Origin of the sequence: Burkholderia sp. SIMBA_051 (genome assembly GCF_046534915.1) — a bacterium.
Lineage (GTDB): Bacteria > Pseudomonadota > Gammaproteobacteria > Burkholderiales > Burkholderiaceae > Burkholderia > Burkholderia ambifaria.
In genome coordinates this window covers 284,635-340,132 of sequence record NZ_JAWRXS010000006.1, presented here as the reverse complement: position 1 = coordinate 340,132, position 55,498 = coordinate 284,635, and the positions used below count along the sequence as shown (strand labels likewise).

The following is a 55,498-nucleotide window of genomic DNA, read 5'->3' as shown; positions in this document are numbered from 1 at the left end:
ATAGCCGACGCCCTGGATCGCGAACAGCACCGCGCTGAACGCGCCCGCGAGCAGCATGCCGACCACCGCCTCCTTCGCGACGAGCAGGCACCACATCAGGAACGGCAGCGCGGCGACCTGCGCCGGGTCGATCACCGGCGCGACGAACGCGGCGATCACGACCGCGATCCCGTTGCGCACGAGGCCCGTGATGATCTGCTCGTTGAATACCGGCACGACGAACATGATCGGCAGCAGGCGCGGCATCACGTAGAGGAGCGGGCGCAGCGTGCCGGCGATGTCGTTGAAGTTCGCCGCGTGATCTAGCATCGGCGCTCCGCGGCCGTGGGTGGGGAGTCGTCGGCGGGGGCGGCAGAGTCGGCCGAATCGACCGAGTCGGTTGCGTCGGCCGCGTCGGTTGCGTCTGCATCCGCATCCGCCGGCCGCGATCTCATCTGCGCATCGAACGCGGCGGCCATGTCCGGCTGCCCCGCCGCGTGGCTCTCCGCGTCGCCCGCCCACACGCCGGCCGTCCCAAAGCGCCGCACCGCGTGCGCATCCGCGACTTCGTCGGCGTCGCGCTCGACCCGCGCCGCGCGGGCATGCAGCGCCTTCTCGCCGGCCTTGTCGAGCTTGTCCTCGGCGGCCTTCGCCTTGCGCGCGGCGCGCTGCAGGTCGGCGAGCGTCGCCTCGTGATCGCGATGCACGTGGGTAGCCTCGCTGACGGACGCGTTCGCGACGCCGATATGACGATCGAACGTGCGCGTGTCGGCCGCCGCGTTCTGCAGCGCGCGCGCCTCGCGCACGTCGTCGGCGAGCCGGGTCTGGATCGCGGCCTTCGCGGCGACCTGCTGCGCGAGCTGCGCCTGCGCGGCGTCGAGCGCGCGACGACTCTGCGCGGCGATGCCCTGCTGGCGCGCGGCCGCGACGCGCGCGATCTGGCTGCGCATCTCGCGCACGCGCTTCAGGCGTGCGAGTGTCGCGAGCACGAGGCGGTCGTCGGCTTCAGACATGGTCGTTCGCGAGTTTCGTCAGCTTCGCGAGCAGCGCGTCGAAGCGCACGTCCTCGTGCGAGCCCTGCGCGCAGAACGCACCGATCGCATCGCGCGCGCGCAGCGCGAGATCGCCGAGCCGGTCGCTGCCTTCGCGATACTCGCCGATCTGCACGAGCAGCTCGATTTCCTGATACTTCGCGATCAGCTCGCGCACGCGCGCGGCCGACTGCTGATGCGCGCGGCTCGCGACGAGCGGCATCACGCGCGACAGGCTCGCGAGCACGTCGATCGCCGGATAGCGGTTCGCGAGCGCGATCTTGCGCGACAGCACGATGTGGCCGTCGAGGATCGAGCGCACTTCCTCGGCGATCGGATCGGATTCCTCATCGCCTTCTACGAGCACCGTGTACAGCGCGGTGATCGACCCCGTCGCGCCCTGCCCCGCGCGTTCGAGCAGGCGCGGCAGCACGGCGAACGTCGACGGCGGAAAGCTGCGCCGTGTCGGCGGCTCGCCGCTCGCGAGGCCGACCTCGCGCTGCGCGCGCGCGAAGCGCGTGAGCGAGTCGACCAGCAGCAGCACGCGCTTGCCCGCGTCGCGGAAATGCTCGGCGATCGCGGTCGCGACCAGCGCGGATTTCACGCGCTCCATCGCCGGACGATCGGACGTCGACACGACGACGATCGAGCGCGCGCGCACTTCGGGCGACAGGCTGTGCTCGATGAACTCGCGCACTTCGCGGCCGCGTTCGCCGACCAGCGCGATCACGTTCACGTCGGCCTGCGCGCCGCGCGCGATCATCCCGAGCAGCGTGCTCTTGCCGACACCCGACGGCGCGAAGATGCCGACGCGCTGGCCGATGCCGAGCGTCATCAGGCCGTCGATCACGCGCACGCCGGTCGGAAACGGCGTGTCGATCATCTTGCGCGCGAGCGGATTGGGCGGGTCCTGCTGCGTCGATACCCACGCGGCGCCCGTCACCGGCCCGCGATCGTCGAGCGGCCGGCCGAGCCCGTCGAGCACGCGGCCGAACAGCGCTTCGCCGACCGGGAACACATGCTCGCGCCCCGACGGCACGACGGTCGTCTCCGGCGACAGGCCGGCCACGTCGCCGAGCGGCGTGAGCAAGGTGGTCTGCCGCGAGAAACCGACCACTTCGGCGAGCAGCGTCGGCTGGTTCGGCGTGCGCAGCTCGCAAATCTCGCCCAGCCGCGCGCGGATCCCGGTCGCGTTGAGGATCTGTCCGACCGCATGATTGACGCGGCCCTGCACCGACACCGGCGAGAAGAACGCGAGCCCCGCATCGAGGTCGCCGACGAGGCGGCCGCGATCGAACGGCGCGGCATCGTCGTCGCTACCGTCACCGAACGGCTGCGGATCGTCGAACGGCCCATTCATCGCGTCGTGCCCTTCAGCGCGTCGCGGCGGATCGCCTGGCGCAGCGCATCGATCTGCAGGTCGAGGCTCGCGTCGATGCGCCCGGACGGCGTCTCGACCGTGCACGCGTGACGTTCGAGCTGCGCATCCTCGACGATGCGGATCCGTTGCCGGTTCGACTGGCCGGCGAATGCGCGCTCGAGCGCGTCGCGCATCTCGTCCTGCCGGCCGGGCGCGACCCGCACGATCAGGAACGCTTCGTCGCGCACGAGCGGCGCGATCCGCGCGAGCGCGGCCTCGTACAGCTTCTGCGTGGCCATCTCGCCGACGATCGCGCGCACGGCCTTCACGACGATGTCGGCCATCGAATCCTTCATCGACTCCATCGTGCGCGCGGCGGCCAGCGCCTGCGTATAGGTCTGCGCCGCATGCTCGCGCTGCGCGCGGCGCATGCCTTCGTCGTAGCCGGCCGCCTGGCGCTTGTCGAATTCGCGCTGCGCGTCGGCGACGATGCGCGCGGCCTCGTCGCGCGCGGTCGCGATCACCGCGGATGCATCGAGCAGCGCCGCGTATTCGCGCTCCTTGAGCACCTTGCGCTCCGACAGCAGCTGCAGGTTGTCGCTCGTGATCAGAAAAGCCAGTCCCATGACGCAAGCCTCTCGGGAATCAAAAACAGGAACAGCAATTCGCCGAACTGGTCGCGCTGCGCGCGGTTGAGCCAGTACGGCGCCTCGTCATCGATCGCGCGGTTGAATTTCAGGCGCACGCGCCGCGCGACCGCGTCGCCCGTCACGCCGATGAAATCCGCGAGCAATCGGCCGCCGCGCGCACGAATCACGACCGGCAGCGCGGCCGGATCGGCACGCCACGGTTCGAGCGTGTCCGCGAGCGCGCCGAATTCCGGCGCGCGCTCGAGCGCGAGTTCCAGCGCATCGCCGCCGAGCTTCGCCGCGACCTCCGCACGGATGCGCCGCACGCTCAGCGCATCGCGCAGCCAGCCGCGATGCAGCAGCAGGCCCGCATACGACGCGAGCTGCTCGAGCGCCGCACCGGGCAGCAGCGCGAGCCGCGCGCACGGATTGGCGACGTCGAAGTCGTGGTGTGCGGCCACGCCGTTCGCGTCGAGCAGGTGGCGGGCCAGCAGCTTGCGGCCGGCCGGGCCGAACGCGTCGGGCGAGCGATAGCGCGCCGGCCACTCGGCCGGCACGCGCGTCACGTGCAGATAGCGGTCGGGCCGCAGGTTGAATTCGCAGACGAGCGCGTGAAACGCCGCGCGCCGCCCGGCAGGCGGCGGCGCGATCGGGTGCAGCCACGGCAGCGACGCGGCGTCGGGCGTGACGCCCGGCGGCAACGCCTGAGGCTCGCTCATGCGCCGTCGCGCGCGCCGTCCGGCGTGCGCAGGCTGCCGCCGCCCGACTGCGCGGCCCCGCCGCCGGCCCCGTTCGCACCGCGCGGTGTGCCAACCAGCCCGGCCAGCCGCGCGCCGAACATCCCGCGCCGCGCGGCCGACAGCGCGATCACCGCGCAGGTCAGCAGGATCAGCGCGAACACCAGCCAGCCCAGCGGCGAGCGCAGCCGCAGGATGTCCGACACCGCGCTGCCGATGCCGTCCACGCGCGTCGTGCGCGCGGCGGCCGGCTGCAGGAACAGCGACACGTTGTCGTACTGCAGCCCCTCGATGCTGTGCGCGACGAGATCCTTGACCATCGGCGCCATCGCACGCAGGTCCACGCCGGGCCGGTAGCGGATATACACGGCCGCCGACGACGGCTTGATCTTGTCCGCGAGCGGATCGTTCTCCGGAATCACGACCTGCACGCGTGCGACCACCACGCCCTCGATGTCCTGCAGCGTGCGCGACAGGTCCTGCGACACGCCATACAGATAGCGCACGCGCTCCTCGGCCGGCGTCGAGACGAGCCCCTGCTTCTGGAACAGCTCGCCGAGGCTCGCATAGCTCGGCTTCGGCAGCCCGTTCGCCTGCAGCACGGTCAGCGCCGACTGCATGTCGCCGTCGGCCACGCTCACGAGCCACGCGTTGCGATCCGACGTGTCACGCGCGTCGTTGTCCTTCGACGCGCTGATGCCCGCGTCGCCGAGCACGGCGACCATCTGGTTCGCGTCGCGCTCCGACAGGCCGGAGTAAAGCTCCTTCTGGCAGCCGGCCAGCAGCGCGAGCAGCCCCGCGAGCAGCGCACGCGCCGCCCGGCTGCGCCACGCATGCATGCGCGGCGTCGAATCGATCGTCGTCATCGTTTGTCCACTTCAGGGCGCGCGGCCCGTTTCAGGCACACGCACCGCAGGGTCGTCCCATGCCTCGCGCCCGGCCCGTCCGGCGGCCGGCGCAAGCCCGTCATGAGCAGGAACGGATCCCGGTCACTCCTGCGTCTTCAGCACCGTGTGCGTGAAGCCGTTCGCCGCCTGCGCGACCGACAGGCTCAACTGGTATTCGGAAATCGTGGTGGTCGCCGTCCACTGGAAATCCATCGCCTGCACCATCGTCATCAGCGGATCGCTGCGGTTGTCCGCCATCGACGTCAGCATCTCGGTGCGATGCTTGTCGATGTTCGCGTACCGCGTGTCGAGATCGTTGCCGTACGTGCGCAACCGCTCGACGAGCGACGAATGGTTCGCCTGCGCGGGCGTCGCGGGCGTCATCTGCACCGCCGGCGCCGCATCGGCCGCCACGCGCGACATCGCGACGCCCGATGCCGACGGCGACGCCGCGGCCGCGCCCGGCTGCATCAACGCATCGAACTGGCGCACCTGCGCCGGATCGGACGCCGTGCCCGCCTGCTGTACGGCGCCCGCGAGCGCGGCCGCGCCCGGCGGCGCCGCGCCTACGCCTGTTACCGACATGATCGTGTCCTCCTTGACCGGCAGAGCCGGCAATAAGCCGGCCGGCACGCACCCACGCCCCACCGGGCGCCCGTCATGGGCGGCCCCGGCATGTGGCGTCGCGCGGCACGGCCGGCGACCGGCGTCATGCGCGGCCGGCGGAACTCAGGTGTTGCGCAACCTGGGCGTTCGCCGTCCCTTCCTGCGCGGTTACTGCGTTGCTGGTTTCGAACGTCGCGGTCGACTGCTGGACCTGGAAGTTGATCTTCGTCAGTTCGAGCTGCGTCTTGGTCAGATCGTCCGCCTGCTGCTGGACTTGTTGCGTGTTGTCTGCACCACCCGTACTACCGGCTGCTGAGGCACCCATGATTCGCTCCTTTACGTGATGAACATCACCTACTTCCCGGCGCGGCCCCATGCCCCGCCGGCACCGTGACGCGCCGCTCGTGTGCGGCGTGTCGCGTCCTGCGCGCACCGCGCGATACGCGATGCGCCTGTCATTCCGTCGCGGCGCTAATGCGCCGCCCCCTTCGATGCGCCGGCGGCCGCGACGGACGCGCCTGCCGGTGCCGCCGGCAACAGCGTCGGCCCCGGCACCGGCTGCGCGACCCCGGCCGCTGCACCGCTCGCGAGCGGCGGCACGGGCGGCGCCGGCGCCTGCGCGGGCGCGCTCGCGGACGAACCGCCGAGCGGCATCGTGATGCGCTGCCCGTTGCGCTCGAACACCACTTCGTCAGGCCCGATCGACACGACCGTCGGCCCTTCCTTCAGCCGCGCGCCTTCGAAATAGCGGCTACCGTCGACGGTCTCGATATAACGCTGGTCGCCGTCGCCCGCGAAGACCGTCGTGATCTCAGGAATCCCGGCGACACCGCCGAGCGTCGTCGCGGTGCGCGGCGCGGCGGCATCGGCGTCGCGCACGTGGTCGACCACCTCGAGCGCCGGGCGCGCGTCCTTCATGTAGTTGCGGATGCGCGGCTCGATCTGCGCGCGCTCGGCCGCCCCCGTCAATTCGATCCTGCCGCGGCCGAGATAGGTGACCGTCAGCGCCGTGTCGCTGAAATACGTCTGCGCGGTCGCGACGAGATCGCTCACGACGTAGATGTTGCCGAGCGCCGCGTTGTCGACGCCCGCGACGATCTGCGCGACGCGTTCGCGCGCGGCCGCATCGCTCACGTAGCCCGACACGATCACGCCGTCGTCGCGCGGCGCGACGGCGAGTTCCGGATACCCATGCAACTGCTGCTGCAGCCGGTGCGTGCGCGCGAGCACCGATTCGTGCTGCCACGGCAGGCGTCCCGACCACGCGACGAAGCCGTAGCCGAGCGCGCCGAGCAGCACGCCGATCCACAGCGCGACGAGCGCGATCACGAGCCGCCGGCTGCCGAGACGACGTAGCCCGCCGGTGAGCCAGCCGAGCCACGCGGCCTCGCGCGCGGCGTCCGGCGCGTCGGCCTCGTCGGGCACCGCGACACTCGCCTGCGCATGACGTGCGATACCAAGCTTGATGGAACCGACCGTCACGACGTCCTGCGGCGTCATCGAGCGGCGGCCCGTGCCGAGCGGCTCGTCGTTGAACAGCACCGGCGCGCCGCCGTCGCCGCCGTGGTTCTGCACGGTCACCGCGAGCGCGCCGACCTGCAGGCACACCTGTTTCGCGCCGATCTCGCGATCGGGCAGGATCACTTCGCAATCGGCCGCGGTGCCGACCCAGTTCGCGCCACGCGCCAGCGACATCGTGCGGCCGTACATCGGCCCGCTGAGAAAGCACAGGTTCCACGGCGACGCGAGTGCGGCCGCCCCGCCCGCCGCGCCGCCGGGCACCGTGCCGTCGCCGTGCGGCTCAATGATGGTCGTCGACATGGGTGGGCGCTCCTGCGGTCGTCGCCACGGGCCGCGATGCCGAATCCGACGACGGCGGCGGCAGCGCGGGCGGGCCGAACTTCGTGCCGGGCAGCGGCGCGGGCGTCAGCGGCACCGCGATGTCGTTGTCCGGCGGGCGATACATCGACGCGCCGTTCGGATCGGCCGGCGCGCCCGTGCCCGGGTTCACGGGCGAGCCGTCCGGCGCGTACATCGACGCGGTCGTCACCACGCGCGGCGTCAGCAGGTAGAACCGCTCCATGTGATTGCCCGACTTGTCGGTGTACTTGAACAGGTTGCCGATCAGCGGAATGTCCGACAGCCACGGCACGCCGCTCTTGTTCAGCCGCACCTCGTCGTCGTTGAAGCCCGCGATCAGCAGGCTCTTGCCTTCGTCGATCATCGTCTTGGTGACGATGTTGCGCTGCTGGATCACCGGCACGTTCGACACCGCCTGCCCCGGCACGATGTTGCCGTCCTGGATGTCGATCGACATCATCACGCTCTGCGGATTACCCGACACGGCCGCCGCATTGCGGATCGCCTCGTCGACGATCATCGGCGTCACCTTGATGCTGGTGCCGGTCGTCACGCTGTACAGCGACGAATCCTGGTAGCCCTGCACCTGCACGTAGAACTGCGTGAGGTTCTCGAGAATCGCCTCGGTGTTGTCGAGCGCGAGCACCTTCGGCTTCGAGCGCAGCTGCGCCTGCCCTTTCTGCGCGAGCGCGTTCACGCGCGTGAGCAGATAGTTGCGCAGCGAGCCGCCGATCGATGCGGTGAGCGCGATGCCGGTCGGCAGGAAGGCGCCGGTCTGCCCGGTTTCGGAGGTGCCGATGCCGAACGTCAGCGGCGGGTTGCCGGCGCCGTTGTACTGCGTGTTGCCGTTCAGCGGGTTCTGGCCGTTGCCGATCTGCACGTCGCCGTGCGTCGTGTGCAGGCGCCAGTCGATCCCGAGACTGTCGAGCGAATCCTCGTTGATGTCGATGATCGTCACGTTGATCTCGACGATGCGCGGCCGCTCGTCGAGCTGGTTGATCAGCGACTGGTAGCGGTACATGTTCTCCGGCAGGTCGCGCACGATCACCGCGTTGATCGCCGGATCGGCGACGATCTGCGGCAGCGTGTCGCCGCCGCCCGCGTTCGAGAACGGCGAGAAGCCGCCGGCCGCGCTGTCGGCGCCGCCATAGCTGCCCTGACGCGCGCCGCCGGAAATGTCCGGGAAGTCGAGCCGCGGCACCGCGATCGTCAGCCCCGAGCCGAGCTTCACCTGGCGCGCGGCCTGCCCGAGCGGCGTGCTCGACGGCGGCTCGTTCGTGCCGCCGCCCTTGCCGAACAGCCGGCGCAGGATCGTCGCGACGCCCGGCACCGTCACTTCCTTGCCCGAGCGGTTGATCGTGAAATCGGACGCCCAGCCGTACCTGAGCCGGAACGCGCGGATGTCCGCATGCGCGCCGTTCGCCGACGGATCGCCGACCGAGCCGACCGCCTGGCGCACGAGTTCGACATAGCGGCGCGGGCCGGCCACGTACACGCTGTTCGCGCGGTCGTTGATCACGAGCGTGTAGCGCTTGTCGGGAATCTGCATCGCCTGCAGCGAGCGGCCGATCTCGCCGGCCGCGTTCGGCGGGATCGGAATCATCTGCGTCTGCGACTGGTCGGCCGGATCGACGTACAGGAACGAGCCGTCGTAGTACCACGTGAGCCCGTAGGTCGAGCAGATCGTATCGAGCGTCTGCTGCGGCGTGCCCGAGAAGCGGCCGCTGATCACGCCGTCCACCTTCGGATCGACCACGGCCGTCACGCCCTGCGACGACGCGAGCTCGCGAATGAAGTCGCCGATCTTCTTGCCGTTCGCGACGATCGTGAACGGCTTGTTGCGCCAGCGCAGGTCGGCCGCGCGCGCCGGCTGCGCGATCGTCACGCACAGCGACGCCGTGAGCAGCGCGGTCGCGCACATGGCGAGCGCAACCCGTTGCAGGCGGCGCGGTTGAAACCGGATCGGGGCGACGCGTTGACGCATCAAAGCACTCCTGTGGAAGAAACGAACATGCGTTCAAGCGCCTGCTGCGCGAAGCGCAGCACCTCGCTGCCGAGCCAGCCCGACAGCAGCACCAGCGCGACCATCACGGCGATCAGCCGCACCGCGATGCCGATGTTGGCGTCCTGCACCTGCGTGACCGCCTGCAGGATCGCGACGACGAGGCCGGTCACGGTCGCGATCAGCACGATCGGCAGCGACAGCAGCAGCACCAGCATCAGCGCCTGCCGCGTCAGGTCGATGATCGTCGAGCTCGTCATTGCACGACTCCGGGCGCGCGCACGCCGGCGCCCGCGCCGAGCGTGCCGTCGTCGGGCGGGTTCTTCACCCAGCCGACCGTATGGAGCTGCACGTCTTCCTCGACTTCCTGGTACGACAGCACCGCGAGCTCGGGCAGCACCGGCTGCAAGATCGTCTTCACGTAGCGGCGCGCGCCGAGCGCGACCATCACCGCGAGCCGCGGCGCACCTTGCGGGTTGCCGTGGCCGCCGGCGCCGGTCGCCTGCGCGGCCTGCACGATCGCGCGCACCTGCTCGCCGATGTCCTGCTTGATCGCGCTCGACAGCGCGAGGAAATTGCCCTGCTTGGTGCGCATCACCGCGTTCTCGATCCGCTCCTGCAGGTTCTGCTCGAACAGCACGACGCGCAGCTGGCGCGCCGCGCCCGCATGGCGATCGGTGATCATCCGGCGCAGGTCGACGCGCACCAGCTCGACCAGCGCGATGACGTCGTCCGGCTCGTTCGGCGCCCACGTGATCAGGCTCTCGAAAATCACGCGCAGGTTGCGGATCGGCACCTGTTCGGCGAGCAGCCGGCGCAGCACCTCGGTCACGCGCTGCAGCGGCACGAGCCGCGTCAGTTCGCCGACCAGTTCGGGATGCTCGCGGCGCACCAGGTGCACGAGTGCCTGCGTCTCCTGGATGCCGAGCAGCTCATCCGCGTGCTGGCGCACGACCTGCTCGACGTGCGCGGCGAGCGCGCCTTCGCTCGTCAGCCACTTGCCGTCCGGTGCCGGGCCGTCGGGCTTGATCCACAGCGCGGTCGCGAACGGGCCGAAGGCCTCGGCCGGCTGGCGCTCCGCGCGTTCCGGCAGCGGCGCGACGCCGTCCCACAGCAGCCAGCCGGGCTTCAGCGCGCCATGCGCGGCGAGCACGTCCTGCAAATAGATCCGGTAGGTGCCGGCCGGCGCGCCCTCGTCGTCGTTCAGCGTGATGCGCGGAAACACCGTGCCGATATCCGCGTCGACGCGCGCCTTCGCGCTCGACAGCGCGGTCTGCAGCTGCGCGAGATTCAGCGTCGTGCGCAGGTCGTCCGACAGCGACACCGCGATCAGCGACGTGACGCCCGCCGCATGCGACACCTTCGCGGGCTGGCCGTCGTCGGTCGCGCCGATGCGTCCGGCAATATGAATCAGGTTGAAGCTCGGCGCGGTCGTCTTGCGCTTGAGCTGCGTGACGGAGAACGCGCCGAGGCCGAGCGCGATCAGCGCGAACGACCATTTCGGGAAACCGGGTACGACGAGAAAGCCGGCGAGCACGAGCGCCGCGATCAGCAGCGCACGCGGATGCGCGCCGAGCTGCTCGCCCAGTTGCTCGCCGAGCTGGCGCTGCCGCGTGTCGCGCGTCGCGACGCGCGTCGTCACGATGCCGGCCGCGATCGACACCAGCAGCGACGGAATCTGCGACGCCATCCCGTCGCCGACCGTCAGGATCGCGTAACGCTGCAGCGCCTCGCCGATATCCATGCCGTGCATCAGCGTGCCGACCGCGATCCCCGCGACGATATTGATGAACGCGATCACGAGGCCGGCGATCGCGTCGCCCTTCACGAACTTCATCGCGCCATCCATCGCGCCGTGCATCTGCGATTCCTGCTCGAGCTTCTCGCGGCGCTCGCGCGCTTCGTCGGCGCTGATGATGCCCGCGCGCAGGTCCGCGTCGATGCTCATCTGCTTGCCCGGCATCGCGTCGAGCGAGAAGCGCGCGCCGACTTCGGCCACCCGTTCGGAGCCCTTTGCAATCACGATGAACTGCACGACGGCGATCACGAGGAACACCACGCCGCCCACCACGACGTTGTTGCCGACCACGAGCCGCCCGAACGCGTCGATCACATGGCCCGCGTTCGCGTGCAGCAGGATCAGCTTGCACGACGCGATGTTCAGCGCGAGCCGGAACAGCGTGGTGAACAGCAGCAGCGCGGGAAACGACGAAAAGCTCACCGCCGACGGCACGTAGGTCGACACCGTCAGCAGCACGACGCTCGCCGCGAGGTTCAGCGAGATCATCCCGTCGAGCGCGGCCTGCGGCAGCGGCAGGATGAACAGCGCGACCACCGACACGATGAAGCCGGCGAGAAACAGGTCGGCGCGCGGCGAGGCCCCGAGGCGCCGCCCGGACACGCTGCGGCCGGCGGAAAAGATCCGCTGCCAGTCGCGAGGGAGCGCCTTCGGTTCTGCCATCGTGCCGTCGTCCTGTCGTTGTTGCCGGCGGGCGCGGGCCGTCATGCCCCGCGTCGCTCGGACCGTTGAATGGGACGAGTGTAGCGACGGGAAACCGCGTGAAAAGGGACGCGCCTCGTAGCGTCGCGGCGGTTTTCCGGCGACGATCGAATCGGACTACGAAACCCGGTGGCGCGTGCGTGCGCCCGTCGCCGGAACCGCTTCCATCGCGCGGCGGGCGCCGCGCGGGCGGAAGGGGTCAGGACTCCAGACGGCGCGCGGCGAGGTACGCGAGCTGCGCGCGATTCTGGACGTTGAAGAGTTTTTCGAGCGAACGGATATGGTGACCGACCTTGTGCAGCGACGTGCGCAACGCGCTGGCGATCTCCTGGTCGGACAGCCCGTGCACGAGGCGTTCGAGCACCTGCTGCTGCTCGTCGCCGAGCGCGAAGCCGCGCATGCGCGCGATGCGCGCCTCGAGAAACGGCAGCGCGATGCGATGCACGGCAAGACTCACCGACAGCGCGCCGCCGATCACGCGATCGTCGATCCACTCGGTGCCGTGGGCTTCCGACGTCACGTTCACCGCGACGCGCAGGTCGAGCCGCGGCGCCGACAGGCTGAAGATCACGCCGCTGTTCATTGCGTGCGCACGCAAATGCCCGGCCAGCGCGAGCACCTTGCGATCGCCGCTGCCCTGCGCGGCCGACTCGATCTCGTCGAGCCGCCACGCGACCGGAAAGCCGCTCTGCCGCACCTCGGCGAAACGCGGGTCGCTCTCGTAGAGCATGCCGTCTATATACGGCTGCATGAACGTCGCGGGCGCGAGGTCGCGCAGCAGATGCGCGCACAGGATGCGCCGCCCGATCATCTCGTAGGCGCCGTAACCGAGCGTGCTGAAACCGATTTGCCGCAATCGCGCATGGCATTGGGCGAAGTCGACGAGACTCAGGTCGGATTTACCGGGCGCGATTTGAATGCCGGTAAAAACGTCGCGCTCGAATGCATGAATTTCTTTCGAATAAGCGGCAGCGGCCGCGATATCGGCTTGCGAAAACCACTCGACGCGTGGCGCGTCGTCAGCATATGTCATGAGCAGCCCACCCCTTCCCAATATGTGAACGTGCCCCGTCACCACCTGGTCTTTTCTTTATGATTTTCTGGTTGTCTCTATACGGGTGCGGATATGAACCTTTCGTCCGCATTAGTATTACGGCATATTACGCGCACACAGGCATTTTTGTACAATGCCCCCGCGTTTCGTCTGGATGACGATCGGCGCATATCAAAAGATGCTCGATCGCACCGTCGCGAGCGCCGTGCACGACACGGCCGCCGCCACGCGATGCGCGTCGATTCCGAGGGATGGCTCATGTCCGATATTGCATTGCAAGAAGAAGCGGTCGCCCCAACCGCGCCCCGTTCGCCCCGCCGGACGGTCGCCTGCGCCGACGCGTCGAGAGAGCGCCCGGTGCAGGTCGTCTGGTGCGATGACTTGAAGCGCGGCGACATCACGCAGCCGCATGCGCCGAAGCTCGGCGTCGCCGATACGCTCGCGAACGCGCAGAGCACGGCGGAACGCCACCGGATCGTCGCGAGCCTGCTGCACCTGACGGGCTTCTCGACGTTCGCGTACTTCGCGCTCGAATTCTCACGCGAGCGCGTCGAAAGTCTTTACCTGCACGAGGCGTTCACGCCGAACACCTACCGTGGCGACTACGTGCGGCACAACCATCACGACATCGATCCGCGCACGCTCGACGCGCGCGTGTGCAACATGCCGATCGTGTGGGACCTGCAGCAGCTGCGCCGCGAACATCGCGAGCGCGACAGCGGCCCGTGCGTGACGCCGGCCGCGCTCGATGGTTTCCTGCAGACGATGCAGGAGGACGGGATGTGCAGCGGCATCATGTATTCGATGGCCGTGCCCGGTACGCGGCTGCACGCGTTCATGAGCTTCACCGCGCCGCGCCGCACGCGCGAGTGGATCACGCCGGCGACGATCGAGCAGGCGCTGTCGATCGGGCTGTCGGTGCACAAGTTCGCGTCGCCGCAACTGATCGCGACGTCGCGCGAGCGCGCGATCAACGGGCTCACGCCGTTCGAGCAGGAACTGCTGCTGGGCATCGCGGAAGGCGCATCCGACAAGGAGATCGGCCGGCGCCTCGACACCAGCGCGCACAACGTCGACTATCACCTGCGCAAGCTGCGCAAGCGCTTCGGCGTCGCGAACCGGATCCAGCTCACGTATCTGACGTCGAAGCTCGAGCTGATCTGACGCGCTGCCCGCAGATGCGAACATGCCGGCCTCGCGGGCCGGCATGTGCGGGACTCATCGCGAGGATGACGCGCGCCGTTACTTCATCAGCGTCATCTGCACGACCTTGACGATCACGAGACCGACCGCGACCACCAGATAGCCGCGCAGCACGGCCATCCACACGCGCGTCGCGACCGTCATCTTCTGCGGCTCGAGCGAGTCGAGCGGCGGCATGCGCCACGTGTCGCGCGCCGCACGATCGATGCCCGGCTCGACCACGCGCTTGTTGCGGCGGATCAGCACCGTCGCGAGATAGCCGGCGATCGCGAGCACCGTGCCGCCGACCAGCACGTCGACGATCGCTTCGCCGCTGATGTCCGGATATATCACCGACGCGGTCAGGATGATCGACAGCAGCACGAGCACCCAGATCACCGCGCCCGTAAATATATTGAGCCGCGTCGAGTTGACCCATGGGCCGAGCACCTGGCGATCGTTGCAGAGCACGAGCAGGAACACCGTCGCGCTCGGCAGCAGCACGCCCGCGAGCGTCTGCACCGCTTCGGTCAGCAGGCCGAGCGGGCTGCCCGGGATCAGCACGAGCGCGGCCGCGGCCGCGACGATCCCGAAGTAAACCAGATAGAAGCCTTTCGCGTCGGACACGCCGCGATGCAGCGAATGGCGGATCTTGAACACGTCGCCGATCGCGTATGCCGTCGACAGCGACACCGCCGCCGCGCCGATGATGCACGCGTCGAGCAGCGCGACCGCGAACAGCGTCGCGCCCGTGCGGCCCGCATACTTCTCGAGGCCTGCGATCACGCCGCCCGCGTCGGTGAAGTTGCCGGCTTCCGGATGACCGCCGAACAGCGCGGCGCTGAAGCCGATCATCGCGACCGCGCCGATCAGCACGAACGCGATGCCGATCCACAGGTCGACCTTCTCGTACTTCATGAAGCGCGGCGTGATGCGCTTGTCGATCACGTAGCTCTGCTGAAAGAACAACTGCCACGGCGCGACCGTCGTGCCGACGATGCCGATCACGAGCAGCATCACGTCGGACAGCTTCGCATGCGCCGGCCAGGTCGGCACGAAGAAGTCGCGCGACATCTGCGACACCGGCGGGTGGATCGACACGAGCACCGGCACGAGCAGCAGGCTCAGCACGCACAGCACGATCGCGAACCGCTCGAAGCGCCGGAAGTCGCCGGTACTCACCGCGGCCATCGTCAGCGCGGCCGCCACGCACACGCCCGCAACCTTCGGGAGCCCGAAGAAAGCCAGCACGAACGTGATGCCGATGAACTCGGTGACGATCGTCAGCGCATTGAGTAGGAACAGGTCGATCACGCTGAACGCGCCCCAGAACCGGCCGAAGCGCTCGAAGATCAGGCGCGCATGGCCGACGCGCGTGACCGCGCCGAGGCGCAGCACCATTTCCTGGTTCACGTACAGCACCGGCACCAGCAGCAGCAGCGTCCACAGCAGCGTCGTGCCGTAGTTCTGGCCGGCCTGCGTGTAGGTGCCGAATGCGCCCGCGTCGTTGTCGCCGACCATCACGATCAGGCCGGGTCCGATGATCGCGAGCAGCGTGCGCAGCCGCGCCCACCACGTGCGCCGCGCGGCGGTGTCGTGATGCGCGATCGTGCCGAGGGCACCGCGGATGTCGCCCAGGTGGGCTTCGTCGAGCACGGCGCTGCGCTCGACGGCGATCGGTGGAGAGACGTTGGATGGCGTGGACATGATGAATTCCGTACGGCTGGTTTTTTATCCGGCCAAGCGTGTGGCCTTGGCATACGCGCGCGGAACGGCCCGCGTGCGCATGCCGAGACGCGCTCGGTGCGTCAGTGGAACAACGACTTGAGGTGGTTCAACAACCGGGAGAACACCCGCGGACGGGCGTCGAACGTCAGCATCGCGTCGTAGTGCGAACGGGATTGCGTGACTTGCGGGAGATTCGACAGCAGAAGGCCGAAGTTCATGGTCTGGCTCCTGGCGGCGACGGCATGCGTGCCGGCCGCGTGGTGGGCGCGGGGCCAGTCCGGGGCCTGAATGAGGTGTCAGGCTAGTCGGCCGGCATGTCCCTGCGACCCGGGTTCAAAAGGGTCTGTTGACGCAACGGGCATAAGGGACAACTGTCACTGTCGTTCATGGCGGCTCCTGTGCGGTGTTCCGGAAAACACGGTTGACCGCCGTCCGGCGCGCTGACCGCCGTTCGGCTGCATGCGACACGCATGCGCGAACGCGGCCGCGCACCAGGCGGCGGCGAATCCGGATCGCGCATGCGCAAAGGCATCACGCTAACCGGCGCGAATCAGGGTGCACGTAGGGGGTTACTGCGGAATACTGCTGCGCGCACCGTTTGCCTGGGGGACAAACGGCGGCTTCGATGAGGCGCGGACGTCGGTCGCTCAGGCGGAAATTTCGTTCGAAGATCGACTACTGCAGGCGTCCAAGGCGGCGGCCCCAAGAGTGAAGATGCCGGATTCTATGGACCGGCCGAAACGGAAGTCAACCCTCTGCAACACCGTTCCGGGAACATTTTTTCGGGCACCGGGACGCTGAAAGATTTGCGCCCGGAATGACGCGCCGCAACCTTTCAACGCGTGGGCCGGCGCGTGCCGCCGATGCGTGCGAGCAACAGTGTCCGCAAGCGGCCGGCGGCAGGCTGAACCGCGCGTCGGCCGGGCCGCACCGCCGCTGCGACACTGTCGCGATCCGCGCAAAGCCGACGTTTTTTGCTTGCACCGCAGCAAAACGCGCGACTACAATCCGCTCCGGATCATCAAGGGAGTCCCTCCGTGGACACATGCTCTAGTTGTAGTTCGATGCCGGCTCAAGCCGGCCAAGCCATCGCGAGATAGCAGCCGGACGCATGTCCTTCGCCGCTAGCTCGCTTCGTCGGGTTAGCGCGCTTCCTCCCGGACCGGCCTCGCCGGTTCGTCAGTCGCACGCTCCGTTACGTTCCAACCGCCGATCGCAGGCCGCGTCGTGCCTACGCTCGATCACGTCGTCCGGTATGCTCCGGACCGGACGGAGGTACGCCATGTTCTTTCAATCGCTTGCCGCAAAACTCAAGCGGCGCCTGCACGTTACGTGCGATCGCCTGTCGGTTTCACCGCTCGCCGAGGCGCTTGCCGAAGCGCTCGGCAACTGGCGCGGCAGCGTGCTCACGCATAGGCCGGCGGCGCCGCGCCCGCTCGACTGCATGCTGGCCGGCGCGATGGCGGCCGCCGTCGCGCTCGTCGTGCTGCTCTGCACGGCCGCGTCGCGCCTCGGCTTCGCCCAGGCATGGCGTATCGGCGGCTGGCTGCCGTAAGCGACGGCGCGGCGGTGCGCGGCCGTGTGCCCATGCGCCGCCCGCACGCATGCGATCGCCTCGCGCCGCCACCTCTCCAGCCTGACCCAGCACTCGAATAACGGAGCACACATGAAGAATCGTTTCGAAGCCGCGCGCACGCGCCGACTCGATGCGCTCACGGCGCTTTTCCTGTCGCTCGCCGCAGCGCCCGCATTCGCGCAATCGGCGTCGCCCGCCGCTGCCGAGCCGACAGTCGGCGCCGGCGCCAGCGACACCGCCGCCGCCCCCACGCAGGCCGCCGACGTCGCCACGCCCGCCCCCACCGGCCTGTGGGAGCGTTCGAACCTGTTCGGCAACATGGGCGGCCTGCGCGACGTGCTCGGCGACCACGGCGTCACGCTGAGCCTGCAGGAAACCAGCGAATACCTGTACAACGCCGCGGGCGGCACGAATCGCGGCGGTGCGTACCAGGGCGTCACGCAATTCGGCTTCAACGTCGATACGGAGAAGGCGATCGGGCTGCCGGGCGGCACGTTCAACGTGTCGGGGCTGCAGATCCACGGCACCAACCTCACGCAGCGCTACCTGCAGACGCTGCAGACCGCCACCGGCATCGAGGCGAATTCGACCACGCGGCTGTGGGAGCTCTGGTACCAGCAGGCGTTTCTCGACGGCAAGGCCGACGTGAAGGTCGGCCAGCAGAGCGTCGACCAGGAGTTCATGGTGAGCCAGTACGCGGCGACGTTCATGAACGCGACGTTCGGCTGGCCCGTTCTGCCGGCGACCGACCTGCCGGCCGGCGGCCCCGCGTATCCGCTGTCGTCGCTCGGCGTGCGGCTGCGGGTGAAACCGGCCGACGCGTGGACCGCGATGGTCGGCGTGTTCGACGGCAACCCGGCCGGCCGCAGCGACGGCGACGCCCAGTCGCTGAACGCGCACGGCACCAACTTCAACCTGCGCAGCGGCGCGTTCGTGATCGGCGAACTCCAGTACGCGCTGAACGCGCCGCCCGCCGATCCGAAGGCGCCGCAACCGGCCGGCCTGCCGGGCACGTACAAGCTCGGCTTCTGGTATCAGTCGCAGCACGCGAACGATCCGCGCTTCGGCACCGACGGGCTGTCGCTCGCGAATCCCGACAGCAACGGGATCGCCGCCACGCATCGCGGCAACTACGGCTTCTATGCGGTCGCGGATCAGATGGTGTGGCGGCCGTCGGCCGACAGCCCGCGCTCGGTCGGCGTGTTCGCGCGCGTGATGGGCTCGCCGGGCGATCGCAACGTCGTCGATTTCGCGGCGAATGCCGGCATCACGCTGAAGGCGCCGTTCGCCGGACGCGACAACGATACGGCCGGCATCGCGGTCGGCTACGCGAAGATCGGCTCGCACGCGCGTGCGCTCGACGGCGACACCGGCGCCTACACGACGCCCGGCTATCCGGTGCGCCGCGCGGAAACGGTGATCGAGGCGACCTACCAGTACCAGGTCACGCCGTGGTGGCAATTGCAAGCCGACCTGCAGCACTTCTTCCGGCCGGGCGGCGGCATCCCGAACCCGAACGCGGCCGGCGCGCGCATCGGCGACGAAACGGTGGTCGGCGTGCGCACGACGATCACGTTCTGACGCACCGCGCATGCGACACGGGCCGGACTGCCGCTTGCGCGGCGCGCCGGCCCGTTGTGCATTCAACTGCCAGCGCGCGACGCACGCGCCCCGTCACTCGCCATACAGCCCGAGCAGTTTCAGCGTGACGCCGTTGGTCCAGCCGAAGCCGTCCTGCAGCGGATACTCGCCGCCCCCGCCGCCGCCCGCGCCGGCCCCCTCGACCACGTACTTCTCGACGAGCTTGCCTTCCGTCGCATACACATGCTTCACGTCGGTCAGGAAGCGCGTGCCGATGTCCTTCACGAGCGCCGGGTCGCCGTAACGGCGCAGCCCGTCGATCGCGATCCACTGGAGCGGCGCCCAGCCGTTCGGCGCATCCCACTGCTGGCCCGTGTTCTCGGTCGTCGTCGCGAGGCCGCCCGGCTGCAGCAGCGTCTTGCGCACCTCGCGCGCGGTCGCCTTCGCGCGCTCGGGCCACGCGACACTCGTGAACAGCGGATACAGCGCGGCGGCCGTCACGCCGTCGCGCGGCTTGCGCAACTGCCAGTCGTAGTCGCCGTAATAGCCGTGACGATTCCACAGATAGTGGTTGATCGCGGCCGCGCGGCGGCCCGCCCGTGCGGAAAAGTCAGCGACGCACGCGATGTCGTGCGTGACCGCGCAGCCCTTCACGATCGTCGCCTCGAGATGGAACATCAGGCTGTTCAGGTCGACCGGCACGATCGACGTCGTGCGGATCGTCGCGAGCATCTTGCCGTCGCCGAACCAGCGCGAGCTGTAATCCCAGCCGCTTTCGGCGCCCGCGCGCAGGTCGCGGTACACCTCGTTCGCGGGGCGATTGGGTACGGCCTTCGCGGTCGTCACGTCCTCGAGATACGACTCGTCGCGCGGCGTGTCGCTCGCGTCCCAGTAGCGGTTCAGCACCGCGCCGTCCGGCATCGCGACCACGTGGCGCGCGGCCTGCCCGCGCGGCGTCGTGGTTTCGCCCTGCATCCAGTACGCATACTCCTTGCGCAGCGCCGGCAGGTATTTCTGGTAGACCTTGTCGCCCTCGGCCTGCGCGGCGAGCGTGACCATGTACGCGAAGAACGGCGGCTGCGAGCGGCTCGCGTAGTACGTGCGGTTGCCGTTCGGGATGTGGCCGATCGTGTCGATCAGATGCGCGAAGTTGTCGAGCATGTCGTCGACGAGATCCTCGCGCCCCGACACCTGCAGCCCGAGCATCGTGAAATAGGTATCCCAGTAGTAGCCTTCGCGGAAGCGGCCGCCCGGCACCACGTACGGCTTCGGCATCGGGATCAGCGAGCTGTACGGCGGCACCGTCGTGCTGGTGCGCGTGAGCTGCGGCCACAGCCAGTCGATGTGCTGGCGCAGCGTCTGGTTCGCGGGCGGCGTGACGCCGCCTGCCGGCGGCGGCGTGAAGTGCTGGTCGACGAACGCCTTCAGCGAGAAGCCCGGCTGCGACTTCTGTTGCTGATACAACTGGACGATGGTCGCGGGATCGGTATCGGGCGTGGCATCGACGAAGGTCTTCTGGTCGGGATAGAGCTGCGCGGTCTGCACCGCGACGAACAGGTCGCCGTAGAGCTGGCTCGGCGGCGGCAGCAGCGTGCCGCCGGAGGCGGGATTCGCGAGCGCCGCCGAGGCAGGCACGGCCGGCTGGGCGGCCGCCTGCGCGGCCGCGTGGTTCGCGCTGTCGGCTTGCGCCGCGCATCCGGCGACAGCGAGGTACGCGACGGCCAGGACGGCGGCCCAGCGCATGCGCGGTGCGGGCGCGAATGAATGCGAGTGCGAGTGTGAAGCCGGATGCGATGCGATCGATGCGGCACGACGTGACGTCATGACGTGTCCCCTCCTTTCTATGATGAGTGGATCGGCAGGGGTCTCGTTCGCGCGCGCGCTCGTCTCGATGGCCATCGATCGATGCGCGTCGTTGTATGTCGCAGATGAGTTTCGACTGTCGCACGAAACGCGCATCGCACGCAAGTTTCGCGGCCGGGCCCGCGCCCGCGCGCCATCGGTGATGTCATGCGCCGCAGTCGTCTCTTTTGCCGCACACCGTAACAGGAACGACTGTTGCAACATGCGAAACAGGCGTTGCGTCACGTGACGCAACGACCACATTGTGGGCATAATGGCGTCTTTACCGCGCGCCCTGCTCATGTCGCCCGTCTTTCTAGCACCGCTCATCGTTGCCTGTGCGTTGTTCATGGAAAGCGTCGACGCGAACATCATCGTCACCGCACTCCCCGCGATGGCGAGAGACTTCGGGCACAATCCCGTCACACTGAACATTGCGATCACGGCCTACGTGGTCGGCCTCGGCGTCTTCATCCCGATCTGCGGATGGCTCGCCGACCGCTTCAGCGCGCGCTCCGTATTCCGCACCGCGATCGGCATCTTCGTCGTCGGCTCGCTGATGTGCGCGGCCTCCAACTCCCTCGGCGTGCTCACGTTCGCGCGCTTCGTGCAGGGCGTCGGCGGCGCGATGATGGTGCCGGTCGGCCGGATCATCATCTTCCGCGCGGTGCCGCGCTCCGATCTCGTGCGCGCGATGAACTACCTCGCGATTCCCGCGCTGTTCGGGCCCACGCTCGGGCCGCTCGTCGGCGGCTTCATCACGACATACCTGCACTGGCGGATGATCTTCTTCATCAACGTGCCGATCGGCATCTACGGGATCTACGTCGCCAGCAAGCACATCGCGAACACGCACGAGCCCGACCCGGGCCCGCTCGACTGGTTCGGCTTCCTGCTGTCGGCGAGCGGCGCCGCGCTGCTGCTGATGGGCCTCACGCTGATCGACGGCTCGCTCACGTCGCGCGGCAACGCGCTCATGATGTGCGCGGCCGGCTCGGTGATGCTCGCGCTCTACGTGCCGTACGCGCGCCGCAAGGAGCGGCCGGTGCTCGACCTCAGTTTCCTGAAGATTCCGACCTACCACGCGAGCGTGGTCGGCGGGTCGCTGTTCCGCATCGGCCTCGGCGCGGTGCCGTTCCTGCTGCCGCTCGCGCTGCAGGAAGGCCTCGGCATGAGCGCGTTCCACTCCGGGCTGATCACGTGCGCATCCGCGCTCGGCGGCGCGGTGAGCCGCTCGACGGCCACCCATACGCTGCGCCGCTTCGGCTTTCGCACGGTGCTGATCTACAACGCCGCGTTCGCGGGCCTCGCGATCGCCGCATACGGCGTGTTCCATCCGGGCATGCCCACCTGGGCGATCTGGATGATCGTGCTGGTCGGCGGCATCTTCCCCGCGCTGCAGTTCACAAGCCTGAATTCGATGATCTACGCGGATATCTCGCAGGCCGACGCGGGCCGCGCGACGAGCCTCGGTAGCGTCGTGCAGCAGATGTCGCTCGGGCTCGGCGTGACGGTCGCCGGCCTCGTGCTGCACGTATCGCACTGGCTGCAGGGCCATCAGACGATGGTGTGGTCGGATTTCTGGCCCGCGTTCGTCGTGGTCGGGCTGTGTTCGTTCGCGTCGATTCCGATCACGCGGCGGCTGCCGCCCGGCGCCGGCGACGAAGTCGCGCGCGGCAAGCGGCAATGAACGGGCAACGCGGGCGGGAACGGGCAGGCGGCTAAAGAAACCGGAAAACCAAAAAAATCAGCGGACATCCACACGGGGCCGGTGCGTGGCCGTATGGATGTCCGCTCAGGGCTCCGGGTCTCTCGTTGGGGATTGAGAATCCCGGATCTGCTTCCTGCGTGCCATGGACATATGTGCGTCGGAAGCGGAATCGTTGCGCGCATCATTCGTCGCGCCATGTCCCACTATAGGGAAAGTCGCGCCGCGCATCTGTCAAGCATTGTCAGACGCTGCGCGCGTGCGGGCCGCACATGTGCGCCGCTTTCGCGCTAAAGTGGTGCCCGACCGTCACCCTCAGCCGCCGCTCCGATGCTTACGCTTTCGCCTGCCGCCGCCCGCGCGCTGCATCTCGCCGCGCAGGGCCTGCTGACCCCGCCCCGCCGCAAGGCCACCAAGGCCGACGTGCTCGACACGATCCGCCGGATGGCGCAGTTACAGATCGATACCATTCACGTCGTCGCGCGCAGCCCGTATCTCGTGCTGTTCAGCCGCCTCGGCAACTTCGCCCCGCAGTGGCTCGACGAGCATCTCGCCGAGGCACGCCTGTTCGAATACTGGTCGCACGAAGCGTGTTTCCTGCCGATCGAGCAGTTCGGGCTGATGCGCTACAAGATGCTCGATCCGTCGGGGATGGGCTGGAAATACGCGGCCGAATGGCACGAACAGAACCGCGCCGACATCGAACGGCTGCTCGCGCGGATTCGCGACGAAGGCCCGGTGCGGTCGGCGGATTTCATCCGCGAAGACGGCGTGAAGGGCAATGGATGGTGGGATCGCAAGCCCGAGAAGAAACACCTGGAAGTGCTGTTCACGACCGGCGAGCTGATGGTGTCCGAACGCCGCAATTTCCAGCGCATCTACGACGTGCGCGAGCGCGTGCTGCCCGGCTGGGACGATGCGCGCGACCTGCCGCCGCACGACGCTGTGCTGCCCGCGCTGCTCGACTACACGTGCCGCGCGCTCGGCATCGTGCGCGCGGACTGGGTGGCCGATTACTACCGGCTGCCGCGCCGTTCGTACCGCGCGGAGCTCGAGCACCTCGCCCGCGCGGGCGAGTTGATTCCGGTGGAGATCGCCGGCTGGAAGGAGCCTGCCTACGTGCATCGCTCGCTCGAAGCGCTGCTGCCGGCCGCCGCGGCCGACACGCTGCGCTCGACGGTCACGACGCTGCTGTCGCCGTTCGATCCGGTGGTGTGGGACCGCCGGCGTGCGTCGGCGCTGTTCGGGTTCGACTACACGATCGAGTGCTATACGCCGGCGCACAAGCGGCGTTATGGCTATTTCTGCCTGCCGGTGCTGCATCGCGGCCGGCTGATCGGGCGCGTCGACGCGAAAGCGCATCGCGTGCTCGGCACGTTCGAGTTGAAGGCCGTGCATGTCGAGCCGGGCGTACGGTTCGGCACGGGAATGGCGGCCGACGTCGCGAAGGCCGTGAAGCGGCTGGCGGCGTGGCATGGCACGCCGGACGTGACGGTCGCGCACGCGCCGCCCGAATTGACGAAGGCGCTGGCCAGCGCTTGAGGCTGGCGGATTCATGCGGAGCGCCGAGCGGCGGCGATGCGCGTGGGGTTTGCCGCTTGCCGCTTCCGCGTGTGCGGCGACGCGCTCGTTGCCAGCCGCCGCCTACCGCTCAGTCGCGCAGCTTGCGAAAACGCGGGGTGCCGTCCGGCAGGTTCTCGTTGAACATCGCTTCCGGGCGTACCCACAGGCCGCGCGCATGCGGCCAAAGATGCTCGTACACGACCACCGATTCCTCGGTTTCGGAGTGACGGGCGACGCCGATGTAGCGATACAGCCCGCCCTTGTAGTGACGATGCGTGGCGAGCTGTTCGGCTTCCTGTTCGGTCATGATCTGCTTTCCTTCGGCAAAAACGAAAGCGCGTATTGTATGCGCTCGCTGCGCGTCAGCGCTTCGCGTAGATGTCGGGGCGGCGAATCTCCATCAGCCGCTCGGGATTCGCGGGCGGCCCGAACCCGACCGGCCGGTACAGCTCGTGCGCATCGGTCGTCGCGAGCATGATGCGGCGCAGGCCTTGCACCATCGGCTGCGCGAACACGTGATCGATCAGCGCGCGGCCGTAGCCGTTGCCGCGGTCGGCCGGCAGCACGAATACGTCGCACAGGTACGCAAACGTCGCGTGATCGGTCACGAGCCGCGCAAACCCGACGAGCCGGTCGCCGACATACGCGCCGAAGCACAGCGAGCCGTCGATCGCCCCCTCGACGACGTCGCGCGGAATGCCCTGCGACCAGTACGCGTCGCGATGCAGGAAATCGAAGATCGCGTCGATGTCGAGTTCGCGTTTGTCGGTGGAAAATCTCAGCGTGGCGGATGGGGCTGCAGGCACGTCGGCTCTCCGGTCGGGTCGGACGGAGCAGCAACGATAGCGCGGCGCGGGGTGGGCGACAAGCTAGGCCGAGATCAACATGTACAACACACTGCACAACAAACTCACCCATGCTATACTTGTACAGTTTAAAGTACAAGTGGAATCAATCATGCGCACGATTCACTTTTCGGATGCCCGCGGCAATCTGAAGACGGTCATCGACCAGGTCGTCGACGACGCGGACGTGACGCTCATCACACGTCGCGACGCGCCGAACGCCGTCATCATGTCGCAGGAATACTACGACAGCCTGATGGAGACCGTTCACCTGCTCCGCTCGCCGGCCAACGTCGCCCACCTCGAACGCTCGATTGCGCAATTGCGCAAGGGCAAGGCGAAAGAGCACAAGCTGGCGGAGGACGATGAATGAGCGTACGCCGCGTGCTCTTTACTTCCGACGCGTGGGACGACTACGTTTATTGGCAAGGGCAAGATCGCAAGACGCTCAAGCGCATCAACCAGCTCATTCGCGAAGCCCAACGCACGCCGTTCGAAGGCATCGGCAAACCCGAACCGCTGAAGGCCAATCTGTCCGGTTTCTGGTCACGCCGCATCGGCGATACGAACCGTCTCGTCTACGAAGCGGACGATCTGCAGATCAGCATCGTGTCCTGCCGCTATCACTACGCGTAGCGTCAGTCGCTCCACCTTCCTGCTGCCGATCACCCGCATCATGCGCAACCCATCGCCCAGCCAACGAGGCTCGATTCGGTGATATCGTCGGCGACTCGATGAACCTGCCGCATCACTTCATGCCCTATCGACTCATCGCGTTCGACTTCGACGGCACCCTCGCCGATTCGCTCGACTGCTTTCTCGCGGCGCTCACAGAGGCATCGCGCATGCACGGCTTTCGCGACGCGACGCCCGAGTTGCGCCCCGCACTGCGCGGCATGTCGGCGCGCGAGATCATCCGCGCGCTCGAGGTGCCGATGTGGAAAGTGCCGCGCGTGACGATCGACATGCGTCGGCTGATGCGGCCGCGCATCGCGCACGTGAAGCTGTTCCCCGGCGTCGACGCAACTTTCGACGCGCTCGCCGCGCGCGGCATCCGCATCGCAATCGCCACGTCGAACACCGAGGACATCGTGCGCGACCGGCTCGGCCCGCACGCGAGCCGATGCGTCGATACATTCGCCTGCGGCATTCCGCTGTTCGGCAAGGCGCGCCGGCTGCGCGCGCTCGTGCGCGAAGCCGGCATGCAGCCCGACGACGTGCTGTATGTCGGCGATGAAATCCGCGATGCCGAAGCGGCGCGCCGTGCGCGCATCGCATTCCAGGGCGTCGCATGGGGTTACACGGCCCCCGACGCGTTGCAGGCGCATTGCGCGACGCCATTGCTGCCGCGTCTCGACGCACTGCTCGATCGCGTTTGACGGTGTGGTGTGAATGGCGCGCTCTGATTCGACGCATCGCGACGCACCCACCCGATACCCTGCCCGCAAGCCGATGAAACACCGATCGATGAAACGCCGATGACACGTGCGCACATCGCATCCATTGTATGCGCATCGCGCACGCAAAAATTGCCGCCACGACGCACGCAGCAGGTACGCACTACCTGTCCGCGCGCACACCGCTCGATTGGTCTTACCAACCGTTACACAAACCACAGCGCGGTTGCACCTGCTACGGGAGCGCTCTCCTAGAATCAGTCGGGCCGGGAAACACTTCGAACGCCGCCGCGGCAGAGCGGCGAACGAGTCCGGCCCGGGCGCGCCCGGTCTCTCGCACAGCCGCGGATCACGCGATCCGCCCATTAATCAGAGCCCCGATCGACAGGAGGTCCCATGAACCGCTTTCCCCAAATCTCGCGCCTTGCATTGTCTGCCGCTGGCCTGCTTCTCGTCGCCGTGACGGCGACCGCGCAAACCGCTCAACCGGCGCCGGCCGCACCGACCGCCGCCACGCAAACGCGCATCCACGAAGCCGACCAGACCTTCATCACGGACGGCACGAAAACCGTGTCGACGCAGCGCGACGCCGCACGCATCGCCGATTCGCGCACGTCGGACAGCCAGGTGAAGGCATTCGCGCAACGCGTGTCGACCGAGGATGCGAAGATCATCCAGTCGATGCGCGCGGCCAGCCCGCGCGGCATCGACGTGCCGGCCAACGACCCCGACACGACCGTGCTGGACAGCATCAAGACGCTGCGCGGCGCGGAATTCGACAAGGCGTACATCGAGCAGGTCGCGCTCGCCGGCCAGCAGAAAACGATCTCGGCATTCCAGGCCGAAATCGCATCGGGCCGCGACACGAAGCTGAAGGAAGTCGCACGCCAGTCGCTGCCGATCCTGCAGGCCCACTACGCGGAAGCGCAGAAGCTCGCGCAACGCCATCACCTCGCATCGGCGCAGTAACGCCGGTCACGCCAGTCATGCGATAACCCGCCGCGCAACCCGCGCGGCACTCCGCTTCCCGCTCGTCGCGTCGCCGTTCCCCTCTCCGGCGGCGCGACGCCTGCGGCACGCTTCGCGTTACGTCGCGAGCTTCGCCCGCAACCGCTCGTTCACCTCAGGCCATTCGTCATCGATGATGCTGAAGCGCACCGAATTGCGCTTGCGGCCGTCGGGCATGATCCGTTCGTGACGCACGATCCCTTCCTGCTTCGCGCCGAGCCGCAGAATCGCCGCGCGTGACTTCTCGTTCAGTTCGTCGGTCGTGAACTGCACGCGCACGCAGTGCAGCGTGTCGAACGCGTACGCGAGCAACAACCATTTCGCTTCGGTATTCGCGCGCGTGCGCTGCGCCGATTCGCTCAGCCACGTATGGCCGATCTCGAGCTTGCGATTCTTGCGGTCGATTTTCCAGAAACGCGTGCTGCCGATCGCGCGGCCCGACGCACGCTCGACGATCACGAACGGCATCACCGTGCCGGCCGCGCGGCCTTGCAACGCAGTGTCGATATAGGCGTCGACCGTGGCTTCGCCCGGCACGACCGTGACCTTCAGATTCCACAGTTCGCCGTCCGCCGCGGCCTCGAGCAGCGCCTGCCGGTCGGATGCGTCGAGCGGCCGCAATACGATGCGCTCGCCGGTAAGCGTCGGTTGTTCGAGAGGAGATGAAGCGTCGGTCATGACGGGTTCCGTTGCCGTGAAGGTGACGAGGAGGAGGACGCCGTGTGCGGCGAAACGCCCATCATACGGCCGGCGTCAGCCGGGCAGCGCGGCGAGCCGTTCGCGAATCGCCTTCGCTTCGCCGCGCAGCGCATCGGCGAATGCGTCGACGAGCAGGCTCTTCGGCCGGTGCTCGGGCACGATCACGCTGACGCGATACGGAAATGAGCGCGTGAGCGGCCGCACGTGCAGGTCGCGCCCGACGAAATCGAGCGCGGTCAGCGGATTGACGATCGCGGCGCCGAGCCCCTGCCGCACGAACGCGCACACCGACACGGCCGACGGCGTCTCGACCACCGAACGCGGCGCGACGCCGAGCTGCGCGAACGCCTCGTCGATCAGGATCCGGTATGGGTCGTTCAGCGACAGGCTCACGAACGGACGATCGGCGAGATCCGCGAGATCGATCGCGCGCCGCGCGAGCAGCGGATGGCCGTCGGGCAGCACGCACACCTCGTCGACTTCGAGCAGCGGCGTGAGCACGGTGCCGGCCGGCGCGACGTCGTGTTCGGTCAGCCCGAGATCGTAGCGCTGCGCGGTCAGCCACTCTTCGAGCACCGGCGACTCCTGCGTCGCGACCGACACGCTGACGCCCGCATGCGCGTCATGAAAGCGCCGGCACGCGCCGGGCAGGATCGCATGCGAAAACGCCGGCAGCGCGATCACCGACAGTTGCCCGTCGCGAAACTCCCGCAGCCGCGCGGCCGTCGCCGCGACACGCTCGAGCCCCACATACGCGAGCCGCACGTCGTCGAACAGCGTGAGCGCGGCCATCGTCGGCCGCAGCCGGCCATGCGAGCGCTCGAACAGCGCGAAGCCGATCACCTGCTCCATCCGCGCGAGCTCGCGGCTGATCGTGGGCTGCGACGTATAGAGCATCTCGGCCGCACGCGTCGTGCTGCCGGTGACCATCAGCGCGCGGAAGACCTCGATGTGCCGGTGTGTGAGCATGACCGCCTATATCAGGAATGAATCGAATGTCGATAATCAGGCATTTTACTGGATAGACGAACAGGCGCATCATTCAGGCTATCCGTTCATTCGCTCCGGTTCCTCCGCCATGTCCCTCGATTCCCGCCAGCTCGCGACGCTCGCGCAGCAATACGGCACCCCGCTGTGGGTGTACGACGCCGACGTCATCCGCGACCGCATCGCCCAACTGCGTCAGTTCGACGTGATCCGCTACGCGCAGAAGGCGAACTCGAACCTGCATATCCTGAAGCTGATGCGCGACGAACGCGTGTGCGTCGACGCAGTGTCGCTCGGCGAGATCGAGCGCAGCCTTACAGCCGGGTTCAGTCCTGCCGGCGATCCGGAGGGCGTCGTATTCACGGCCGACCTGATCGACCGCCCGACGCTCGCCGCCGTGCTGAAGCATGGCGTGACCGTGAACGCCGGCTCGCTCGACATGCTGGCACGCGTCGGCGAGCATGCGCCCGGCCATCGCGTGTGGCTGCGGGTGAATCCCGGCTTCGGCCACGGCCACAGCAACAAGACCAATACCGGCGGCCCGCAGAGCAAGCACGGAATCTGGATCGACGACGTGCCGCGCGCGATCGAGATCGTGCGCCAGTACGGGCTGAAGCTGGTCGGCATCCACATGCATATCGGCTCGGGCGTCGACTATGGCCACCTGTCGCAAGTGTGCGACGCGATGGTCGACCTCGTCACGTCGCTCGGCCACGACATCGAAGCGATTTCCGCCGGCGGCGGGCTGTCGATTCCGTATCGCGACGGCGAGCCGCGCGTGGACGTCGGCCACTACTTCAGCCAGTGGGATGCCGCGCGCAAGCGGATCGAACGGCATCTCGGCCATGCGGTGCGTATCGAGATCGAGCCGGGCCGCTTCCTCGTCGCTGAGGCCGGCACGCTCGTCACCGAAGTGCAGGCCGTGAACCACCGGCCGAAGCACGACTTCGTGCTGATCGATGCGGGCTTCAACGATTTGATGCGGCCGTCGATGTACGGCAGCTACCACGCGGTGTCCGTGCATGCGCCGGACGGCGCGCTGCCGGCCGGCCGGCCGCTCGTCGACATCGCGATCGCGGGGCCGCTGTGCGAATCCGGCGACGTGTTCACACAGGACGCGGGCGGCGTGGTCACGCACCGCAAGCTCGCGCAACCGCAGATCGGCGACTTGCTGTTCCTGCACGATGCGGGCGCGTACGGCGCATCGATGTCCTCGAACTACAACAGCCGGCCGCTCGCGCCGGAAGTGCTGGTCGATCGCGGCACGCCGCGGCTGATCCGCCGCCGGCAGACGATCGGCGAACTGCTCGCGCTCGAAACGTTCGAGTAACACGCACGCGCCTTCGCGCCGCGTTCGACGGATCGGACGCCAACGGCCACGCTTGCCGCTACCGGCATGTGTGGCCGTTTTGCTTTTCGGCGGTGGTGCTCAGCGCAACCGTTCGAGCACGCCGTAGCACCGGATGCTGCACATCGCGTGCAACCGCAGCAGATCGCCTGCACCGTGTTCGATGCACGGAGAAAAACATTCCACGCCGCGTGGAAAGTCCGTGCATTTTTGGAAGCACTTTCCTTTTTGACAAATCTAAGATTGCCCTCAGTCGTTCAGCATTTGCGTCACCGGATACGCATCGACGATGCAGCCGGTCTACCCCACTCGCAAGCCGCACGGGCACTCATGAACACGATGCTTGAACTCTTCGCCGCGCACCGTTACGCCACCGTGCGCGAACGCATGCCGTAACGCATCGCGGCAAACGGCTCGCGCCCTCTCGCCGTCCCTCGCCGCACCTTTCCCGCGCCGCATTCCACTGCGGCCTGCTTCCCGCCCACGGCGACACCACCCGTCGCCGCGGATACGTACGCCCAAAAATTTCGACAACGACGTTTCGACAACACCCGGAGACAACCATGAAGCCCTTCACCCCGACGCTCAAGCAAGGCCTCGCCGCCGCCCTCCTCTGCGTGGCGGCCACGGCGTCGCACGCGGCGGACCTGCTCGACACCGTCAAGCAGGCCGGCGTGCTGAAGATCGCACTCGAAGGCACCTACCCGCCGTTCGACTACCGCAATGCCGAAGGACAACTCGAAGGATTCGACGTCGACGTCGCAAAGGCGGTCGCCGCGCGGCTCGGCGTGAAGCCGCAGTTCGTCACGACCGAATGGAGCGGCATTCTCGCCGGGCTGCAGGCCGGCAAGTTCGACGTGATCGTCAACCAGGTCGCGATCACGCCGTCGCGCCAGCAGGCGCTCGACTTCAGCATGCCGTACGTGTATTCGTCCGCGCAGCTGCTGCAACGCCAGAACGACACGCGTGCGTTCAAGTCGCTCGACGAACTGAAGGGCAAGAAGGTCGGCGTGACGATGGGCAGCAACTACGTCGATCTCGTGAAGACGGTGCCCGCGATCGATCTGCAGGTCTATCCGGGCACGCCGGAAAACCTGCGCGACCTCGCGGCGGGACGTATCGACGCGGCAGTCAACGACCGCCTGATGCTCAGCTATCTGATCAAGAACTCGCACCTGCCGCTGCGGCCCGGCTCCGTGCTCGCCGGCGGCGAGGACCGGATGGGCATCCCGTTCCGCAAGGGCAATCCGAAGTTCGCGAAGGCGATCGACGACGCTGTCGCGTCGCTGCAGCAGGACGGCACGCTGAAGAAGATCTCGATGCAGTGGTTCGGCACCGACACGACGCGGCCGGTCGCGCAATAACGCAGCCGTCACGCGCCCGCGCATCCGAACGCGCGGGCCCGCCGAAACATCGGCGGCACACGACACACAATCAGGAGACACGCGATGGAAGCACTCGATCTGGTCATTCATACCCTGCCCGTGATGGTGAAGGGCGCGCTGCTCACGCTGAAGTTCGCGGTGGCGTCGATGGCGCTCGGCCTCGTCGTCGGGCTCGTGGTCGCGATCATGCGCATCGGCAGCAACCGGCTCGCGTCCGGTCTCGCGCAGGGCTACGTCAGCCTGATGCGCGGCACGCCGCTGCTCGTGCAGATGTTCGTCGTCTACTACGGGCTGCCCGATCTCGGCATCACGCTCGATCCGACGACGGCCGGCATCTTCACGCTGACGCTCAACGCCGGCGCGTACCTGTCGGAAAGCATGCGCGGCGCGATCCTCGGCATCGGCCGCGGGCAATGGGCGGCCGCGCACAGCCTCGGCCTCACGCACGTGCAGACGCTGCGCTACATCGTCTGCCCGCAAGCGCTGCGCCTCGCGGTGCCGAGCCTCGGCAACACGCTGATCAGCCTGATCAAGGACACGTCGCTCGTGTCGGTGATCACCGTCACCGAGCTGCTGCGCTCGACGCAGGAAGTCATCGCCGCGACGTTCCAGCCGCTGCCGCTGTACCTCGCGGCCGCCGCGCTCTACTGGGTGCTGAGCACGCTGCTCACGCGGCTGCAGGGCCGCGTCGAAACGCGTCTGTCGCTGCCGTCCACGCATTGAGCCCGCGCATGTCATTCAACCCGAACCTCAACCACGGACAACCCATGATCACGCTCGACAACGTTTCCAAGTGGTATGGCAAGCATCAGGTCCTTTCCGCATGCAGCGCGGCGGTATCGAAAGGCGAAGTGGTCGTCGTCTGCGGGCCGTCGGGCTCCGGCAAGTCGACGCTGATCAAGACGATCAACGGCCTCGAGCCGTTCCAGAAAGGCAGCATCGTCGTCGACGGCATGCGGCTCGGCGATCCCGCCGCGAAACTCGCGCAACTGCGCGCGCGGGTCGGCATGGTGTTCCAGCATTTCGAGCTGTTTCCGCACCTGTCGATCACCGACAACCTGACGCTCGCGCAGGTCAAGGTGCTCGGCCGCCGCAAGGACGAAGCGCTCGACAACGCGATGAAGCTGCTCGATCGCGTCGGCCTGAAGGCGCATGCGAACAAGTATCCGGGGCAATTGTCCGGCGGGCAGCAGCAACGCGTCGCGATCGCGCGCGCGCTGTCGATGAACCCGGTCGCGATGCTGTTCGACGAGCCGACTTCCGCGCTCGACCCCGAGATGATCAACGAAGTGCTCGACGTGATGGTCGAGCTCGCGCGCGACGGCATGACGATGGTGTGCGTCACGCACGAGATGGGCTTCGCGAGAAAGGTCGCGCATCGCGTGATCTTCATGGACCAGGGCGCGGTAGTCGAGGATGCGGCGAGCGATGCGTTCTTCGCCGCGCCGCGCTCCGAACGCGCACGCGACTTCCTCGACAAGATCCTGCACTGACCGCGCGACGGCCTCGCTCCGATTCGACTGAACTTCAAAGGACGACATCTTGAATCCCCTGCATTCGACCGACACCCTGCTCGCTCACGAAGGCCGCTCGCACGGCCAGCCCGGCTCGCCGGTGAACCCGCCCGTGTACCGCCAGTCGACGCTGCTCTTTCACGGCACCGACGCGCTCGACGCCGTGCGCGGCACGCCGCTCGCGTACGGACGCCACGGCAGCCCGACCACGCGGGCGCTCGAAAAGGCGCTGGCACGCCTCGAAGGCGCACATGCCGCGCTGCTGACGCCGAGCGGGCTCAGCGCGATCACGACCGCGCTGCTCGCGGTGCTGAATCCCGGCGATCATCTGTTGATGGCCGATTCGGTGTACGACCCGACCCGCTCGTTCTGCGACGAGACGCTCGCCCGCCTCGGCATCGAGACGACCTACTACGATCCGTCGATCGGCGCCGGCATCGCGTCGCTGATGCGGCCGAACACGCGCGCGGTGTTTACCGAATCGCCGGGCTCGCTGACGTTCGAGGTGCAGGACATCCCCGCGATCTGCCGCGTCGCGCACCAGCACGGCGCGGTCGTGCTGCTCGACAACACGTGGGGCACGCCGCTGAATTTCCGCTCGTTCTCGCACGGCATCGACGTGTCGATCCACGCGGCGACCAAATACATCGCCGGACACTCCGACGTGCTGATGGGTGTGATCCTGACGACCGAAGCGCTCGCGCAGCAGGTGACGCGCTGCTACCGGCAGCTCGGGATGACCGTCAGCGGCGACGATGCGTATCTCGCGCTGCGCGGGCTGCGCACGCTGTCGGTGCGCCTCGAACGCCATCAGCGCAATGCGCAGGTGCTGACCGACTGGCTCGCGCGGCAGCCGGAAGTCGCGCAGATCCTGTATCCGGCTCGGCCGGGCGACGCCGGCCATGCGCTGTGGCAGCGCGACTTCACGGGTGCGTGCGGATTGTTCGGCCTGGTGCTGCATCCGCAGCCCGACGATGCGGTGCGCGCGCTGCTCGATGGCATGACGTGCTTCGGCATGGGCTACAGCTGGGGCGGCTTCGAAAGCCTGATCATCCCGTCGAATCCGTCGCGCCAGCGCACCGCGACGCAATGGAACGCGGCCGGCCCGCTGCTGCGCATTCACGCGGGGCTCGAGCATCCGGACGACATGATCGCCGACCTCGACGCCGGCTTCGCGAGAATGCGCGCGGCCGCGGCCTCGCTCGCGGAAGCCTGAAATCTGACGACGCCACCTGCGGCCGCTTCTTTTCTTCAACGTTAGACCACCACCGATAGCGAGATCATCATGAAAGACACGCTGTTCATTCTCCGTCCGGGCTTTTTCAAGGACTCCGAAGGTCCGTTCTACTGCGGCGACTCGGTCGCCGTCGAAGGGCTGCTGAGCTTCTATCCGCAGCTGCGCGAGGCCGTCGCGGTCGAGTACATCGACGCGCCGCGGCCGCGCCAGCCGATCGTCGCGCTGATCGGCGCGGACAACCAGTCGGCGCCGGTGCTCGTGCTCGGCGACGGGCGCACGCCGAAGGACGACGCGGTCGCGATTCGCGAACACGACGGCCGCCGCTTCATCGATTCGCCGGCCGATATCCGACGCTATCTGTCGTCGCAATACGGCGTCGCGCACGTCGCGTAAGCACGCCGGCGCCCGCTGTCGACGGGCGCCACCGAACGGGACGCGCGACCTGCGCGGCCCGCGCCCCGTTCACCGCTTCCGCTGCGCACGCGGCCACACGCGTGCCATGTACTCGGCCACGCGGATTCACCGCTACCGATGATCGGCCCGGGCACCCCGGCCCCCGGCCGTACGACCTTCAACGCAGCGCGACACCGGATGCTGGCACACACCGGGGCCGGCCGCGGCCCGCGTCAGCCGGGCGAACTACAGACCGGCGCGAACGCGAATGCCGCCGGTTCGGACGACACGTGGCGCGCGAGCCACAATGCGGCCTCGGTCCGGTTGCTCACGCCGATCTGACGAAACAGCGCATACAGATGATTCTTGATCGTGCCCTCCGCGACGTTCAGCACGCGGCAGATCTGCTTGTTCGACTTGCCTTCGGCCAACAGGCGCAGCACGTCGCGCTGGCGCGGCGTGAGGCGCTCGAACGCGCGATCGTCGCCGGCCGGCAGGCCGCCCGGGCGCGCCTGCGTCGCGCCGCCGTCGTTCGGCGGCACGTAGATCGCACCGGCCGCCACCCGGCCGAGCGCATCCGCGAACTCGTCGGCGCTCGCGTGCCGGTCGATGATGCCGGCCGCCCCCGCCAGCAGCGCATCGGCAATCGTGCGGCGGCACACGGCCGTCGCCACGCACAGCCACGGCGCGCCGGCGAACGTCTCGTGCAGCACGTTCGGCCAGCTCGGCCGCGCGGCGTGCTCGTCGCATTCGATCGTGATTGCCTCCACCGTCTCGGGCAGCAACGCATCGCGCAGGCGCAAGACGTCCTCGGGACAGCGAGCCGACCACACATGCCAGTTGACATCGCGTTTACACAGTACGTCCGCTACACCCGCGACGAATAACGGCGGGCTATCGATCATTAGAACGTTCATTGCGCGGTTTCCTCGAAATCGGGCTGCTCGGTTTGTTTTTTTTTACTTCCCCACCCGGCGTTTTTTTACCGCTGTTTCACGCACCGCGCACTAGGCCCGTCGCTCCGTGACGAATGGCCTAATTCGTCCGCGCCGGGCCCCCGCCACGCGCGCCGATGCCCGTCGCGGGCCGGCCCGGGCCGCCGGCCGTGACGGACGTCATATTGGGTAACCGTTTTAAATTTCCTAACGTGAATAACGACAGCGAATTTCCGTTGTCTTCGACACGAAGAGGAGTTTATTCATGGACGCGAATTTCATCGGCTCGGTCATTAACGCTTTACCCATGGACCAAATGATCGCCGGCCCTTTAAAGGCGATGATCAGCGCGCAGACGCAGGCCGCGAAGAGCTACGCGGATTTCCTGATGCAGGTCTGCATCCAGGGCGGCAAGGCCGTGGCCGTCCAGTTCGACTACGACGAGACGCTGGTGGACGAAAGCGGCGTGTCGAAAGGCGTCGTGCAGAAGACCATGCGCATCCCGCTGCTCGCGGCGATCGTCCACCCGATCATCGCGATCGAGGAGGGCACGATCGACTTCGAGATGGAGATCACGCAGTCGGAGAAGGCGTCGTCGTCGACCGAGGCCGGCGGCGAATTCCAGGCGAAGCTCGGCTGGGGGCCGATCAGCGTGAGCGTGTCGGGGCGCGTGTCGCACAAGGCGGAGCAGACGCGCAGCACCGACACACGCGCGAAATACTCGATCCATACGCAGGTGAAGCGCCAGTCGCCGCCCGAAGCGCTGATGCGCGTGATCGACTTCCTGACCGAAGCCGCGACCAAGCCGGTGGTCACCGAAGGCAACGCGAAGGACGTGAAGCCGCTGCCGGCGACGCCGACCGACGGCAAGCTGGTCGGCGACGCGTCCGGATCGGGCGGCAGCGCGGCCGCGCCGGCCGCTGCCGGTGCGGATGCCCGGCAGCCGGCGCACGCGTAAGCGCGTGGACCGGCCATGTTCAGGCTCTTCAGACGGTCGCGCCGCGCGGGCGGCGGCACGCACGACGACCGGAATCCGCGTCCGGGCGGCGGCAACGCCCGGCAGGAACCCGACGGGCCGGTCCCGCCGCCGGCCGCGCCGGCAGCGGGCAATGCCGGCGCGGGTGCCGCCGCACCGGCGGCGATAGGTGCCGATCCGGCGCGCCACGTGCCGCCCGATGGCGCCGGCTGGCCGGCCGGCGCCGCACCGGGCACGCATGACGCGCCGGCCACCGCGCCCGGCGCGTCCAACGGCGGCCTGCCGCCGTCCCCGCCAGCGCCACCCGCCCCTTCGCCCGGCATGCCGGCCGACGACGCGCGCCCGCCGCCGCGCGGCATCGCGCTCGACGAGATCGCGCGCGGGATGCAGCACGCCGCCGCCGCCGCGAACCAGTTGCTCGCGCACCAGTACACGGCCGTGCTCGACCAGTTCTTCGACCTGCGCGATGACGGCCTGCTCGCGCCGCGCGAGGTCACGGTCGCGCTCGATGCTGAGCACACGATGCCGGTGCCGCTCGTCGCGCTCGCCACGCCGCGCGGGCTCGCGCTCGACCGGATGATCGTGCACCTGACCGTGCGCGGCGACTTCACCGAGGCGCTGCCCGCCGGCGGCGTCGCGGGCGACGACGACCAGCGCAGCCGCTTCTACGTGACGTTCGCGCCGCGTTCGCCGAAAAAGGACGCGCAGGGCAACGCGCGGCAGCGCGACACCGAGCATATCGACATCGAAATGCAGTTCGTGGCGCTCGCGCCGCCCGAAGCGATCATGCGCGTGATCGACGAATACACGCATCGCCTGGTGCCGCGCGCACGGCCGGGCAGCAAGGAGAACGACGATGGCGAACCAGCCTGAACGCACCGGTGCGCAGGGCATCGCGCTGATCAAGCAGTTCGAGGGGCTGCGCCTCGCGCGCTATCTCGACGCGGTCGGCAAGCCGACGATCGGCTACGGGCACCTGATCCTGCCGAACGAGCGCTTCACGCGCCCGCTCACGCCCGCCGAAGCGGAGGCGCTGCTGCGCCGCGACCTGCGCGGCGCCGAGCTGAACCTGCGCAAGCTTTTGCACGTGCCGGTCACGCAGCAGCAGTTCGACGCGCTGATGTCGTTCGTCTTCAATCTCGGCGCGGGACGGCTGCGCTCGTCGACGCTGCTGCGCTACCTGAACGCCGGCGCGCGCACGCGTGCGGCCGACCAGTTCCTCGTCTGGAACAAGGCCGGCGGCAAGCCGCTCGCGGGGCTCACGAAGCGCCGCCAGGCCGAGCGCGCGCTGTTTCTGTCATGAGCGCCGTGACGCCGCACCGGCCGAACGTCACGGGTCGCCGCGCATGCCGTTCGCGCCATTTCGCAAGTCGTCGCGTACCCGTAAGCTGAAACCGTCGCTGAAGTCCGGTCTTGCCGTACCCGATCCGTTACAACGATTCGTCATCCGCCATTCGCCACGACAACAGGAGCCTCGCATGAACATCACTCGCTCGACCGGCCGCACGACGCCGCCACGCTTCGCCGTTTCGCTCGCCATGCGCAGTGCGCTGCGCACCGTCTGCGTCGCGTTCGCCGCCGCGGCCGCCGTGGCTTCGGTCGCGCCGCAAGCCGTCGCCGCTTCCGCCGATCCGTTGCCCGCCTATGCGGCCGACCTGCAGCGCACGTCAGTGTCGGGGCTGTCGTCCGGCGGCTTCATGGCCGCGCAGTTCGACGTCGCGTTCTCGAGCCGGCTGATCGGCGCGGGCATCGTCGCGGGAGGCCCGTTCTATTGCGCGGGCGTGAACGCACTGATCCCGCCGGCCGTGGCCGCGGCCACGCTGTGCATGCAGCCGATCGGCCCCGCACCGTCCGCGGCCGATGCATGGCGCGCCGCGCGCACCTTCGCGCAGCGTGGCGAGATCGACGATCCGGCCGCGCTGCGCAGCCAGCGCATCTACGTGTTCAGCGGCGCGAAGGATACGGTGGTGTCGACGCGCGTCGTCGACCAGACCGCGCGCTTCTACACGCTCGCGCAAGTGCCGGCCGCGAACCTCCAGTACCGCGCATCGCCGGATGCCGGGCATGCGTTCATCACGAACCGTCCCGAGGACAACGCGTGCAGCGCGAACGCGAGCCCGTATATCGACAACTGCGGCTTCGAACAGGCGCACGACATCGTGCGCTGGATCTACGGCACGCCCGACAAGCCGCTCAATCCGCCGGCCGCGCAGGCAGGCGGCAAGCTGCTGGCGTTCGACCAGCGCGCGTTCGATCCGCGGCGCGCCGCGTCGCTCGGCGATACCGGCTATGCGTACGTGCCGGCCGATTGCGAGCGCGTGACATGCGCGGTGCACGTGGTGTTCCACGGCTGCGTGCAGAACGTCGCGACGGTCGGCGAGCGGATGATTCGCGGCGTCGGCTACAACGAGATCGCCGATACGAACCGGCTGATCGTGCTCTATCCGCAGGTCGAGAAATCGGCCGTCAATCCGCTCGGCTGCTGGGATTTCTGGGGCTATACGAGCGCCAATCCGCTCAACCCGGGCTTCTACCGCCGCGACGCGCCGCAGATGGCCGCCGTGATGCGGATGGTGCAGCGCCTCGGCGCCGCGCGTCAGTAATCGCGTCCCGGCCGCCATCGCGCCGTCATTGCTCCTTCATCGCGCCTTCATCACGAGGAATCGCCATGTTCTCCACGTTCATCGCCCAATGGGAACGCGCGCACGCCGACGCGCTCCAGCTGTTCGGCAAGCTCGCCGCGCAGACGACCAGCCCCGGCGGCACGCCCGGCGCCCCCGCGTGGCGCGCGTTCGCGCACACCGCGCTGCTCGCCGGCCACCGCTATTCGGATACCTGCCAGGCCGCGACCGACGCGTTGTGGCGCGGCCAGCTCGAACGGCTCGGGCTCGGCAGTTCGGCTGCCGCGGTCAAGGAGCTGGCGGCGCTGAATGCGGATCTCGCCACGCGCTTCACGCAGAGCCACCTGCAGCATGCGGGCGCGATGGCGGATGCAGCCGCGCAATACCTCGACGATCTCGGCCGCACGCGCGGGCCGGCCGATGCCGCGATGGCGCTCGGCCGCTTCGCCGGCGACCTGCAGGCCCAGGCGCGTGCGCATGCGCTGCACGTCGCGTCGCTCGCGAACGGCGTGCCGCCCGCGCTTGCGCAGTGGGCCGACCGCACGCTGCGCGACGAACGCGGCACGCCCGATCAGGAGCAAGCACCATGAACATCAAGCTGCGCTTCATCAATCGCTCGAACGACCGCGGCAACAGCGAAGTCGTGCTGTTCCAGCGCGACGTGATCCCCGATCTCGACGCATTCGCGATCGCGTGGAAGGTGATTCGCTACTGCGGACGCGACTGCTTTCACCCGTTCGACTACTCGACCGACATCGACGTCGCGCTCGGCGACGAGCACGGCAACTTCTCGCCGCGCGTCACGGCGCCCGCCGGCGTGCGCTTCGTCGTGGACCCGCAGCCGACCGGACGCGGCCGGCTCGTGCCCGACCCGGCCGACGCAGCGGGCGGCGACATCGAGGTCGTCAACCGGATGCGGCGCGGCGCGGTGAACGTCAATGCATTCAGCGCGGGCCGGCTGATCGCGGTGAAGGAAGCGGTCGCGCCCGGGCAGAAGGCCGTGTTCCGCTTCACGCCCACGTTGTGGATCGGCGTGGCGTCGCAGGTGCAGGAAAGCTGCGCGCTGCACGCGGCGGCGATGTCGAGCGCGAACACGCAACTGCCGCTGGCGGGCGTGGCCGCGGCGGACATCGTGATGACGGGCGGCGGCACCGGCGCCGACGCGCAGCCGTTCGCGTTCGCGCTCGAGCACATCGTGCGTGCGTAAAGCCGCCGACACGGTTTGGACCGGCTTGACGGCACGGCTTCACGGCCGGGCCGGCGGGAAAGGTGTGCGGCAGACCGACTGCCGTTTTTTTCAAACTCAAGGAGCAACGACGTGGATATCCAACTGAACCTGATCAACCGCTCGAACGACGCGAACAACTCGAGCATCGTGATTTTCCAGAAGAACGTGGCGACCGATTTCGACGAACTCGCGATCGCGTGGAAGGTGATCCGCAACTGCGGCCAGGGCGACAACCATCCGTTCAAGTTCCCGATGACGATGAGCGTGAGCGCGAGCGACAGCTGGGGCAACTACATGCCGCAGCAGACCGCGAACAACGGCCAGGTGTTCCAGGTCGTGCGCTCCAGCTCGGGCGACGTGCTGCAGCTCGGCGGCGATCCGGGCGCGAGCGCCGAGGTGCAGGTGCGCAACGACCTGCCGGCCGGCGCGATCAACGCGACGATCTACAAGGACGGCAGCGCGCTCGCGCGCAAGACGTCCGTCGCGCCGGGCCAGAAGGCCGTGTTTCAGTTCAAGCCGACGATCTGGATCGGCGTCGCGTCGCAGATCGAACAGGGCGCGCTGATGAATTCCGCCGTGATCTCCGACATCAACACGGAACTGTCGCTGCTCGGCATCGCGAGCGCCGACATCGTGATGACCGGCGGCGGCCCGGGCCCGCGCTCGCTGCCGTTCACGTTCCGGCTGGAAAACGTGGTGATGGCGTAACGGTTCGTGCGCCGGCAACGCATGGCCGGCGCCCTATCAATCAGTTATCCGAATCGAATCAAGGTGACTCATGGACATCAATCTCAACTTCGTCAACCTGTCGAACGACGTCAACAACAGCCAGATCGTGATCTTCCAGAAGAACGTGTCGACGGACTTCGACGAGCTCGCGATCGCGTGGAAGGTCATCACCAACTGCGGACGCGGCGACAACCATCCGTTCGTGTTCCCGTTGCTGACGACCGTCTCCGCGAGCGATGCCGACGGGAACTACATGCCGCAAAAGCGCGCGGACAACGGGCAGCTCTTCAACGTGTCGCGCTCGACGTCGGGCAACGTGCTCGCGCTGGCCGGCCCGGCGCCGACGTCGCGCGAGATCCAGCTGCGCAACGACCTGAGCCATGGGGCGATCACCGCGTCGGTCTTCAAGGACAACCGGCTGCTCGCGCACAAGACCGGCATCGTGCCGGGCCAGAAGGCCGTGTTCGAGTTCAAGCCGACGCTGTGGATCGGCACCGCGTCGCAGATCGAACAGGGCGCGGTGATGAATTCGGCCGTGCTGTCCGACATCAACACCGAACTGTCGCTGCTCGGGATCAAGAGTGCCGACATCGTGATGACGGGCGGCGGCGGCGGCACGACTGCGACCGCGTATCAGTTCCGGCTCGCGAACGTCGTGATGGGGTAAGCCGCGCACGCGCGACGGCGAACGGGCGGCACCCGTCACGTCGTCGCGCGCATGCGCGTCAGCCCGCGCGCTGCACGGGCGCCATCTTCGAGAAATATTTCGCACCCGCCACGCAGGCGACCACCACGACCGTCACGACGAGCATCGACGGCGGCACCGTCTCATGCAGCAGCCCGGCCGCGAGCAGGAAACCGAAGAACGGCTGCAGCAGTTGCAGCTGGCCGACGCCCGCGATCCCGCCGAGCGCGAGGCCGCGATACCAGAACACGAAGCCGATCAGCATGCTGAACAGCGACACGTACGCGAGCCCCCACAGCGCGGCGGCGTCGACGCCGTCGAACGTCGCGGGCCACGTGAACCACGTGAGCGGCAGCATCACCGGCAGCGACAGCACGAGCGCCCACGAGATCACCTGCCAGCCGCCGAGCTGGCGCGACAGGCGCGCGCCTTCCGCATAGCCGAGCCCGCACGCGACGATCGCGGCCAGCATCAGCGCATCGCCCACCACCGACGCGCTGCCGCCGTTGCGCAGCGCGAACGCGGCCACCGCGCCGCTGCCGACCAGCGAGAAGATCCAGAACGGCAGCCGCGGCCGTTCGCCGCCGCGCCAGACGCCGAACAGCGCGGTCGCGAGCGGCAGCAGCCCGACGAACACGATCGCATGCGCGGACGTCACATGCTTAAGCGCGAGCGCGGTCAGCAACGGAAAACCGACCACGACCCCGAGCGCGACGATGACGAGCGACACGGTCTCGGCGCGCGTCGGCCGCTTCTGCTTCAGCGCGACGAGCAGCGTCAGGCCGAGCACGCCGGCGATCGTCGCGCGCGCGAACGTGAGGAACAGCGGGTCGAGCCCCTGCACCGCGATGCGCGTCGCCGGCAGCGAGCCACTGAAGATGATCACGCCCAGCAGGCCGCTGAGCCATCCGTCGGTCGTCTTTTGCACGGGAAATCCTGGTCGAAAAATGGGTGAATGACCAATGATCCGCCGTGGGCGAAAAGCGCGTAAGCTACAGCCCAATACAATTCCGACAAACTGTACTGGACAACCCACCGTACAGTTCCTTCCCGCCATGAGCCGTTCCGTGCAAAGCCCTGCCCCGCCCGCGCCATCGCGCACGCGCGTGGAAACCGTGATGGACACGCTGCGCGCGCGGATCGCGAGCCGCGCGCTGATGCCCGGCGCGCGCGTGCCGTCGATCCGGATGATGGCCGATGGGCTGCGCGTGTCGAAATCGACCGTCGTCGATGCGTATGAGCGGCTCGCGAGCGAAGGCGTGCTGGTCGCGCGGCGCGGCTCCGGCTTCTACGTGTCGGGCCACGCGCCGCCGCTCGCGCTCGCCGAGCTCGGCCCGCGGCTCGACCGCGAACTCGATCCGCTGTGGCTGTCGCGCCAGTCGCTCGAGGCCGCGCCGAACTCCGTGAAGCCCGGCTGCGGCTGGCTGCCGTCGTCGTGGCTGCCGGACGAGAGCCTGCGCCGCGCGCTGCGCGCGGTATCGCGCGACGAACCCGACGCGCTGACCGACTACGCGACGCCGCTCGGGCTGCCCGCGTTGCGCCAGCAGCTCGCGTGGCGGCTCGCGCAGCACGGCGTGCAGGCGGAGCCCACGCAGATCATGCTGACCGACGGCGGCACGCATGCGCTCGATCTCGTGTGCCGGCTGCTGCTGGAGCCGGGCGACACCGTCGTGCTCGACGACCCGTGCTACTTCAACTTCCAGGCGCTGCTGCGCGCGCATCGCGCGCGGATCGTCAGCGTGCCGTACACACCGAACGGCCCCGATCTCGCGCGCTTCGAACAGGTGCTCGCCGAGCACCGGCCGCGCCTGTACATCACCAACTCGGCGCTGCACAACCCGACCGGCGCGACGCTCGCGCCGCCGGTCGCGCACCGGCTGCTGACGCTGGCGGCCGAGCATGGCCTGCTGATCGTCGAGGACGACATCTTCGCGGATTTCGAAAGCACGCCCGCGCCGCGCCTCGCGGCGTTCGACGGGCTGTCGCGCGTCGTGTCGATCGGCAGCTTCTCGAAGACGCTGTCGGCCGCGATCCGCTGCGGCTATGTCGCCGCACGCCCGGAGTGGATCGACGCGCTCGTCGACCTGAAACTCGCGACGTCGTTCGGCAACGCGCAGATCGGCGCGAACGTCGTGCACCGGCTGCTGGTCGACGGCACGTATCGGCGCCATCTCGACAGCTTGCGTGCGCAACTGGCCGATGCGATGGGCGAAACGATCCGGCGGCTCGCGCGCGCCGGGCTCGGGATCTGGACGGAGCCGCGCGGCGGCCTGTTCCTGTGGGCGGAGCTGCCGGACGGGCTCGATGCGGCGCGGGTCGCGCGTCATGCGCTCGATCACGATGTCGTGCTCGCGCCAGGCGATGTGTTCAGCGCGTCGCACAGCGCGACGTCGTTCATGCGCTTCAACGTGTCGCGCTGCAAGGGGCCGGCCGTATTCGATGCGCTGGCGCGGGCGATGGACGCGGCGCGGGCGGCGCAACGCAGCGGCCGCACGCTGGCCGACCAACGATGAACGCCGAACGCGGCGGGGCGAATGGCCGCCCCGCCGCCGCTCTCATCGCTCCGCCGCGTGCGCCCTCGCCCGCACCTCGGCGAACGTCGTATCGACCAGCATCCGCCCCGTGTCGAACACCGTTTCGAGCGCGTCGTCCCACTCGCCTTCCAGCGCACGATCGTCCCACGCGACCGGCAGCGCGACCGTCCGGTACTCGCCCGTGCGCCGATTGCGCAGCAACGTAAGCCGCCCCTTCTTCGAGCGCTTGCCCTGGTCGGTGACCGGATCCTTGCGGACGTCGTGCCAGATGCCGTCGCGCCGGATCGCCGAGCACTTCATCGCGAAACGCTGCGTATCGCGATTCACCTGCTGCAGCAGCGCGCCGCCCATCCCGAACACGACGTTGCCGGCCGCATAGCCCGCGTCGTCGAGCGCGGCGAGGATCGCGCCGATCGACAGCTCGTCGACGCCGTCGCCCTGAATCACGCGCACGCGGTTCAGCACGCGCCGCCCCTTGCCGTTCACGGTCGAGCCGAACGATGCGTCGAGCGCACGCACGGTCTGCAGCACGATCGTCACCGGGTCGCCCGAATCGGGACGCACGACGAGCGTCGCGCCCGAATCGATCACCGCCTGGCGCAGCGGACCGCCCCACATTTCAAGGGCGGCGAACAGATCGTAGGAGTCCGACACGACCGACACGATCGCGCCGGGCAGACCGAAGCGGCTGATCATGTTGCGGTACGCATCGGCTTCGTGCTCACGCCCCCACGACGTGATCGTGCTGTGCTCGGCCGCCGGCACCGAGTACGCGGCCATCGGCTCGCGATAGAAGCGATTCGCGGCCAGCACGCCGAGCACCGTGTCCGAACCCATGAAGCTCACGAGGTGCGCGGCGCCGCCGATCGCGGCCGATTCCGCGCTCGATACGCCGCGCGCGCCGAAGTCGTGCAGCTTGAACGGCAACTGCGCGAGATCGTCGTCGGTCTTCTCGAGAAAGTGGCGGATCGTCTGCCGCAGGTGCCAGCTGCGCGTCGCGACCGTCACCGGGTACCACACGCGCAGCAGCATCGTCTCGAGATACGACGCGAGCCAGAACACCTTCGGGTCGTCGCATTCGACGGTCATCAGCACGTTGTGCACCGGAACGATCGAACCCTCGGGCACCGCGCGAATCCTCACGGGCAGGTAGCCGTCGTAGTGGTCGACGACATGACGCCAGCCGTCCTCGTTGAACGGCTCGCCGTGCACCGCGAAGAAGTCGCGCGCGTCGTCGATCATCGCGTGCGTGACGGGCCGGCACAGATATTCCTTCAGCAGCATCTGCAGGCCGAAGAACAGCGTGCGGTCGTAGCGGCCGCCGCGCGACTCGACGTACGAGAACATCGCCTGCGCGTCGGGCGGATATTGCAGGAAGTGGGAAGCCTTGTACGAATCCGTGTTGAGGATCGGATTGGCGAGAACCGCGGCAAAGCCGCCGGGATCGTTTTGCATGGCTAGAGCTCCTCTAGGCCGTTGAAGTGCCGCCGCGTCTGTCGCAGCGGACCGGTATCCGGGGAATCAGCGGATCACAGCTTCCCCAGGAAGTGATACGCGATCTCGAAGTGATCCTCGAACATCACGTTGCGCATCTGCGCGAATTCGTTGAGCGGCACCCAGCGCGCCTTGTCGGCGTCGTCGCTGCCCTTCACGCGCGGCAGCTCGCCGGTCGGGAAGTTGAACAGGCACGCGTGCGTGATCGTGCGGCCGCGCAGCGAGCGCGTGGGATGATCGAACACCTGGCGATCCTTGATCGAGCCGCGCAGCACGGGCTCCGGCAGCTTCAGGCCGGTCTCCTCGCGCAGTTCGCGGATGCACGCCGCGTCGAGCCGTTCGTCCTGCTCAACGAAGCCGCCCGGCAGCGCCCACAGGCCGCGGCCCGGTTCGCTGCGCCGGCGCACGAGCAGGATATGGCCCGAGTGCACGACCACCGCGTCGACCGTCACGAACGTGACCGGATACGGTGCGGCCGCCCATGCCTTGCGATACGCTGCGATGAACTCGGCCTCGGCCTTCAGCTGCGCGAATTCCGGCTGCGTGCGAAAACGCTCGAGCCAGCCGAACACGGGTTCCGGCACGGCCCATTGCACGAAGCTGTTGGTGCGTTCGGCGAAATACTGGTCGCGGATTTCGGTGGCGGAAATGTCTTCGGTCGCATCGACGTCGACGAGCTCCCATTGCGGGAACATCCGCAGGTAATACGACGTGGCGTCCTTCTCGTGGCCGATCAGCCCGACCTTGCGCTGCGCGATGCTGCCGAGTGCGTCGGCCACCGCATCCTGCACCCAGCGCACCCAGTCGCCGTCGTTGTAGGTCGAATCCTGCACGGGCGCGATCGTCACGCGCTCGCGTTCGGACGCATCGAGCAGCGAAGCCAGCATCTGGCGGCGCTCGTCGAACGAGAACGGATCCTTGATGGTGCGGGGCTTGTCGGTCGAGCCGATCAGCACGCACACGCGCTCGGCCCGGCTCAGTGCCGACTTCAGCACGTTCAGGTGACCACGATGCGGAGGCTGGAAACGACCAATGAAAACGAGCGCGTCGAAGCGCCGGTTCTGTTGCGTACTCATGAGGCTCCCTCAAGAGATTGAAACGCTTCGGGTCTTTCCCGAAGGCATGGAATCGATCGTAGGGGAATTCCCGGAGAAGGTCAATCGAGCACGCACTCGACTTGACGAAGTCTGACGAAACGCGCGGTTTTGGCGCGTTACACTCGATTTCATCCTAATCCGCGCCGGCGCACCCGCCATCCATCATGAGAATTTCAGTGAGTCGGATCGTCGGCGTCGATCGCAGGCGCCTATTCACGTGGTCGCAGGACTACGCGCGGCGGCTCGTGTGGGACAGCTTCCTCACCGACGCCTATCTGCCCGACGGGATGACGGCCGACGTCGGCGTCGACGCGTTCTGCCGCAGCCAGTCGGGTGCGACGATGGTGTCGCGCTACATCTCGTACCGTCCGCCGCAGGTCGCGGCCGTCGAAATGATCGACGGGCCGAAGGTGCTCGAACGCTTCAGCGGCAGCTGGAACTTCACCGAGCGCACGCCGGGCACGACCGAAGTGAAGTTCACGTACCACTTCCGCGCGCAGCCGGCATGGCTGCGCTGGCTGCTCGAACCGCTGATCGGCGCGTTCTATCTCGTGCACACGCGCCGGCGTCTCGACTCGTTCAAGCGCTGGGCCGAGGCCGAAGCACTGCCGCGCTGAGCGCCGCTCACGCGACGCCGCGCGCGACCTGCTGCCGGACCTGCGCGTGCGTGCCGAGCGCGGCGGCAATCGCGTCGACTGCATCGGCCGCGCGCGCCGCGCCGCACATGAATGCGTCGACGGCCGCGAAGCCGTGCTCGGGCCACGTATGAATCGTGATGTGCGACTCCGCGAGCAGCACGACACCCGTCACGCCGTGCTCGCCGCCGAAATGATGGAAATGCGCGCCGATCACGCGCGCGCCGGCCCGCTGCGCGGCGTCGGCGAGAATCGCTTCGAGCCGCGCCGCATCGCGCAGCAGTGCCGCGTCGATGCCGGCGAGATCGGCCAGCACGTGCGACCCGAGCGTCGCGCGCGGCGGGGCGATGCACTCGCGCGCCGTCATTTGTGCGACCCGTACGACGAGTAGCCGCTGCGCGCCGACGAGCTGCCCCACCCGCTGCCGACCGAACTCACGCCGCCCAGCGACGTGCAGCTGAACAACGTGACGACGATCAGCCCGTAGAGTCCATAGAGGATGTGACGCATCAGCTGTTGCCCCCATCCGATGCGAAGCCTTTCCACAGCCATTCGGGCAGCCACAGCACGAGCAGGCCGACCAGCACGAAGACGGAGCGGCCGCTGAACGAGAACAGCGAGCCGATGTTGAAGATCACGAGCAACGCGCTGAACACGAACGGCAGCGGCGCGAAGCTGTGCGGGTACTTTTCATCGAACAAGCCCGTCGACTTCCCGGCCGAACCCGTTGCGGGCACAACGGCCGTCGTCTTGAGCGCCGGCGTGGCGAAGCGTTCGGCCAGCGCGCTGGCCGACAGCGGGCGCGCGCGCGACCACACGATCTCGGCGGCGCTGCGCTCGCGCGTGAGCTTGTCCTTCTGCCAGCCGTAGTCGGCGATCGACGTGCGGTCGCCGACCTGTACGCGCCAGTTGAACGCGCCGACCACGTACACGACTTCCGAGTCGTACGTCTCGCGCAGTCGATAAGTCTTGCCGTCGTCGGTCACGTCGGACTCGCCGCCGATCGTCGGCCAGTGATCGAGCACCTGCACGCGCTCCCAGCGCCCTTCGCTCTGCACGAGCCACAGGAAGCCGCGCTTCGGGTTCAGCAGCAGGTATTCGTCCCACGTCTCGTCGTCGCCCGGCACGCGGCAACGCATCATGCCGATCACCGTGTACTTCACGCCGTCGAACATGCCGGTCGCACCGAGCTCCAGCGCGCCCTTCACCGCATCGAGCGTGCGCTGCGCGGCGAAGACGGTCTGCTGCTCGGCCGTGCATTGCACGCCCGCGTGGCAGCTGCCGCACACGACGTAGTCGGCGAGGTTCGGCGCATACGACAGCGGCGCGCCGCAGCTCGGGCACGCGAACGGCACCATCGCCGCGCCGCGCTTCTCGCGCGTATCGGTTTCGATATCGCGCAGCCCGGTGAACGCGAGCGCGTCGAACGCCAGTGCCTCGCCCGTATAGACGGCGGGGCGCCCGCCATTCGCATCGGCGTCGGAATAGTCGTAGGTCGCGAACGCGTTGCCGGTGCGCAGGTCGACGACGCGCGCCTCCCAGCCCGCATCGACACGGAACGGCAACTCGCCGTCGCCGCCCGTGCAGCGTGCGGTGCGCACGTCGGACACGAGATACGCGCGGCCACCGTGATCGATCCGCATGCCGGGTTCGAGCGTGCCGAACGCCGGCCACGCGCCGCCGGACGCATCGTCGGGCTCGCGCACCGTGATCGCGTACTGGCCCGACGCATCCGACAACCAGCCGAACGCGCCGTCGTCGAACACGATGTACCACTCGCTCCACGTGCCGGCGTCGTAGGTCATCTGGATGCGGCCGAGCACGGTGAACGCGCGCTTGCCGTAGCGGCCGGCCGTGCCGATCTGGATCGGCGACGCGTCGTCGAGCACCGTGGCGAGCTCGCCGATGCGTTCGACGTCGGCGCCGCGCTTGAACAGCGTGCTGCGACAGAACGCGCAGACGGCCATCACCGCCGCCGCCGAGCGAAACTCGACCGGCGCGCCGCACTGGGGGCACGAAGTACTGAACATGCGTGACGCTTACCGGGTGAGCTTCGCGAGGATTTCCGCCTTCGCGCGCGAATAGTCTTCTTCGGTCACGAGACCCTTGTCGAGCAGGGCCTTCAACTGCTCGAGACGCTGCACGTAGTCGGTCCCTTCGGCCGGTGCGGCCGGTGCGGCCGGCTGCGCAGCCGCAACCGGTGCCGCGGCGGGCGCGGGCGGCGCCGCTTGCGCCGCGTGCGCGGCGCCGGCGATCTGGCCGGCCATCGCCTGGCCGATCACCGCGCCGGCCGCGAGCCCCGCGCCGACGCCCGCGATGCCGCCCGGGTTCTGCGCGGCCAGCGGGATCGCCTGCGCGGTCTGGTATTGCGTCGCGCGGGCGAGATCGCCGGCCATCCCCGCGCCGATCCGCAGGTCGAGCGCCTTCTGCAGCTCGGCCGGCAGCGACACGCTTTCGACCGCGAACGCATCGAGCGCGAGGCCGTAGCGCGTGAACACCGGCACCAGCGCCTCGGCGACGCGTTGCGACAGCAGCGTCTGGTTCGCGGCCATGTCGACGAACGGCACGTCGGCCGAGCCGAACGTCGTGCTCATCGCGGTGACGACCAGGTTGCGCAGCTGTTGTTCGAGATCGTCGACCGTGTACTGCGCGCGCGTGCCGCTCACCTCGCGGTGGAACGCGGCCGCATCGACGATGCGGTACGAGTAGATGCCGAACGCGCGCAGTTGCACGAAGCCGAATTCACGATCGCGGATCGTCACCGGCTGCGCGGTGCCCCAGCGCCGGCCGAGCTGCAGCCGGGTGCTGAAGAAGTAGACGTCCGACTTGAAAGGCGATTGAAAGAACTTGTCCCAGTTCTTCAGGTACGTGAGCACCGGCAGCGTGCGCGTTTCCAGCTTGTACAGCCCGGGCTGGAACACGTCGGCGACCTTGCCTTCGTTCACGAAGATCGCGACCTGCGTTTCGCGCACGGTCAGCTGGCCGCCGTACTGGATCTCCTGGTCCTCCATCGGGTAGCGCCAGGCCAGCACGCCGTCGGTGTCTTCCGTCCATTGCAGGACGTCGATGAACTGCTTGCGGATAAACGAACCCAGACTCATGTCGGTCTCCTCGAACGCGTGGCGCGTCAGGTCAGGCAGGCGGCATTGATGATGCCGACGACGAGCGATGCGGTGCCCATCAGGCCGCCCATCGCGACGTTGCGATCTTCGATCGCATGGTTCATACCGGAAATCAGGCGGGTCAGCACCGCGTAGGTGACGAGCTGCACGGCCATCGCGCCGATGGCCCACAGCACGACTTCGCCGAGCGTCGAATTGTGCGCGATGCTGGAGGCGAGCGTCAGGCAGAAACCAATCAGCGCGCCGCCGAACGACAGCGTCGCGGCCGGGTTGCCGTCGCGGATCAGTGCCAGTTCGTCGAACGGGGTGACCTTCAGGTACACTGCCGCGAACACAAAAAGCAGCACGAACGCCGACAGTAAATGGACCGCATAAAGATAGGCACTATTCATTCTTTTCCTCGGATTTTGTGCTCGCTTCGCCGCCCCCTCTCCGGTCGGCCCATGGAGCGCCGCCCCGCGCCCGGCCGCCCCACGGATAGCCGCGCCAGTATATCCACATTGACGAACACTGCACAACGGACGCGCCATGCTGCATAAGCGCGCGCTCGTCCTGTCGATCCTCGTGCTCGCGTCGTGCGGGCTCGGCTACGAATTGATCAGCAGCGCGCTGGCGAGCTACCTGCTCGGCGATTCGATCCTGCAGTTCTCGTCGGTGATCGGCTGCTACCTGTTCGCGATGGGGATCGGCTCGTGGCTCGCGAAGTTCGTCGAGGACGACGACGTGCTCGACCGCTTCGTCGACATCGAGCTGCTCGTGGGCCTGCTCGGCGGCGTGTCGGCCGCGCTGCTGTTCGCGGTGTTCGGCTGGCTGGCCGCGCCGTTTCGCGCGGCGCTCTACGCGCTCGTGCTCGCGCTCGGCCTGCTGATCGGGATGGAGATCCCGCTCGTGATGCGTGCGTTCCAGCAGCGCCGCCAGGCGTTCCGCCATACCGTCAGCGAGGTGCTGACCTTCGACTATCTCGGCTCGCTCGCCGTGTCGCTGATCTTCCCGCTCGTGCTTGCGCCGCGTCTCGGCCTGTTGCGCACGAGCTTCCTGTTCGGCTTGCTCAACGCGTTCGTCGCGCTGTGGACCACGCACCTGTTCCGCGACGAGATCCGCAACGTGCGCGGCAAGCTGATGCGCGCGTCGCTCGTGATCGGGCTGCTCGTCGCCGGCTTCGCGCTGTCGGACCGCATCACCCACTGGGCCGAACACGGCGTGTACGGCGACGAGACGGTCTATTCGGAAACCACACCGTATCAGCGCATCGTGCTCACGCAGTGGCACGACGACATGCGGCTGTACCTGAACGGCAACCTGCAGTTCTCGTCGCGCGACGAGCATCGCTATCACGAGGCGCTGATCCATCCGACGATCGAAGCGCTGCCGTGGGCGAAGCGCGTGCTCGTGCTCGGCGGCGGCGACGGCCTCGCGGTGCGCGAACTGCTCAAGCACCGCAACCTCGAACAGATCACGCTCGTCGATCTCGATCCGGCGATGACGAAGCTGTTCTCCACCTCCGTGCCGCTCGTGAAGCTGAACCAGGGCGCGCTGAAGGACCCGCGCGTGCAGGTGATCAACGCCGACGCGGTGCGCTGGCTCGAAGCGAGCGCCGACGTGTACGACGCGATCGTCGTCGACTTCCCCGACCCGACCAACTTCGGGCTCGGCCGGCTGTATTCGGTGCCGGTGTTCCGGCTGCTCGCGCGCCACCTGTCGGAGAACGGCTATACGGTGATCCAGTCGACGTCGCCGTATTTCGCGCCGCACGCGTACTGGACGATCGTCGCGACGCTGCACGAAGCCGGGCTCAACACGTGGCCGTACCACTGCTACGTGCCGTCGTTCGGCGACTGGGGTTTCGTGATCGCCGGCAAGCGCCGCGACTTCACCGTGCCGACGCACTATTCGGTGCCGACGCGCTGGCTCGACGCGCAGACGGCCGTCGAGATGTTCCACTTCCCGGCCGACATGCCGGCGCGGCCGATGTCGCCGAACGAACTCAACGACCAGCCGCTCGTGCGCCGCTTCGACGACGACTGGAAGCACGTGCTGCGCTGATGGATCGCCGCACCTTCCTCGTCGCGTCCGCCGCCGCGTCGCTCGCCGCGTGCGGTCGCACCGGCTGGATCGAGACGACGCCGCGCGTCGGCTACCCCGGCATGCGCGAAGGCCATGCGCTGCGCGACCACGCGGCGCTGCCGCCGCCGTCCGGCACGATCGAGACCGACGTCGCGATCCTCGGCGCCGGCGCGGCCGGCCTGTCGTGCGCGTGGCAGCTCGCGCGCGCCGGTCACACGCGCTTCGTCGTGCTCGCGGGCCCTGAATTCGGCGGCAATGCGGCCGGCGGCCGCTTCGGCGAGCTCGGCTATCCGAAAGGCGCGCACTACCTGCCGCTGCCGTCGCTCGAATCCGTGCATCTGCGCGACATGCTCGCCGATCTCGGTGTGATCGAGTCGGCGCCGTTCTCCGCGCAACCCGTGTACGACGAACGTGTGCTCGTGCACGCGCCCGACGAACGGCTGTTCATCCGCGGCGAGTGGCAGGACGGCATCGTGCCGGCGACCGGCCTCGACGCCGATGCCCTCGCACAGCAAACGCGCTTTTTCGCGTACACGGACGGCCTGCGCACCGCGCGCGGCGCGGACGGCCGCAAGGTGTTCTGCATCCCGATCGCGGAATCGTCACGCGACGCGCGCTGGCGTGCGCTCGACCGGCGTTCGTTCAAGCAGTGGCTGCTCGACGAGGGTTACACCGCGAATGCGCTGCACTGGTACCTGAACTACTGCTGCCGCGACGACTATGGCGCGGGCTACGAGCATGTGTCGGCGTGGGCCGGGCTCCACTATTTCTCGGCACGCGGCGGCCATGCGCGCAATGCGAGCGACGGCGCGGTGCTGACCTGGCCCGACGGGCTGCATACGATGGTGACGAAGCTGAGCGATTCGATCACCGCACGTACCAATTCGAACGCCTGGTCGCGGGACGGCTTCGCCGTTCGCGCGACCGAACGCGCGGGCGGCGTCGACGTGCTGTGCGCACGCGTCGCCGACGACGGTACGCTGTCGACGTTCGCGCTGAAGGCGCGGCGCGTCGTCAGCGCGATGCCGCTGTTCGTCGCGGCGCGCGTGTTTCCGCAGCTCCAAGCGTACGGCTTCGATCCCGCGCGCGACCTGCCGCCGCGCGCGCCGTGGCTCGTGTCGAACTTCCTGCTCGACGGGATGCCGGCCGAGGAAGCCGGCGTGCCGCTCGCGTGGGACAACGTCGTCTACGACGGCGCGGGGCTCGGCTATGTCGTGTCGACGCACCAGTTGATCCGGATGTCGCCGCCGACGCGCTCGGTGTTCTCCGCGTATCAAGCGCTGAGCACGCGCACGCCGGACGACACGCGCCGCTGGCTCGCGCAAGCGCAGCCCGACGCGCTGCGCGAGCAGGCGGCGATCGACCTGCAGGCCGTGTACGGACGCGAGCTGTGGAAGCATGCGAGCGCGCTCGAGATCACCGTGCGCGGTCATGCAATGGCGACACCCGATGTCGGCTTCCTGAGCCGGCCGGGATTGCTCGCGCTGCGCGAGGCCGACGGCCCCGTCGTGTTCGCGCATGCGGACCTGTCCGGGCTGTCGCTGTTCGAGGAAGCGTCGTACTGGGGCGTGCTCGCGGCCCGGCGCGTGCTCGCCTGAGCGCCGGCTGCCGGCGCACGCGGCGGCGCTCATTCCGTCATTGCGGCGCCGCCGGCAACCGCTATAATCGCGCGACATTCCGACTGCATTGAGCAGGCCGACGGTGCCGGGCCATTCGCCGCGCCGCATCCCCTCCTCGACAACAACAATGACACACCGAACCGTTCGACGCCTTCGCCCGTTCGCTCGCGCCGCCGCGCGCCTGCTCGCGTGCGCCCCGCTGCTGGCCTTGCCGCCGGCGCTGCACGCGGCCGATGCCGCCAGCCCGGACGCGCAGCCCGCGTCCGGCCGCTACATCGTCGTCGATACCGGCCATACGCCGGCTCGCCCGGGTGCAACCGGCGCGAGCGGCCGCGTCGAATACCGGTACAACCTCGATCTGTCCACCGCCGTCGCCGAGAAGCTCGCCACGCACGGCGACCGCGTGCTGCGTACGTCGGCCGACGGCCGCGAGATCACGCTCGACCAGCGTTCGACGCAGGCGCCCGACGCGAACCTGTTCGTATCGATCCATCACGATTCGATGCAGCAGCAGTTCATCGACGCGGGGCGGCAACGCGAATTCCGCGGCTTCGCCGTGTTCGTGTCGGAGCGCAATCCGCACTATGCGGAAAGCCTGCGTTGCGCGAAGTCGATCGCCGAGCGGATGATCGCGGCCGGCGAACGGCCGTCGCTGTATCACGCGCAGCCGATCAAGGGCGAGAACCGCCCGCTGATCGATCCGCAACTCGGCATCCATCGCTTCGACGATCTCGTCGTGCTGCGCACCGCGCCGATTCCGGCCGTGCTGGTCGAGGCCGGCGTGATCGTCAATCCCGACGAGGAAAAGCGTCTCGCGCAGCGCGAGACGATCCAGCGTCTCGCCACCGCGATCGCGGGCGGGATCGATGCGTGTACGGCGGCCAGGTAGAGGCTGGCGCCGGTCGATTTCAACGGTTTTCACCCAGAGGAGCCCCACCATGAAGAAAAAGAATCTGCTTGCATCCTTTGCGCTGCTCGCGCTTGCCGTTCCGTTTGCCGCGCAGGCGGCCGGGTGCGGGAAACCGCGCAGCGCGTTTGATCAGGTGTACTGCAGCAGCAACGAGTTCTCGCAGCTCGACCGCGAACTGAACGATCAGTACGGCCGTGTGCGCAAGCACCTG

General features: G+C 68.2%; 59 protein-coding genes (2 of these 59 running past the window's edge). 30 read left to right on the top strand and 29 right to left on the bottom strand.

Going from position 1 to position 55,498, the window contains the following annotated elements; genetic code table 11:
- The 13 genes from sctT to SB771_RS17130 form a co-directional block, all read right to left on the bottom strand.
- On the bottom strand, positions 1-309 hold the start of the coding sequence (gene sctT, locus SB771_RS17190) for a type III secretion system export apparatus subunit SctT (protein ID WP_006754499.1). It extends 501 nt beyond the left edge of the window; only the first 309 of its 810 coding nucleotides appear in the window; it begins with the start codon at positions 307-309; its stop codon lies beyond the left edge, outside the window.
- Positions 303-992, bottom strand: coding sequence for a hypothetical protein (locus SB771_RS17185; protein WP_175658950.1), 690 nt, complete (start codon positions 990-992; stop codon positions 303-305). Before SB771_RS17185 ends, sctT begins: the two co-directional genes overlap by 7 nt.
- Positions 985-2,370 (bottom strand): type III secretion system ATPase SctN, encoded by a 1,386-nt coding sequence (gene sctN / locus SB771_RS17180; protein ID WP_175658949.1) that lies wholly within the window; start codon positions 2,368-2,370, stop codon positions 985-987. The genes SB771_RS17185 and sctN overlap by 8 nt, the downstream gene beginning before the upstream one ends.
- A complete protein-coding gene (gene sctL / locus SB771_RS17175; protein ID WP_011659209.1) occupies positions 2,367-2,996 on the bottom strand; it encodes a type III secretion system stator protein SctL in 630 nt (209 codons plus the stop codon). The genes sctN and sctL overlap by 4 nt, the downstream gene beginning before the upstream one ends.
- Positions 2,978-3,718, bottom strand: coding sequence for a SctK family type III secretion system sorting platform protein (locus tag SB771_RS17170; RefSeq protein ID WP_175658948.1), 741 nt, complete (start codon positions 3,716-3,718; stop codon positions 2,978-2,980). The genes sctL and SB771_RS17170 overlap by 19 nt, the downstream gene beginning before the upstream one ends.
- On the bottom strand, positions 3,715-4,602 hold the full coding sequence (gene sctJ, locus SB771_RS17165) for a type III secretion system inner membrane ring lipoprotein SctJ (RefSeq protein ID WP_041491499.1): 888 nt from the start codon (positions 4,600-4,602) through the stop codon (positions 3,715-3,717). Before sctJ ends, SB771_RS17170 begins: the two co-directional genes overlap by 4 nt.
- A gap of 123 nt (positions 4,603-4,725) precedes the next feature.
- Positions 4,726-5,208: a hypothetical protein gene (locus SB771_RS17160; RefSeq protein WP_105830405.1), complete on the bottom strand. Its 483-nt coding sequence runs from the start codon at positions 5,206-5,208 to the stop codon at positions 4,726-4,728.
- A 124-nt stretch (positions 5,209-5,332) separates the two neighbouring features.
- A complete protein-coding gene (locus SB771_RS17155; RefSeq protein WP_012366493.1) occupies positions 5,333-5,554 on the bottom strand; it encodes a hypothetical protein in 222 nt (73 codons plus the stop codon).
- A 146-nt stretch (positions 5,555-5,700) separates the two neighbouring features.
- Complete coding sequence (sctD, locus tag SB771_RS17150; RefSeq protein ID WP_175658947.1) at positions 5,701-7,050, bottom strand: type III secretion system inner membrane ring subunit SctD; 1,350 nt, start codon at positions 7,048-7,050, stop codon at positions 5,701-5,703.
- The gene (gene sctC, locus SB771_RS17145) at positions 7,031-9,073 is read right to left on the bottom strand and encodes a type III secretion system outer membrane ring subunit SctC (RefSeq protein ID WP_175658946.1); all 2,043 of its coding nucleotides are present in this window, start codon (positions 9,071-9,073) and stop codon (positions 7,031-7,033) included. Before sctC ends, sctD begins: the two co-directional genes overlap by 20 nt.
- Entirely contained in the window at positions 9,073-9,351 is a 279-nt protein-coding gene (gene sctS / locus SB771_RS17140) for a type III secretion system export apparatus subunit SctS (RefSeq protein ID WP_175658945.1), read from the bottom strand. Before sctS ends, sctC begins: the two co-directional genes overlap by 1 nt.
- Entirely contained in the window at positions 9,348-11,552 is a 2,205-nt protein-coding gene (gene sctV, locus SB771_RS17135; protein ID WP_175658944.1) for a type III secretion system export apparatus subunit SctV, read from the bottom strand. Before sctV ends, sctS begins: the two co-directional genes overlap by 4 nt.
- 238 nt (positions 11,553-11,790) lie before the next feature.
- Positions 11,791-12,624, bottom strand: coding sequence for a helix-turn-helix transcriptional regulator (locus SB771_RS17130; protein ID WP_011659217.1), 834 nt, complete (start codon positions 12,622-12,624; stop codon positions 11,791-11,793).
- Between the two features lie 279 nt (positions 12,625-12,903).
- Between SB771_RS17130 and SB771_RS17125 the strand changes: the two genes are divergently transcribed.
- Positions 12,904-13,809, top strand: a complete 906-nt coding sequence (locus SB771_RS17125) for a helix-turn-helix transcriptional regulator (protein WP_175658943.1) — start codon at positions 12,904-12,906, stop codon at positions 13,807-13,809.
- A 78-nt stretch (positions 13,810-13,887) separates the two neighbouring features.
- Here SB771_RS17125 and SB771_RS17120 read toward each other — a convergent pair whose 3' ends face one another.
- The gene (locus tag SB771_RS17120) at positions 13,888-15,534 is read right to left on the bottom strand and encodes an NRAMP family divalent metal transporter (protein WP_175658942.1); all 1,647 of its coding nucleotides are present in this window, start codon (positions 15,532-15,534) and stop codon (positions 13,888-13,890) included.
- Positions 15,535-15,635: 101 nt separating this feature from the next.
- Positions 15,636-15,773, bottom strand: a complete 138-nt coding sequence (locus tag SB771_RS17115) for a hypothetical protein (protein WP_012366499.1) — start codon at positions 15,771-15,773, stop codon at positions 15,636-15,638.
- A 1,064-nt stretch (positions 15,774-16,837) separates the two neighbouring features.
- Between SB771_RS17115 and SB771_RS17110 the strand changes: the two genes are divergently transcribed.
- Entirely contained in the window at positions 16,838-17,110 is a 273-nt protein-coding gene (locus tag SB771_RS17110; protein WP_175658941.1) for a hypothetical protein, read from the top strand.
- 111 nt (positions 17,111-17,221) lie between these two features.
- Positions 17,222-18,712, top strand: a complete 1,491-nt coding sequence (locus tag SB771_RS17105; protein ID WP_175658940.1) for a carbohydrate porin — start codon at positions 17,222-17,224, stop codon at positions 18,710-18,712.
- A 93-nt stretch (positions 18,713-18,805) separates the two neighbouring features.
- Here SB771_RS17105 and treA read toward each other — a convergent pair whose 3' ends face one another.
- Entirely contained in the window at positions 18,806-20,536 is a 1,731-nt protein-coding gene (gene treA / locus SB771_RS17100; protein ID WP_175658939.1) for an alpha,alpha-trehalase TreA, read from the bottom strand.
- 319 nt (positions 20,537-20,855) lie between these two features.
- Here treA and SB771_RS17095 point away from each other — a divergent pair, with 319 nt between their 5' ends.
- Positions 20,856-22,244: an MFS transporter gene (locus SB771_RS17095; protein ID WP_175658938.1), complete on the top strand. Its 1,389-nt coding sequence runs from the start codon at positions 20,856-20,858 to the stop codon at positions 22,242-22,244.
- Between the two features lie 348 nt (positions 22,245-22,592).
- The gene (locus SB771_RS17090; RefSeq protein ID WP_175658937.1) at positions 22,593-23,804 is read left to right on the top strand and encodes a winged helix-turn-helix domain-containing protein; all 1,212 of its coding nucleotides are present in this window, start codon (positions 22,593-22,595) and stop codon (positions 23,802-23,804) included.
- A 109-nt stretch (positions 23,805-23,913) separates the two neighbouring features.
- Here SB771_RS17090 and SB771_RS17085 read toward each other — a convergent pair whose 3' ends face one another.
- Positions 23,914-24,132 carry a DUF1653 domain-containing protein gene (locus tag SB771_RS17085; protein ID WP_006751720.1) on the bottom strand — a complete coding sequence of 73 codons (219 nt, stop codon included), beginning with the start codon at positions 24,130-24,132 and terminating at the stop codon, positions 23,914-23,916.
- Between the two features lie 55 nt (positions 24,133-24,187).
- The gene (locus SB771_RS17080) at positions 24,188-24,631 is read right to left on the bottom strand and encodes a GNAT family N-acetyltransferase (RefSeq protein WP_175658936.1); all 444 of its coding nucleotides are present in this window, start codon (positions 24,629-24,631) and stop codon (positions 24,188-24,190) included.
- 151 nt (positions 24,632-24,782) lie between these two features.
- Here SB771_RS17080 and SB771_RS17075 point away from each other — a divergent pair, with 151 nt between their 5' ends.
- From SB771_RS17075 to SB771_RS17060, 4 genes are all read left to right on the top strand, one after another.
- Positions 24,783-25,043 (top strand): type II toxin-antitoxin system Phd/YefM family antitoxin, encoded by a 261-nt coding sequence (locus tag SB771_RS17075; protein ID WP_012366507.1) that lies wholly within the window; start codon positions 24,783-24,785, stop codon positions 25,041-25,043.
- Positions 25,040-25,306 carry a Txe/YoeB family addiction module toxin gene (locus tag SB771_RS17070; RefSeq protein ID WP_175658935.1) on the top strand — a complete coding sequence of 89 codons (267 nt, stop codon included), beginning with the start codon at positions 25,040-25,042 and terminating at the stop codon, positions 25,304-25,306. Before SB771_RS17075 ends, SB771_RS17070 begins: the two co-directional genes overlap by 4 nt.
- 119 nt (positions 25,307-25,425) lie before the next feature.
- Positions 25,426-26,049, top strand: a complete 624-nt coding sequence (locus tag SB771_RS17065; RefSeq protein WP_105830446.1) for an HAD hydrolase-like protein — start codon at positions 25,426-25,428, stop codon at positions 26,047-26,049.
- Between the two features lie 414 nt (positions 26,050-26,463).
- Positions 26,464-27,036, top strand: coding sequence for a DUF4142 domain-containing protein (locus SB771_RS17060; RefSeq protein WP_011659229.1), 573 nt, complete (start codon positions 26,464-26,466; stop codon positions 27,034-27,036).
- Positions 27,037-27,153: 117 nt separating this feature from the next.
- Here SB771_RS17060 and SB771_RS17055 read toward each other — a convergent pair whose 3' ends face one another.
- On the bottom strand, positions 27,154-27,753 hold the full coding sequence (locus SB771_RS17055; RefSeq protein WP_175658934.1) for a GNAT family N-acetyltransferase: 600 nt from the start codon (positions 27,751-27,753) through the stop codon (positions 27,154-27,156).
- 75 nt (positions 27,754-27,828) lie between these two features.
- Entirely contained in the window at positions 27,829-28,743 is a 915-nt protein-coding gene (locus SB771_RS17050) for a LysR family transcriptional regulator (RefSeq protein WP_012366512.1), read from the bottom strand.
- Between the two features lie 109 nt (positions 28,744-28,852).
- Between SB771_RS17050 and lysA the strand changes: the two genes are divergently transcribed.
- The 7 genes from lysA to SB771_RS17015 all read left to right on the top strand — a co-directional run bounded on the left by lysA (position 28,853) and on the right by SB771_RS17015 (position 34,638).
- Entirely contained in the window at positions 28,853-30,091 is a 1,239-nt protein-coding gene (gene lysA, locus SB771_RS17045; RefSeq protein WP_175658933.1) for a diaminopimelate decarboxylase, read from the top strand.
- A 147-nt stretch (positions 30,092-30,238) separates the two neighbouring features.
- Positions 30,239-30,505 (top strand): hypothetical protein, encoded by a 267-nt coding sequence (locus SB771_RS17040; RefSeq protein ID WP_175658932.1) that lies wholly within the window; start codon positions 30,239-30,241, stop codon positions 30,503-30,505.
- A 167-nt stretch (positions 30,506-30,672) separates the two neighbouring features.
- The gene (locus SB771_RS17035; protein ID WP_165753498.1) at positions 30,673-31,473 is read left to right on the top strand and encodes a transporter substrate-binding domain-containing protein; all 801 of its coding nucleotides are present in this window, start codon (positions 30,673-30,675) and stop codon (positions 31,471-31,473) included.
- Between the two features lie 84 nt (positions 31,474-31,557).
- Complete coding sequence (locus SB771_RS17030; RefSeq protein WP_011659235.1) at positions 31,558-32,217, top strand: amino acid ABC transporter permease; 660 nt, start codon at positions 31,558-31,560, stop codon at positions 32,215-32,217.
- 44 nt (positions 32,218-32,261) lie between these two features.
- Entirely contained in the window at positions 32,262-32,987 is a 726-nt protein-coding gene (locus tag SB771_RS17025) for an amino acid ABC transporter ATP-binding protein (RefSeq protein ID WP_041491502.1), read from the top strand.
- A gap of 49 nt (positions 32,988-33,036) precedes the next feature.
- On the top strand, positions 33,037-34,224 hold the full coding sequence (metC, locus tag SB771_RS17020; protein ID WP_175658931.1) for a cystathionine beta-lyase: 1,188 nt from the start codon (positions 33,037-33,039) through the stop codon (positions 34,222-34,224).
- A 69-nt stretch (positions 34,225-34,293) separates the two neighbouring features.
- Positions 34,294-34,638 (top strand): DUF3088 domain-containing protein, encoded by a 345-nt coding sequence (locus SB771_RS17015; RefSeq protein ID WP_175658930.1) that lies wholly within the window; start codon positions 34,294-34,296, stop codon positions 34,636-34,638.
- Between the two features lie 233 nt (positions 34,639-34,871).
- On the opposite strand, the gene SB771_RS17010 is transcribed toward SB771_RS17015, so the two are convergent.
- Positions 34,872-35,555, bottom strand: coding sequence for a helix-turn-helix transcriptional regulator (locus tag SB771_RS17010; RefSeq protein WP_175658929.1), 684 nt, complete (start codon positions 35,553-35,555; stop codon positions 34,872-34,874).
- A 283-nt stretch (positions 35,556-35,838) separates the two neighbouring features.
- On the opposite strand from SB771_RS17010, the gene SB771_RS17005 reads away from it, so the two are divergent.
- The 8 genes from SB771_RS17005 to SB771_RS16970 all read left to right on the top strand — a co-directional run bounded on the left by SB771_RS17005 (position 35,839) and on the right by SB771_RS16970 (position 41,794).
- The gene (locus SB771_RS17005; protein WP_175658928.1) at positions 35,839-36,531 is read left to right on the top strand and encodes a DUF2589 domain-containing protein; all 693 of its coding nucleotides are present in this window, start codon (positions 35,839-35,841) and stop codon (positions 36,529-36,531) included.
- A 15-nt stretch (positions 36,532-36,546) separates the two neighbouring features.
- On the top strand, positions 36,547-37,422 hold the full coding sequence (locus SB771_RS17000) for a DUF2589 domain-containing protein (RefSeq protein WP_244096769.1): 876 nt from the start codon (positions 36,547-36,549) through the stop codon (positions 37,420-37,422).
- Positions 37,406-37,852 (top strand): lysozyme, encoded by a 447-nt coding sequence (locus tag SB771_RS16995; RefSeq protein WP_011659244.1) that lies wholly within the window; start codon positions 37,406-37,408, stop codon positions 37,850-37,852. Before SB771_RS17000 ends, SB771_RS16995 begins: the two co-directional genes overlap by 17 nt.
- Positions 37,853-38,027: 175 nt before the next feature.
- Positions 38,028-39,152 (top strand): poly(3-hydroxybutyrate) depolymerase, encoded by a 1,125-nt coding sequence (locus SB771_RS16990; RefSeq protein ID WP_175658927.1) that lies wholly within the window; start codon positions 38,028-38,030, stop codon positions 39,150-39,152.
- Between the two features lie 65 nt (positions 39,153-39,217).
- The gene (locus SB771_RS16985) at positions 39,218-39,760 is read left to right on the top strand and encodes a hypothetical protein (RefSeq protein ID WP_175658926.1); all 543 of its coding nucleotides are present in this window, start codon (positions 39,218-39,220) and stop codon (positions 39,758-39,760) included.
- Entirely contained in the window at positions 39,757-40,377 is a 621-nt protein-coding gene (locus SB771_RS16980) for a hypothetical protein (protein ID WP_175658925.1), read from the top strand. Before SB771_RS16985 ends, SB771_RS16980 begins: the two co-directional genes overlap by 4 nt.
- A gap of 111 nt (positions 40,378-40,488) precedes the next feature.
- Positions 40,489-41,106, top strand: coding sequence for a hypothetical protein (locus tag SB771_RS16975; protein ID WP_165753505.1), 618 nt, complete (start codon positions 40,489-40,491; stop codon positions 41,104-41,106).
- Positions 41,107-41,176: 70 nt separating this feature from the next.
- Positions 41,177-41,794 carry a hypothetical protein gene (locus tag SB771_RS16970; RefSeq protein WP_175658924.1) on the top strand — a complete coding sequence of 206 codons (618 nt, stop codon included), beginning with the start codon at positions 41,177-41,179 and terminating at the stop codon, positions 41,792-41,794.
- Positions 41,795-41,852: 58 nt separating this feature from the next.
- Here the strand turns inward: SB771_RS16970 and SB771_RS16965 are convergent, their stop codons facing one another.
- On the bottom strand, positions 41,853-42,740 hold the full coding sequence (locus SB771_RS16965; RefSeq protein WP_175658923.1) for a DMT family transporter: 888 nt from the start codon (positions 42,738-42,740) through the stop codon (positions 41,853-41,855).
- 127 nt (positions 42,741-42,867) lie between these two features.
- Here SB771_RS16965 and SB771_RS16960 point away from each other — a divergent pair, with 127 nt between their 5' ends.
- The gene (locus SB771_RS16960; RefSeq protein ID WP_175658922.1) at positions 42,868-44,325 is read left to right on the top strand and encodes a PLP-dependent aminotransferase family protein; all 1,458 of its coding nucleotides are present in this window, start codon (positions 42,868-42,870) and stop codon (positions 44,323-44,325) included.
- Between the two features lie 42 nt (positions 44,326-44,367).
- Here the strand turns inward: SB771_RS16960 and SB771_RS16955 are convergent, their stop codons facing one another.
- Both SB771_RS16955 and SB771_RS16950 read right to left on the bottom strand, forming a co-directional pair.
- On the bottom strand, positions 44,368-45,801 hold the full coding sequence (locus SB771_RS16955) for a nicotinate phosphoribosyltransferase (protein ID WP_175658921.1): 1,434 nt from the start codon (positions 45,799-45,801) through the stop codon (positions 44,368-44,370).
- Positions 45,802-45,875: 74 nt separating this feature from the next.
- Positions 45,876-46,916, bottom strand: coding sequence for a bifunctional nicotinamide-nucleotide adenylyltransferase/Nudix hydroxylase (locus SB771_RS16950; RefSeq protein WP_105786809.1), 1,041 nt, complete (start codon positions 46,914-46,916; stop codon positions 45,876-45,878).
- A gap of 185 nt (positions 46,917-47,101) precedes the next feature.
- Here SB771_RS16950 and SB771_RS16945 point away from each other — a divergent pair, with 185 nt between their 5' ends.
- Positions 47,102-47,554, top strand: coding sequence for a type II toxin-antitoxin system RatA family toxin (locus SB771_RS16945; protein WP_012366535.1), 453 nt, complete (start codon positions 47,102-47,104; stop codon positions 47,552-47,554).
- A 7-nt stretch (positions 47,555-47,561) separates the two neighbouring features.
- Here the strand turns inward: SB771_RS16945 and speD are convergent, their stop codons facing one another.
- The 5 genes from speD to SB771_RS16920 are packed head-to-tail and all read right to left on the bottom strand — an operon-like array spanning position 47,562 to position 51,086.
- Positions 47,562-47,939 (bottom strand): adenosylmethionine decarboxylase, encoded by a 378-nt coding sequence (gene speD / locus SB771_RS16940; protein WP_012366536.1) that lies wholly within the window; start codon positions 47,937-47,939, stop codon positions 47,562-47,564.
- On the bottom strand, positions 47,936-48,082 hold the full coding sequence (locus tag SB771_RS16935; RefSeq protein WP_164714756.1) for a hypothetical protein: 147 nt from the start codon (positions 48,080-48,082) through the stop codon (positions 47,936-47,938). Before SB771_RS16935 ends, speD begins: the two co-directional genes overlap by 4 nt.
- Entirely contained in the window at positions 48,082-49,602 is a 1,521-nt protein-coding gene (locus SB771_RS16930) for a DUF4178 domain-containing protein (protein ID WP_410721808.1), read from the bottom strand. The genes SB771_RS16935 and SB771_RS16930 overlap by 1 nt, the downstream gene beginning before the upstream one ends.
- Positions 49,603-49,611: 9 nt before the next feature.
- Complete coding sequence (locus tag SB771_RS16925; RefSeq protein ID WP_175658919.1) at positions 49,612-50,673, bottom strand: SPFH domain-containing protein; 1,062 nt, start codon at positions 50,671-50,673, stop codon at positions 49,612-49,614.
- 26 nt (positions 50,674-50,699) lie between these two features.
- Positions 50,700-51,086, bottom strand: coding sequence for a DUF350 domain-containing protein (locus SB771_RS16920; RefSeq protein WP_011659258.1), 387 nt, complete (start codon positions 51,084-51,086; stop codon positions 50,700-50,702).
- A gap of 136 nt (positions 51,087-51,222) precedes the next feature.
- On the opposite strand from SB771_RS16920, the gene SB771_RS16915 reads away from it, so the two are divergent.
- From SB771_RS16915 to SB771_RS16900, 4 genes are all read left to right on the top strand, one after another.
- Positions 51,223-52,737, top strand: a complete 1,515-nt coding sequence (locus SB771_RS16915; RefSeq protein WP_175658918.1) for a polyamine aminopropyltransferase — start codon at positions 51,223-51,225, stop codon at positions 52,735-52,737.
- Entirely contained in the window at positions 52,737-54,356 is a 1,620-nt protein-coding gene (locus tag SB771_RS16910) for an NAD(P)/FAD-dependent oxidoreductase (protein WP_175658917.1), read from the top strand. Before SB771_RS16915 ends, SB771_RS16910 begins: the two co-directional genes overlap by 1 nt.
- A gap of 148 nt (positions 54,357-54,504) precedes the next feature.
- Complete coding sequence (locus SB771_RS16905; RefSeq protein ID WP_175654446.1) at positions 54,505-55,266, top strand: N-acetylmuramoyl-L-alanine amidase; 762 nt, start codon at positions 54,505-54,507, stop codon at positions 55,264-55,266.
- Between the two features lie 49 nt (positions 55,267-55,315).
- Positions 55,316-55,498: the start of a lysozyme inhibitor LprI family protein gene (locus SB771_RS16900; RefSeq protein ID WP_105830375.1), read on the top strand. The gene runs 207 nt beyond the window's last position; only the first 183 of its 390 coding nucleotides appear in the window; it begins with the start codon at positions 55,316-55,318; the stop codon falls past the right edge of the window.

Excerpts from the sequence above, each read along its gene's own strand:
- SB771_RS17185 (WP_175658950.1), bottom strand. The coding sequence starts at position 992 with ATGTCTGAAGCCGACGACCGCCTCGTGCTCGCGACACTCGCACGCCTG.
- sctN (WP_175658949.1), bottom strand. The coding sequence starts at position 2,370 with ATGAATGGGCCGTTCGACGATCCGCAGCCGTTCGGTGACGGTAGCGAC.
- sctL (WP_011659209.1), bottom strand. The coding sequence starts at position 2,996 with ATGGGACTGGCTTTTCTGATCACGAGCGACAACCTGCAGCTGCTGTCG.
- SB771_RS17170 (WP_175658948.1), bottom strand. The coding sequence starts at position 3,718 with ATGAGCGAGCCTCAGGCGTTGCCGCCGGGCGTCACGCCCGACGCCGCG.
- sctJ (WP_041491499.1), bottom strand. The coding sequence starts at position 4,602 with ATGACGACGATCGATTCGACGCCGCGCATGCATGCGTGGCGCAGCCGG.
- SB771_RS17160 (WP_105830405.1), bottom strand. The coding sequence starts at position 5,208 with ATGTCGGTAACAGGCGTAGGCGCGGCGCCGCCGGGCGCGGCCGCGCTC.
- SB771_RS17155 (WP_012366493.1), bottom strand. The coding sequence starts at position 5,554 with ATGGGTGCCTCAGCAGCCGGTAGTACGGGTGGTGCAGACAACACGCAA.
- sctD (WP_175658947.1), bottom strand. The coding sequence starts at position 7,050 with ATGTCGACGACCATCATTGAGCCGCACGGCGACGGCACGGTGCCCGGC.
- sctC (WP_175658946.1), bottom strand. The coding sequence starts at position 9,073 with ATGCGTCAACGCGTCGCCCCGATCCGGTTTCAACCGCGCCGCCTGCAA.
- sctS (WP_175658945.1), bottom strand. The coding sequence starts at position 9,351 with ATGACGAGCTCGACGATCATCGACCTGACGCGGCAGGCGCTGATGCTG.
- sctV (WP_175658944.1), bottom strand. The coding sequence starts at position 11,552 with ATGGCAGAACCGAAGGCGCTCCCTCGCGACTGGCAGCGGATCTTTTCC.
- SB771_RS17130 (WP_011659217.1), bottom strand. The coding sequence starts at position 12,624 with ATGACATATGCTGACGACGCGCCACGCGTCGAGTGGTTTTCGCAAGCC.
- SB771_RS17125 (WP_175658943.1), top strand. The coding sequence starts at position 12,904 with ATGTCCGATATTGCATTGCAAGAAGAAGCGGTCGCCCCAACCGCGCCC.
- SB771_RS17120 (WP_175658942.1), bottom strand. The coding sequence starts at position 15,534 with ATGTCCACGCCATCCAACGTCTCTCCACCGATCGCCGTCGAGCGCAGC.
- SB771_RS17115 (WP_012366499.1), bottom strand. The coding sequence starts at position 15,773 with ATGAACTTCGGCCTTCTGCTGTCGAATCTCCCGCAAGTCACGCAATCC.
- SB771_RS17110 (WP_175658941.1), top strand. The coding sequence starts at position 16,838 with ATGTTCTTTCAATCGCTTGCCGCAAAACTCAAGCGGCGCCTGCACGTT.
- SB771_RS17105 (WP_175658940.1), top strand. The coding sequence starts at position 17,222 with ATGAAGAATCGTTTCGAAGCCGCGCGCACGCGCCGACTCGATGCGCTC.
- treA (WP_175658939.1), bottom strand. The coding sequence starts at position 20,536 with ATGACGTCACGTCGTGCCGCATCGATCGCATCGCATCCGGCTTCACAC.
- SB771_RS17095 (WP_175658938.1), top strand. The coding sequence starts at position 20,856 with ATGTCGCCCGTCTTTCTAGCACCGCTCATCGTTGCCTGTGCGTTGTTC.
- SB771_RS17090 (WP_175658937.1), top strand. The coding sequence starts at position 22,593 with ATGCTTACGCTTTCGCCTGCCGCCGCCCGCGCGCTGCATCTCGCCGCG.
- SB771_RS17085 (WP_006751720.1), bottom strand. The coding sequence starts at position 24,132 with ATGACCGAACAGGAAGCCGAACAGCTCGCCACGCATCGTCACTACAAG.
- SB771_RS17075 (WP_012366507.1), top strand. The coding sequence starts at position 24,783 with ATGCGCACGATTCACTTTTCGGATGCCCGCGGCAATCTGAAGACGGTC.
- SB771_RS17070 (WP_175658935.1), top strand. The coding sequence starts at position 25,040 with ATGAGCGTACGCCGCGTGCTCTTTACTTCCGACGCGTGGGACGACTAC.
- SB771_RS17065 (WP_105830446.1), top strand. The coding sequence starts at position 25,426 with ATGCCCTATCGACTCATCGCGTTCGACTTCGACGGCACCCTCGCCGAT.
- SB771_RS17060 (WP_011659229.1), top strand. The coding sequence starts at position 26,464 with ATGAACCGCTTTCCCCAAATCTCGCGCCTTGCATTGTCTGCCGCTGGC.
- SB771_RS17055 (WP_175658934.1), bottom strand. The coding sequence starts at position 27,753 with ATGACCGACGCTTCATCTCCTCTCGAACAACCGACGCTTACCGGCGAG.
- SB771_RS17050 (WP_012366512.1), bottom strand. The coding sequence starts at position 28,743 with ATGCTCACACACCGGCACATCGAGGTCTTCCGCGCGCTGATGGTCACC.
- lysA (WP_175658933.1), top strand. The coding sequence starts at position 28,853 with ATGTCCCTCGATTCCCGCCAGCTCGCGACGCTCGCGCAGCAATACGGC.
- SB771_RS17035 (WP_165753498.1), top strand. The coding sequence starts at position 30,673 with ATGAAGCCCTTCACCCCGACGCTCAAGCAAGGCCTCGCCGCCGCCCTC.
- SB771_RS17030 (WP_011659235.1), top strand. The coding sequence starts at position 31,558 with ATGGAAGCACTCGATCTGGTCATTCATACCCTGCCCGTGATGGTGAAG.
- SB771_RS17025 (WP_041491502.1), top strand. The coding sequence starts at position 32,262 with ATGATCACGCTCGACAACGTTTCCAAGTGGTATGGCAAGCATCAGGTC.
- SB771_RS17015 (WP_175658930.1), top strand. The coding sequence starts at position 34,294 with ATGAAAGACACGCTGTTCATTCTCCGTCCGGGCTTTTTCAAGGACTCC.
- SB771_RS17010 (WP_175658929.1), bottom strand. The coding sequence starts at position 35,555 with ATGAACGTTCTAATGATCGATAGCCCGCCGTTATTCGTCGCGGGTGTA.
- SB771_RS17005 (WP_175658928.1), top strand. The coding sequence starts at position 35,839 with ATGGACGCGAATTTCATCGGCTCGGTCATTAACGCTTTACCCATGGAC.
- SB771_RS17000 (WP_244096769.1), top strand. The coding sequence starts at position 36,547 with ATGTTCAGGCTCTTCAGACGGTCGCGCCGCGCGGGCGGCGGCACGCAC.
- SB771_RS16995 (WP_011659244.1), top strand. The coding sequence starts at position 37,406 with ATGGCGAACCAGCCTGAACGCACCGGTGCGCAGGGCATCGCGCTGATC.
- SB771_RS16990 (WP_175658927.1), top strand. The coding sequence starts at position 38,028 with ATGAACATCACTCGCTCGACCGGCCGCACGACGCCGCCACGCTTCGCC.
- SB771_RS16985 (WP_175658926.1), top strand. The coding sequence starts at position 39,218 with ATGTTCTCCACGTTCATCGCCCAATGGGAACGCGCGCACGCCGACGCG.
- SB771_RS16980 (WP_175658925.1), top strand. The coding sequence starts at position 39,757 with ATGAACATCAAGCTGCGCTTCATCAATCGCTCGAACGACCGCGGCAAC.
- SB771_RS16970 (WP_175658924.1), top strand. The coding sequence starts at position 41,177 with ATGGACATCAATCTCAACTTCGTCAACCTGTCGAACGACGTCAACAAC.
- SB771_RS16960 (WP_175658922.1), top strand. The coding sequence starts at position 42,868 with ATGAGCCGTTCCGTGCAAAGCCCTGCCCCGCCCGCGCCATCGCGCACG.
- SB771_RS16955 (WP_175658921.1), bottom strand. The coding sequence starts at position 45,801 with ATGCAAAACGATCCCGGCGGCTTTGCCGCGGTTCTCGCCAATCCGATC.
- SB771_RS16950 (WP_105786809.1), bottom strand. The coding sequence starts at position 46,916 with ATGAGTACGCAACAGAACCGGCGCTTCGACGCGCTCGTTTTCATTGGT.
- SB771_RS16945 (WP_012366535.1), top strand. The coding sequence starts at position 47,102 with ATGAGAATTTCAGTGAGTCGGATCGTCGGCGTCGATCGCAGGCGCCTA.
- speD (WP_012366536.1), bottom strand. The coding sequence starts at position 47,939 with ATGACGGCGCGCGAGTGCATCGCCCCGCCGCGCGCGACGCTCGGGTCG.
- SB771_RS16935 (WP_164714756.1), bottom strand. The coding sequence starts at position 48,082 with ATGCGTCACATCCTCTATGGACTCTACGGGCTGATCGTCGTCACGTTG.
- SB771_RS16930 (WP_410721808.1), bottom strand. The coding sequence starts at position 49,602 with ATGTTCAGTACTTCGTGCCCCCAGTGCGGCGCGCCGGTCGAGTTTCGC.
- SB771_RS16925 (WP_175658919.1), bottom strand. The coding sequence starts at position 50,673 with ATGAGTCTGGGTTCGTTTATCCGCAAGCAGTTCATCGACGTCCTGCAA.
- SB771_RS16920 (WP_011659258.1), bottom strand. The coding sequence starts at position 51,086 with ATGAATAGTGCCTATCTTTATGCGGTCCATTTACTGTCGGCGTTCGTG.
- SB771_RS16915 (WP_175658918.1), top strand. The coding sequence starts at position 51,223 with ATGCTGCATAAGCGCGCGCTCGTCCTGTCGATCCTCGTGCTCGCGTCG.
- SB771_RS16910 (WP_175658917.1), top strand. The coding sequence starts at position 52,737 with ATGGATCGCCGCACCTTCCTCGTCGCGTCCGCCGCCGCGTCGCTCGCC.
- SB771_RS16905 (WP_175654446.1), top strand. The coding sequence starts at position 54,505 with ATGACACACCGAACCGTTCGACGCCTTCGCCCGTTCGCTCGCGCCGCC.